The organism is Mesorhizobium sp. ES1-4 (genome assembly GCF_020164745.1).
Taxonomy (GTDB): Bacteria; Pseudomonadota; Alphaproteobacteria; order Rhizobiales; family Rhizobiaceae; genus Mesorhizobium.
The window spans coordinates 343,707-398,077 of sequence record NZ_JAIUGV010000002.1 but is presented as its reverse complement, the minus strand read 5'-3'; the positions used below and the strand labels follow the sequence as shown (position 1 = coordinate 398,077).

Annotated in this window: 59 protein-coding genes and 2 pseudogenes (2 of these 61 cut by a window edge); 22 read left to right on the top strand and 39 right to left on the bottom strand. The window is 63.2% G+C overall.

Translation table 11 applies throughout. The features are described from left to right. The 5 genes and pseudogenes from LB556_RS05575 to LB556_RS05555 all read left to right on the top strand — a co-directional run. Nucleotides 1-593, top strand: partial view of a nitrite/sulfite reductase gene (locus tag LB556_RS05575; protein WP_224564902.1) — the 3' portion only. 1,078 nt of this gene lie to the left of the window's left edge; the window shows 593 of its 1,671 coding nt (coding positions 1,079-1,671); its start codon lies beyond the left edge, outside the window; its stop codon occupies nt 591-593. Then, the gene (locus tag LB556_RS05570) at nt 568-1,332 is read left to right on the top strand and encodes a phosphoadenylyl-sulfate reductase (protein WP_224564901.1); all 765 of its coding nucleotides are present in this window, start codon (nt 568-570) and stop codon (nt 1,330-1,332) included. Before LB556_RS05575 ends, LB556_RS05570 begins: the two co-directional genes overlap by 26 nt. Before the next feature lie 68 nt (nt 1,333-1,400). Continuing rightward, nucleotides 1,401-1,934: a DUF934 domain-containing protein gene (locus LB556_RS05565; protein ID WP_224564900.1), complete on the top strand. Its 534-nt coding sequence runs from the start codon at nt 1,401-1,403 to the stop codon at nt 1,932-1,934. A 149-nt stretch (nt 1,935-2,083) separates the two neighbouring features. Continuing rightward, nucleotides 2,084-3,690, top strand: a pseudogene (locus LB556_RS05560) (GMC family oxidoreductase). A 192-nt stretch (nt 3,691-3,882) separates the two neighbouring features. Next, nucleotides 3,883-4,503 carry a DJ-1/PfpI family protein gene (locus tag LB556_RS05555; protein ID WP_224564899.1) on the top strand — a complete coding sequence of 207 codons (621 nt, stop codon included), beginning with the start codon at nt 3,883-3,885 and terminating at the stop codon, nt 4,501-4,503. A 156-nt stretch (nt 4,504-4,659) separates the two neighbouring features. Here the strand turns inward: LB556_RS05555 and LB556_RS05550 are convergent, their stop codons facing one another. Both LB556_RS05550 and LB556_RS05545 read right to left on the bottom strand, forming a co-directional pair. Next, complete coding sequence (locus LB556_RS05550; protein WP_224564898.1) at nt 4,660-5,682, bottom strand: fatty acid desaturase; 1,023 nt, start codon at nt 5,680-5,682, stop codon at nt 4,660-4,662. Between the two features lie 90 nt (nt 5,683-5,772). Then, nucleotides 5,773-5,973 (bottom strand): hypothetical protein, encoded by a 201-nt coding sequence (locus LB556_RS05545; RefSeq protein WP_224564897.1) that lies wholly within the window; start codon nt 5,971-5,973, stop codon nt 5,773-5,775. 236 nt (nt 5,974-6,209) lie between these two features. Here LB556_RS05545 and grpE point away from each other — a divergent pair, with 236 nt between their 5' ends. After that, nucleotides 6,210-6,842: a nucleotide exchange factor GrpE gene (grpE, locus tag LB556_RS05540; protein WP_224564896.1), complete on the top strand. Its 633-nt coding sequence runs from the start codon at nt 6,210-6,212 to the stop codon at nt 6,840-6,842. A 109-nt stretch (nt 6,843-6,951) separates the two neighbouring features. After that, nucleotides 6,952-7,584, top strand: coding sequence for a trimeric intracellular cation channel family protein (locus tag LB556_RS05535; protein ID WP_224565078.1), 633 nt, complete (start codon nt 6,952-6,954; stop codon nt 7,582-7,584). Nucleotides 7,585-7,654: 70 nt separating this feature from the next. Here the strand turns inward: LB556_RS05535 and LB556_RS05530 are convergent, their stop codons facing one another. From LB556_RS05530 to sppA, 10 genes are all read right to left on the bottom strand, one after another. Next, entirely contained in the window at nt 7,655-8,530 is an 876-nt protein-coding gene (locus LB556_RS05530; protein WP_224565076.1) for a GNAT family N-acetyltransferase, read from the bottom strand. A 240-nt stretch (nt 8,531-8,770) separates the two neighbouring features. Further along, nucleotides 8,771-11,062: a PAS domain-containing hybrid sensor histidine kinase/response regulator gene (locus LB556_RS05525; protein ID WP_224564894.1), complete on the bottom strand. Its 2,292-nt coding sequence runs from the start codon at nt 11,060-11,062 to the stop codon at nt 8,771-8,773. Between the two features lie 143 nt (nt 11,063-11,205). Further along, nucleotides 11,206-12,195, bottom strand: coding sequence for an MDR family oxidoreductase (locus tag LB556_RS05520; RefSeq protein ID WP_224564892.1), 990 nt, complete (start codon nt 12,193-12,195; stop codon nt 11,206-11,208). A 55-nt stretch (nt 12,196-12,250) separates the two neighbouring features. Continuing rightward, nucleotides 12,251-12,748: a signal peptidase II gene (lspA, locus tag LB556_RS05515; RefSeq protein WP_224564890.1), complete on the bottom strand. Its 498-nt coding sequence runs from the start codon at nt 12,746-12,748 to the stop codon at nt 12,251-12,253. A 13-nt stretch (nt 12,749-12,761) separates the two neighbouring features. Then, nucleotides 12,762-13,619, bottom strand: coding sequence for a TrmH family RNA methyltransferase (locus LB556_RS05510; RefSeq protein ID WP_224564888.1), 858 nt, complete (start codon nt 13,617-13,619; stop codon nt 12,762-12,764). Between the two features lies 1 nt (nt 13,620). Then, entirely contained in the window at nt 13,621-14,712 is a 1,092-nt protein-coding gene (locus tag LB556_RS05505) for a class I SAM-dependent rRNA methyltransferase (RefSeq protein WP_224564885.1), read from the bottom strand. Nucleotides 14,713-14,868: 156 nt separating this feature from the next. Beyond that, nucleotides 14,869-15,834 carry an ornithine cyclodeaminase family protein gene (locus tag LB556_RS05500; RefSeq protein WP_224564883.1) on the bottom strand — a complete coding sequence of 322 codons (966 nt, stop codon included), beginning with the start codon at nt 15,832-15,834 and terminating at the stop codon, nt 14,869-14,871. 37 nt (nt 15,835-15,871) lie between these two features. After that, nucleotides 15,872-16,204: a DUF1049 domain-containing protein gene (locus tag LB556_RS05495; protein WP_224564881.1), complete on the bottom strand. Its 333-nt coding sequence runs from the start codon at nt 16,202-16,204 to the stop codon at nt 15,872-15,874. A 42-nt stretch (nt 16,205-16,246) separates the two neighbouring features. Continuing rightward, complete coding sequence (locus tag LB556_RS05490) at nt 16,247-16,531, bottom strand: integration host factor subunit beta (RefSeq protein WP_127208667.1); 285 nt, start codon at nt 16,529-16,531, stop codon at nt 16,247-16,249. A gap of 67 nt (nt 16,532-16,598) precedes the next feature. After that, nucleotides 16,599-17,555 carry a signal peptide peptidase SppA gene (sppA, locus tag LB556_RS05485; protein WP_224564879.1) on the bottom strand — a complete coding sequence of 319 codons (957 nt, stop codon included), beginning with the start codon at nt 17,553-17,555 and terminating at the stop codon, nt 16,599-16,601. A 345-nt stretch (nt 17,556-17,900) separates the two neighbouring features. Between sppA and lptC the strand changes: the two genes are divergently transcribed. The 6 genes from lptC (at nt 17,901) to ptsN (ending at nt 23,110) form a co-directional block, all read left to right on the top strand. After that, the gene (gene lptC / locus LB556_RS05480) at nt 17,901-18,614 is read left to right on the top strand and encodes an LPS export ABC transporter periplasmic protein LptC (protein ID WP_224564878.1); all 714 of its coding nucleotides are present in this window, start codon (nt 17,901-17,903) and stop codon (nt 18,612-18,614) included. Next, on the top strand, nt 18,601-19,194 hold the full coding sequence (locus LB556_RS05475) for an LptA/OstA family protein (RefSeq protein WP_224564876.1): 594 nt from the start codon (nt 18,601-18,603) through the stop codon (nt 19,192-19,194). Before lptC ends, LB556_RS05475 begins: the two co-directional genes overlap by 14 nt. Continuing rightward, entirely contained in the window at nt 19,194-20,012 is an 819-nt protein-coding gene (gene lptB, locus LB556_RS05470) for an LPS export ABC transporter ATP-binding protein (protein WP_224564874.1), read from the top strand. Before LB556_RS05475 ends, lptB begins: the two co-directional genes overlap by 1 nt. Before the next feature lie 200 nt (nt 20,013-20,212). After that, a complete protein-coding gene (gene rpoN / locus LB556_RS05465) occupies nt 20,213-21,739 on the top strand; it encodes an RNA polymerase factor sigma-54 (protein ID WP_224564872.1) in 1,527 nt (508 codons plus the stop codon). Between the two features lie 264 nt (nt 21,740-22,003). Further along, on the top strand, nt 22,004-22,588 hold the full coding sequence (gene hpf / locus LB556_RS05460; protein WP_224564870.1) for a ribosome hibernation-promoting factor, HPF/YfiA family: 585 nt from the start codon (nt 22,004-22,006) through the stop codon (nt 22,586-22,588). Between the two features lie 57 nt (nt 22,589-22,645). Continuing rightward, nucleotides 22,646-23,110 carry a PTS IIA-like nitrogen regulatory protein PtsN gene (gene ptsN, locus LB556_RS05455; protein ID WP_224564868.1) on the top strand — a complete coding sequence of 155 codons (465 nt, stop codon included), beginning with the start codon at nt 22,646-22,648 and terminating at the stop codon, nt 23,108-23,110. A 75-nt stretch (nt 23,111-23,185) separates the two neighbouring features. Here ptsN and LB556_RS05450 read toward each other — a convergent pair whose 3' ends face one another. Together LB556_RS05450 and LB556_RS05445 are read right to left on the bottom strand one after the other, a co-directional pair. After that, nucleotides 23,186-23,443: a DUF1150 family protein gene (locus LB556_RS05450; RefSeq protein WP_149907743.1), complete on the bottom strand. Its 258-nt coding sequence runs from the start codon at nt 23,441-23,443 to the stop codon at nt 23,186-23,188. 75 nt (nt 23,444-23,518) lie between these two features. Beyond that, complete coding sequence (locus LB556_RS05445; protein WP_224564866.1) at nt 23,519-23,944, bottom strand: Hsp20 family protein; 426 nt, start codon at nt 23,942-23,944, stop codon at nt 23,519-23,521. Nucleotides 23,945-24,285: 341 nt separating this feature from the next. On the opposite strand from LB556_RS05445, the gene LB556_RS05440 reads away from it, so the two are divergent. After that, nucleotides 24,286-25,227 carry a nucleoside hydrolase gene (locus LB556_RS05440; protein ID WP_224564864.1) on the top strand — a complete coding sequence of 314 codons (942 nt, stop codon included), beginning with the start codon at nt 24,286-24,288 and terminating at the stop codon, nt 25,225-25,227. Nucleotides 25,228-25,234: 7 nt separating this feature from the next. On the opposite strand, the gene LB556_RS05435 is transcribed toward LB556_RS05440, so the two are convergent. The 10 genes and pseudogenes from LB556_RS05435 to LB556_RS05390 form a co-directional block, all read right to left on the bottom strand. Next, nucleotides 25,235-25,576, bottom strand: coding sequence for a hypothetical protein (locus LB556_RS05435; protein WP_224564862.1), 342 nt, complete (start codon nt 25,574-25,576; stop codon nt 25,235-25,237). A 216-nt stretch (nt 25,577-25,792) separates the two neighbouring features. Continuing rightward, complete coding sequence (locus tag LB556_RS05430) at nt 25,793-26,113, bottom strand: hypothetical protein (protein ID WP_224564860.1); 321 nt, start codon at nt 26,111-26,113, stop codon at nt 25,793-25,795. A gap of 102 nt (nt 26,114-26,215) precedes the next feature. Further along, on the bottom strand, nt 26,216-26,830 hold the full coding sequence (locus LB556_RS05425; protein ID WP_224564858.1) for a LysE family translocator: 615 nt from the start codon (nt 26,828-26,830) through the stop codon (nt 26,216-26,218). A 93-nt stretch (nt 26,831-26,923) separates the two neighbouring features. Further along, nucleotides 26,924-28,369 (bottom strand): amidase, encoded by a 1,446-nt coding sequence (locus tag LB556_RS05420; RefSeq protein ID WP_224564856.1) that lies wholly within the window; start codon nt 28,367-28,369, stop codon nt 26,924-26,926. A 2-nt stretch (nt 28,370-28,371) separates the two neighbouring features. Then, nucleotides 28,372-29,277: a ribokinase gene (locus tag LB556_RS05415; protein ID WP_224564854.1), complete on the bottom strand. Its 906-nt coding sequence runs from the start codon at nt 29,275-29,277 to the stop codon at nt 28,372-28,374. 89 nt (nt 29,278-29,366) lie between these two features. Beyond that, nucleotides 29,367-29,804 carry a hypothetical protein gene (locus LB556_RS05410; RefSeq protein ID WP_224564852.1) on the bottom strand — a complete coding sequence of 146 codons (438 nt, stop codon included), beginning with the start codon at nt 29,802-29,804 and terminating at the stop codon, nt 29,367-29,369. A gap of 16 nt (nt 29,805-29,820) precedes the next feature. Then, nucleotides 29,821-30,344, bottom strand: a pseudogene (locus LB556_RS05405) (hypothetical protein). Next, nucleotides 30,311-30,703, bottom strand: a complete 393-nt coding sequence (locus LB556_RS05400) for a hypothetical protein (protein WP_224564848.1) — start codon at nt 30,701-30,703, stop codon at nt 30,311-30,313. The pseudogene LB556_RS05405 and the gene LB556_RS05400 overlap by 34 nt, the downstream one beginning before the upstream one ends. A 21-nt stretch (nt 30,704-30,724) precedes the next feature. Further along, entirely contained in the window at nt 30,725-31,195 is a 471-nt protein-coding gene (locus LB556_RS05395; RefSeq protein WP_224564846.1) for a hypothetical protein, read from the bottom strand. A gap of 222 nt (nt 31,196-31,417) precedes the next feature. After that, nucleotides 31,418-32,296 (bottom strand): methylated-DNA--[protein]-cysteine S-methyltransferase, encoded by an 879-nt coding sequence (locus LB556_RS05390; protein WP_224564844.1) that lies wholly within the window; start codon nt 32,294-32,296, stop codon nt 31,418-31,420. Nucleotides 32,297-32,409: 113 nt separating this feature from the next. Here LB556_RS05390 and LB556_RS05385 point away from each other — a divergent pair, with 113 nt between their 5' ends. Next, nucleotides 32,410-33,225, top strand: coding sequence for a class I SAM-dependent methyltransferase (locus LB556_RS05385; protein ID WP_224564842.1), 816 nt, complete (start codon nt 32,410-32,412; stop codon nt 33,223-33,225). A 174-nt stretch (nt 33,226-33,399) separates the two neighbouring features. Here the strand turns inward: LB556_RS05385 and LB556_RS05380 are convergent, their stop codons facing one another. Then, nucleotides 33,400-33,894: a DUF2244 domain-containing protein gene (locus tag LB556_RS05380; RefSeq protein WP_224564841.1), complete on the bottom strand. Its 495-nt coding sequence runs from the start codon at nt 33,892-33,894 to the stop codon at nt 33,400-33,402. Between the two features lie 22 nt (nt 33,895-33,916). On the opposite strand from LB556_RS05380, the gene nth reads away from it, so the two are divergent. Next, nucleotides 33,917-34,729, top strand: coding sequence for an endonuclease III (gene nth, locus LB556_RS05375; RefSeq protein WP_224564840.1), 813 nt, complete (start codon nt 33,917-33,919; stop codon nt 34,727-34,729). Here the strand turns inward: nth and LB556_RS05370 are convergent. Further along, on the bottom strand, nt 34,717-35,172 hold the full coding sequence (locus LB556_RS05370) for a DUF2214 family protein (protein WP_224564839.1): 456 nt from the start codon (nt 35,170-35,172) through the stop codon (nt 34,717-34,719). The genes nth and LB556_RS05370 overlap by 13 nt on opposite strands. Before the next feature lie 230 nt (nt 35,173-35,402). On the opposite strand from LB556_RS05370, the gene LB556_RS05365 reads away from it, so the two are divergent. After that, nucleotides 35,403-35,942 carry a GNAT family N-acetyltransferase gene (locus LB556_RS05365; protein WP_224564837.1) on the top strand — a complete coding sequence of 180 codons (540 nt, stop codon included), beginning with the start codon at nt 35,403-35,405 and terminating at the stop codon, nt 35,940-35,942. Nucleotides 35,943-35,946: 4 nt separating this feature from the next. Here the strand turns inward: LB556_RS05365 and LB556_RS05360 are convergent, their stop codons facing one another. The 4 genes from LB556_RS05360 to LB556_RS05345 all read right to left on the bottom strand — a co-directional run bounded on the left by LB556_RS05360 (nt 35,947) and on the right by LB556_RS05345 (nt 39,851). Further along, nucleotides 35,947-38,436: an EAL domain-containing protein gene (locus tag LB556_RS05360; RefSeq protein WP_411908569.1), complete on the bottom strand. Its 2,490-nt coding sequence runs from the start codon at nt 38,434-38,436 to the stop codon at nt 35,947-35,949. A gap of 196 nt (nt 38,437-38,632) precedes the next feature. Then, complete coding sequence (locus LB556_RS05355; RefSeq protein ID WP_224564833.1) at nt 38,633-38,800, bottom strand: hypothetical protein; 168 nt, start codon at nt 38,798-38,800, stop codon at nt 38,633-38,635. Between the two features lie 143 nt (nt 38,801-38,943). Then, a complete protein-coding gene (locus LB556_RS05350) occupies nt 38,944-39,420 on the bottom strand; it encodes an NUDIX hydrolase (RefSeq protein WP_224564831.1) in 477 nt (158 codons plus the stop codon). 128 nt (nt 39,421-39,548) lie between these two features. Beyond that, nucleotides 39,549-39,851 carry a hypothetical protein gene (locus tag LB556_RS05345; protein ID WP_224564829.1) on the bottom strand — a complete coding sequence of 101 codons (303 nt, stop codon included), beginning with the start codon at nt 39,849-39,851 and terminating at the stop codon, nt 39,549-39,551. Nucleotides 39,852-40,443: 592 nt separating this feature from the next. Between LB556_RS05345 and LB556_RS05340 the strand changes: the two genes are divergently transcribed. Next, complete coding sequence (locus tag LB556_RS05340; RefSeq protein ID WP_224564827.1) at nt 40,444-41,025, top strand: invasion associated locus B family protein; 582 nt, start codon at nt 40,444-40,446, stop codon at nt 41,023-41,025. Between the two features lie 50 nt (nt 41,026-41,075). Here LB556_RS05340 and coaBC read toward each other — a convergent pair whose 3' ends face one another. The 3 genes from coaBC to ubiE form a co-directional block, all read right to left on the bottom strand. Next, on the bottom strand, nt 41,076-42,548 hold the full coding sequence (gene coaBC / locus LB556_RS05335; RefSeq protein WP_224564825.1) for a bifunctional phosphopantothenoylcysteine decarboxylase/phosphopantothenate--cysteine ligase CoaBC: 1,473 nt from the start codon (nt 42,546-42,548) through the stop codon (nt 41,076-41,078). Between the two features lie 88 nt (nt 42,549-42,636). Further along, nucleotides 42,637-44,211, bottom strand: coding sequence for a 2-polyprenylphenol 6-hydroxylase (gene ubiB / locus LB556_RS05330; RefSeq protein ID WP_224564823.1), 1,575 nt, complete (start codon nt 44,209-44,211; stop codon nt 42,637-42,639). Nucleotides 44,212-44,281: 70 nt separating this feature from the next. Then, entirely contained in the window at nt 44,282-45,058 is a 777-nt protein-coding gene (ubiE, locus tag LB556_RS05325; protein WP_224564821.1) for a bifunctional demethylmenaquinone methyltransferase/2-methoxy-6-polyprenyl-1,4-benzoquinol methylase UbiE, read from the bottom strand. A 134-nt stretch (nt 45,059-45,192) separates the two neighbouring features. Here ubiE and LB556_RS05320 point away from each other — a divergent pair, with 134 nt between their 5' ends. The 3 genes from LB556_RS05320 to LB556_RS05310 all read left to right on the top strand — a co-directional run bounded on the left by LB556_RS05320 (nt 45,193) and on the right by LB556_RS05310 (nt 47,630). Then, nucleotides 45,193-46,167 carry an adenosine deaminase gene (locus tag LB556_RS05320; RefSeq protein ID WP_224564819.1) on the top strand — a complete coding sequence of 325 codons (975 nt, stop codon included), beginning with the start codon at nt 45,193-45,195 and terminating at the stop codon, nt 46,165-46,167. A gap of 148 nt (nt 46,168-46,315) precedes the next feature. Continuing rightward, complete coding sequence (upp, locus tag LB556_RS05315) at nt 46,316-46,945, top strand: uracil phosphoribosyltransferase (protein ID WP_095199484.1); 630 nt, start codon at nt 46,316-46,318, stop codon at nt 46,943-46,945. Between the two features lie 121 nt (nt 46,946-47,066). Next, complete coding sequence (locus LB556_RS05310; protein WP_224564817.1) at nt 47,067-47,630, top strand: TIGR02281 family clan AA aspartic protease; 564 nt, start codon at nt 47,067-47,069, stop codon at nt 47,628-47,630. Nucleotides 47,631-47,637: 7 nt separating this feature from the next. Here LB556_RS05310 and deoA read toward each other — a convergent pair whose 3' ends face one another. From deoA to LB556_RS05280, 6 genes are all read right to left on the bottom strand, one after another. Then, nucleotides 47,638-48,957, bottom strand: a complete 1,320-nt coding sequence (gene deoA, locus LB556_RS05305; protein WP_224564814.1) for a thymidine phosphorylase — start codon at nt 48,955-48,957, stop codon at nt 47,638-47,640. Then, nucleotides 48,957-49,766 carry a purine-nucleoside phosphorylase gene (locus LB556_RS05300; protein ID WP_224564812.1) on the bottom strand — a complete coding sequence of 270 codons (810 nt, stop codon included), beginning with the start codon at nt 49,764-49,766 and terminating at the stop codon, nt 48,957-48,959. Before LB556_RS05300 ends, deoA begins: the two co-directional genes overlap by 1 nt. 118 nt (nt 49,767-49,884) lie before the next feature. Further along, a complete protein-coding gene (cdd, locus tag LB556_RS05295; protein ID WP_224564810.1) occupies nt 49,885-50,277 on the bottom strand; it encodes a cytidine deaminase in 393 nt (130 codons plus the stop codon). Between the two features lie 65 nt (nt 50,278-50,342). Next, nucleotides 50,343-51,314: an ABC transporter permease gene (locus LB556_RS05290; RefSeq protein ID WP_224564808.1), complete on the bottom strand. Its 972-nt coding sequence runs from the start codon at nt 51,312-51,314 to the stop codon at nt 50,343-50,345. Beyond that, entirely contained in the window at nt 51,314-52,453 is a 1,140-nt protein-coding gene (locus tag LB556_RS05285) for an ABC transporter permease (protein WP_224564806.1), read from the bottom strand. The genes LB556_RS05290 and LB556_RS05285 overlap by 1 nt, the downstream gene beginning before the upstream one ends. Then, a complete protein-coding gene (locus tag LB556_RS05280; RefSeq protein WP_224564804.1) occupies nt 52,450-53,982 on the bottom strand; it encodes an ABC transporter ATP-binding protein in 1,533 nt (510 codons plus the stop codon). Before LB556_RS05280 ends, LB556_RS05285 begins: the two co-directional genes overlap by 4 nt. Nucleotides 53,983-54,197: 215 nt before the next feature. Here LB556_RS05280 and LB556_RS05275 point away from each other — a divergent pair, with 215 nt between their 5' ends. Continuing rightward, nucleotides 54,198-54,371, top strand: the 5' portion of a protein-coding gene (locus tag LB556_RS05275) for a SlyX family protein (protein WP_224564801.1). The gene runs 36 nt beyond the window's last position; the window shows 174 of its 210 coding nt (coding positions 1-174); the start codon lies at nt 54,198-54,200; the stop codon falls past the right edge of the window.

The window sequence follows — 54,371 nt, the reverse complement described above, 5'->3', positions numbered from 1 at the left end:
CCGACATTGCGGAGAAATATGCATTCGACGAGCTTCGCGTCAGCCACGAGCAGAACCTGATCCTGCCACATGTGGCGCGCGCCGACCTCAAGGCGGTCCATGACGCGCTGGTCGACATCGGGCTGGCGACGGCCAATTCCAATCTGATCTCGGATATCATCTCGTGCCCGGGTCTCGATTACTGCGCGCTGGCGACCGCGCGCTCGATCCCGATCGCCCAGGAAATCTCGCGCCGCTTCGCTTCGCTGGAGCGGCAGCGCGAGATCGGCGAGCTGAAGCTGAAAATCTCGGGCTGTATCAATGCCTGCGGCCACCACCATGTCGGCCATATCGGCATCCTCGGTGTCGAGAAGAAGGGCTCCGAGCTTTACCAGGTGACGCTGGGCGGTTCGGCCGACGAGAACACGTCGGTCGGCGAGATCATCGGCCGCGGCTTCTCTTCGGAAGAGATCACCGACGCCATCGAGCAGATCGTCGACACCTATCTCGGCCTTCGGCTCAACCCGCAGGAAAAATTCATCGACGCCTACCGCCGTGTCGGTCCCGCGCCGTTCAAGGAGGCGCTCTATGCTGGCGAAGCCAAGGCCGCTTGACCATATAGCCGACGTCGATGACGGCATCGCCGCCAAAGCGGCGGGGCTCGATGCGCTCTATGGCCACCTGAAGCCACTCGAAATCATTGAACGCGCGGCCGGCGACCTGTTTCACGACGAGATTGCGGCCGTGTCGTCGTTCGGCGCGGATTCGGCGGTGCTGCTGCATATGATCGCCAAGATCGATCGTACGCTGCCGGTCATCTTCCTCGATACCGGCAAGCATTTCGAGGAGACGCTCGGCTATCGCGACGCGCTGGTCGCCGATTTCGGGCTGACAAACGTCCGGGTGATCAAGCCCGACGACGCGGCGCTCGAACGGATCGACCCGACCGGCAATCTGCACCAGAACAACACCGATGCCTGTTGCGACGTGCGCAAGGTCGAGCCGCTGGCACGTGGCGTCGCGCCCTTCCGCGCGTGGTTCACCGGCCGAAAGCGGTTCCAGGCCTCGACACGGGCCTCCCTTCCGGTGTTCGAGGCGGTCGGCCCGCGCATCCGCATCAATCCGCTGGCGCACTGGACGACGTCCGACCAGGCCGACTACATGCGCGCGCATGCGTTGCGCGAAAATCCATTGGTCGCCTATGGCTATCTATCGATAGGCTGCTTTCCCTGCACGCAGCCGGTGCAGCCGGGCGAGGACGCGCGCAGCGGCCGCTGGGCCGGCCACGCCAAGACCGAGTGCGGCATTCACCTGTCGGGACTGGAAGTGTCGCTGACCGATGCATCACTATAGGGTGTAGCGACGCGGCCTGACCTGAATTCAACACGCGCCCTTGAGCCTTCGAATTTTTGGGAATTCTGATGACTGAACCGACAACACCGGAGACCCGGCTCTGGACCCCGGAGGGTTTTCGCGACGACGAATGGACGCACGCCGAAAGCGCCGATGCGCTTTCCGGCAATGGCCGCTTCATCCTGCCGCTGCAGGCGTTCCTCGATCTCGACCCGGAGGTGCGCCGCTCGGCGAAGGAGCGGCTCGGCGTCGTGCTGCAGCCCGGCGATCAGCTCGAGAAGATAGCCGGGCTGCTCGACCAGTTGTCGCTGGTGGCGCTTGCTTTCCCGGCGTTCGGCGATGGCCGCTCCTTCTCGAAGGGCGAACTGCTGCGCAGCCGCTATCATTTCACGGGGGCGTTGCGTGCCACCGGTCAGGTGTTGGTCGACCCATTGCCGCATATGCTGCGGCTCGGCTTCGACGAGTTCGAGATCTCCAACCCGGTGCTCTTGAGGCGCCTGGAGGAGGGCCGTACCGGCGGGTTGGGGCTTTACTACCAGCCGGCCGCCATTGCGGAACCCGAGGGTCCGAAATATTCCTGGCGCCGGGTTCGCAGCAGCTGACGCTGCGGCAATTGCGCACCGCTTTACAACAGATCTGATCAGGCCTTCTCTTGGGCTGTCCGGACGGAAACATCCGCCGGCGCATCAAGAGTCTTGGAGCGTCCTTTGCGCGCCCTTTGGACGCGCGGCGCTCCAACCGGGAGGAGATCATGGATTTCGACTATGTCATCGCCGGCGGTGGGTCCGCCGGCTGCACGCTGGCCGCACGGCTGTCCGAAGATCCGTCGAAAACGGTCTGCCTGATCGAAGCCGGCGGGGAGGGCAAGGACCTCCTCATCCGCGCTCCGGCAGGCATCATTGCCTTGCTGCCGGGCCGGCCGAAGATCAACAACTGGGCTTCGAAACGGTGCCGCAGCAGGGGCTCGGCGGCCGCAAGGGTTATCAGCCGCGTGGCAAGGCGCTCGGTGGCTCCAGTGCCATCAATGCCATGCTCTATACGCGTGGTCACCACAGCGACTACGACGAATGGGCCGATCTCGGTTGCAGCGGTTGGTCATGGGACGAGGTGCTGCCCTATTTTCGGCGCGCCGAAGGCAACCAGCGCGGCGCTGATATCCTGCATGGCGGCGACGGGCCGCTGCGGGTGTGCGAACAGCAGGAGCCGCGGGCGCTCTCAAGAGCCTTCGTCGAGGCCTGCGACGAAAACCAGATACCTCGCAACGACGATTTCAATGGACCGGAGCAGGAAGGGGCGGGACTCTATCAGGTCACGCAGTTCTGGGGCGAAGGCCGCAATGGCGAGCGCTGCTCGGCCGCTGCCGCCTATCTTCATCCGGTCATGAACAGGCCGAACCTTGCCGTCATTACCGGAGCCCATGCCACCGGCATCGTCCTTGACGGCAAACGGGCCACCGGCGTGCGCTATCGCAAGGGCAACACCGATGTGACGGCGAAAGCCGGGCGCGAAGTCATCATCTGCGGCGGCGCCTTCGGCTCGCCGCAACTCCTGTTGCTGTCCGGCATCGGCCCGGCGGTCGAGCTTGCCGCACATGGCATTGCCGTTGCGCACGAACTGCCCGGCGTCGGAAAAAACCTGCAGGATCATCTTGATTTCATCATGGGATGGACATCGAAGGATGCCGATATGATGGGCATCGGTCTGCGCGGCCTGCCTGCTCTGCTGCGGCATATGTGGCGCTGGCGCAAGGATGGCGCCGGCATGATCGCCACACCCTACGCCGAGGGCGGCGCCTTCCTCAAATCCGACCCGGCGATATATCGGCCGGATCTGCAACTGCACTTCTGCATTGCCATCGTCGACGATCATGGCCGCAAGCTGCATGTGGGCTATGGGTTTTCCTGCCACGTCTGCGTGCTGCGACCGTATTCGCGGGGCGAGGTGAGACTGTCGAGCCCCGATCCGCTGGCGCCGCCACGCATCGATCCGCGCTTTCTCTCCGACGAACGCGACGGCGATCTTCTGCTCAAGGGCGCGAGGATGATGCGCGGCATATTGGAGGCGCCGGCGTTGGCCAAATACCGCAACAGGGAAATCTACACCGCCGGCGTTTCGAGCGATGCGGATCTGATGGCGCATATCCGCGCCCGTGCCGATACGATTTATCACCCGGCTGGTACATGCAGGATGGGCATGGACGACATGGCGGTGGTCGACCCTGAACTTCGTGTTCGCGGCGTGCGGAGCTTGCGGGTCGTCGACGCTTCGGTGATGCCGACGCTGATCGGCGGCAATACCAATGCGCCAACCATCATGATTGCCGAGAAGGCGGCGGACATGATCAAGGCAGCCGCCTGACCGGATTGTGGTCCAACCAGTGGCTTCGTCTTGGCTTGCCATGTGGGCGCTTTGCGACAATGCGAACGGAAACTCGCACGAACTGGTCTTACCAATCGTGCGTTTTGCACTTCCCCTTTCGCTGCCCTGCCCTTAGGATACGTCGATTATTTCGCGATCCGAAATAAATTGAGCCCAAGGGAGGAACCGGGAATGGCTGGCAAGAAGATATTGATGCTCGTTGGCGAGTTCAGCGAGGAATATGAGATTTTCGTCTTTGAACAGGCCATGCATGCAGTCGGCCACACCGTGCATGTCGTCTGCCCGGACAAGAAGGCGGGCGATGTGCTGAAGACATCGCTGCACGATTTCGAGGGGCACCAGACCTATACGGAAAAGCTCGGCCACGATTACATCCTCAACAAGACGTTTTCCGAGGTGGATCCGGCCCAGTACGACGCCGTCTACGCAGCGGGAGGGCGTGGCCCTGAATACATCCGCATCGACAAGCGCGTGCAGGCGCTGGTGCGGCACTTCCATGAGACCGGCAAGCCGATCTTCACCATCTGCCACGGCGTGCAGATCCTGATCGCGGTCGACGGCGTGGTGCGAGGCAGGGAGGTGGCGGCGCTTCACTATTGCGAGCCGGAAGTCACGCTGGCCGGCGGCACCTATATCGACGTCGCGCCGAACGGAGCTCATGTCGACGGCAATCTCGTTTCCGCCAAGGGCTGGCCGGGCCTATCCAATTTCATCCGCGAATGCCTGAAGGTGCTGGGCACGGAGATCCGCCACGGCGAGATCCTGATGCGCGAAGAGCGGCAAGCGGCCTGAGGCTTCGAGAACCAGCTGGCCGTCCAGGCCTCCAATTCAGGTTAGGAAGCCTGGCGCTGCCCTCATCCGGCCCCTCCGGCTCGATGTTCGAAAAGCCGAGCAATTGGCTTTTCGTCCGTTGCGGGGGCATGCCTCGCCTCCCCGTGAAGGCAAGTGCTACAGCGCCGCGTGTGCCTCGCGGAACGATATCAGCTTGCTGCGGCTTTCGTCCCACAAGGCCAGTTTGACACAGCGCAGGCTGTCGAGCAGCGTGACGCGGCCGATGCCACGCAGCTCGGGATAGTCCCGCAGCACTTCCTGCAGCCGGTAGCCGGGCACCTTGGCTGAGAGGTGGTGGACGTGGTGAACGCCGATATTGCCGGTGAACCAGTTCAGCACCGGCGGCAGGTCGTAGTAGGACGAGCCGTGCAGAGCCGCGTGCTGGAACTCCCAGTTCTCGTCCTTCGCCCATTCGGTCTCCTCGAACTGGTGCTGGACATAGAACAGCCAGATGCCAGCCGAACCGGCGAGAATGACGATCGGCAGATGGACGATGAGGAACGCGCCGGGACCGATGACCCAGATGAGGATGGCCGCGGCAAGCGCGATGCCAAGATTGGTGGTCATTGACGACACCCAGGGCGTCAGGCCGCCGCGCATCATGCCGATGGGCAGCCTTTGCGAGAAGATGAAGAGCCAGATCGGCCCCAGGCCAAACATCACCAGGGGATGGCGGTAGAGACGATAGGCCAGGCGACCCCGCCAGGACATCCGCCGGTACTCGGCGACGGTCAACGTCCTGATGTCGCCCATGCCCCGTTCGTCGAGATTGCCGGCGCTGGCATGATGCGTGGCATGGGCACGCCGCCAGCAGTCGTAAGGCGTCAGCGTGAGGATGCCCAACGCGCGGCCGATCCAGTCATCGGCTAGGCGATTGGCAAAGAAGGAGCCATGGCCGCAATCGTGCTGAATCATGAAAATCCGCACCAGGAATCCGGCTGCGGGCAGGATGAGGATCAGTCCCCACCAATGACCGTAGGCATAGGCCGCGGAAGACAGAGCCCACAGCGTGGCGAAAGGAATGAGGGTGAGGGCAAGTTCGAGTGCGCTGCGCCGCCTGTCGGGCTTCTTGTAGCGCGACAGGATCTTGAGCCATGCGCGTTTGCTGTTGGCCGCGGCTTCGGGGGAAATCATGTTCATCAGGAAACATAGGCGGCACATGCCGCCGCCGCAAGACGACGATCACGTAAAGTTACTGTGCGTAATTGTCGCGTAACGGCTGAACGAGCCTCACTGCCGCCGCCAGCCGGCCTCGCCAAACTCGACCCGGTCGAGGTGCTTGAGCAATTGCTCCAATCGGTCCGGGATGTCGAGTTCGGTGCGGAAGGCCGGCAAGGTGCGCAAGAAGCGCGTGGTCGCCTCGGCGCCGAACTGGCGCCGAACCTCCGCAGCGAGCCGTTCCGTTTTTTCAAGCTTGTTGCGGGTCATCATTTTCAAATCCTGCGTTGGCTTCGAAACTCCTCCAGCAACGGAATGGTTCCCGCATCACGACCTTGTGGCAAGCAAAGCCGGGAAGTACGGTAAAATTTGAATTAAAACCGAAGTAGCGCCTGGTGCCTTCCAGCTCCGGTCAAAGGTCCTTACGGTCGGTTTCCCCTTGATTTTTGGCCTGCGAACCTCGATATCGGGCACAAAATCCACACCATTCGAGATGACGGGAAACGGCGATGAGCGACCAGGCAAAACACGAACGCGCGCCCAGTGAAGCCGAGGCGGTTGAGGCCAATGCCGAACGCACGGAAGGCAGCATCGACGGCGACTATGAAGCGGTTGTGCGGCTGCTGAAGGAAAATGAAGAGCTGAAGGACCGCGCGTTGCGCGTCGCGGCCGAGATGGAAAACCTTCGTCGCCGCACTGCGCGCGACGTGCATGACGCGCGCACCTATGCGGTGGCGAATTTCGCCCGCGACATGCTGTCGGTGTCGGACAATCTGCGCCGCGCGCTGGACGCCATCCCCGCCGAGGCCAAGGCATCGGGAGACGCCGGCTTCAAGGCGCTGATCGAAGGCGTCGACCTGACCGAGCGCGCCATGCTGTCGGCGCTGGAACGGCACGGGGTCAAGAAACTCGCTCCGGAAGGCGAGAAGTTCGATCCCAATTTCCACCAGGCGATGTTCGAAGTGCCCAATCCCGATGTCCCGGCCAACACCGTGGTTCAGGTCGTGCAGCCAGGCTATTCGATCGGCGAGCGGGTGCTGCGCCCGGCCATGGTCGGCGTCGCCAAGGGCGGTCCGAAAATTGCCGCCGACGCGCCGGTCGAGCCAGGGCCCGTCAATGAGCAGGCGGAGAAGGATGCGTAGTAAAGGGAATCGGCAGTAGGCAGCAGGCAACTAAGGGGGGCGTATCAATCGCACGGCTTCGTGCTATTCATACCCACCCCCTAACCCCATCGCCTGCTGCTTCATGTCTTTGAATCCCATCGCGCTTCTCGATTATGCCGGCGTCGCCGTCTTTGCGGCGACCGGGGCGTTGGCCGCATCGCGCAAACAGCTCGACATTATCGGTTTCCTGTTCCTGGCCAGCGTCACTGGCATAGGCGGCGGCACGCTTCGTGACGTCATCCTCAATCTGCCGGTTTTCTGGGTCACCAACTCCAGCTACGTGCTGATCTGCACGGCGGTGGCGGTGCTGGTGTTCTTTGGTGCGCACCGTGTCGAATCCCGCTGGAAATGGCTGCTCTGGCTCGACGCCATCGGGCTGGCCGCTTTTTCGGTGATGGGTGCGGCCAAGGGCCTGGCCATCACCGGTTCGCCGGTCGTCTCCGTCATCACCGGCGTGCTCACGGCCACATTCGGGGGCATTCTGCGCGATCTGCTGGCCGGCGAGCCCTCGGTGCTGCTGAGGCCGGAAATCTATGTCACGGCCGCTCTCGCCGGCGCTACCATCTTCACGGCTGGCGATGTCACCGGAATGCCGCCGATCGTTTCGGAGCTGGCCGGCTTCGCCGCGGCGTTCGCGGTGCGCGGCGGTGCGCTCCGCTTCGGCTGGACCTTTCCAGCCTACAAGAGCCGGCCCGGCCGGCGGCCTGAAGATATTCCGTGAGGAGTGGTGAGTAGGGAATAGTCGGCAGTCACAGGAGCGCAATCGTGGCGTTTGCCGGACTGTCTTTGCCTCACGCGGCGAAGCGCTGGGCTTCCCCGCCATAATAGTTGACGTAGCGGGCGCCGATCTCCTTGACCGGCATCACCACGAAAACGTCGACCGTGGAGAATTCGCGGTCGATGACGCAACCATCGCCGATGCGAGCGCCTACCCGCAAATAGCCCTTGACCAGGGGCGGCATCGCAGCGATTGCGGCCTTGGTGTTGACCGCCTCGATCGGCATCAGGTCCATGGAGCAATAACGCCCGGACACAGCGCGCACATCCCAGGCCGAATTGGTCCGGCAGTGATGGGCGAGATAGGTGAGCGCCTCGGCATGCGCGGCCGGCACGGTGCCGTGGAAGGAAGCACAGCCGGTCATCACGCCGATTTCGTAATGATTGATATAGGCCCAGATACCTTGCCACAGCGCTTCGATGGTGCGCTTCGAACGGTATTCCGGCAAAACGCAGGACCGGCCGAGCTCGAGGAAACGCTGTCCTGGGTGACGGGCTATGAGCTTGGTGAGCTCGAACTCGCCTTCGGAATAGAAGCCTCCGGCAGTTGCCGCGATTTCTTGCCGCAGCAAGCGATAGGTGCCGACGATGCGGCGATGCTCAGGGCCAGAAAGCGTGGTATCGAGGACGAGCAGATGGTCACACAGCGGATCGAAGCGGTCGGAATCGCGGCGGTCCTGCGCCTGGAACAGGTCTTTCCTGGCGCCAAGCTCGTCATAAAATACACGGTAACGCACTTCCTGCGCGGCCGCGATCTCGGCCCCGTTGCGGGCGAGCCGAACTTCCAGATTGCCGATACGGCCGAGCGCTGCGCCTTTCATGACGCAATCGACATTACGTCCGGCGAGCAAGGCGCTGCTGGCGTTCGGCCGAGTGTCACATTCCGGCATAACTGTATGCACGAGTGATTCTCCTTCGAGCCATCCCTCTTGGCACGGGGATACGGTGTAGGTGCAACAGGATTGTGACAGTACCGTGATACGGCGTCGCGGGCAATACTTCGTCGGCTGGCGAAAACGATCAACCGGCTACCTTGCGTCACAAGAGCCCAGGCGCGCCGCGTGCGCGGACGCCGAAACCGGGCCGTTTTTCTGACGGCCTTCGTCAGTCACGCACCGGGAAAAGTCGACTCAAGCGGCGACCTGGCCTTCGACGGCACTGACCAGCGCGTCGGGGTCGAGCGGCTTGGTGACGAAGCCGCTGGCGCCGTGGGCGAGCACCGCATGGCGGGTCTTTTCCTGGCTGTCGGCCGACAGCACCATGATCGGCACCGGCGGCACGGAGGCTTCTTCCTCATGGCGGCGGATCGCGGCGATGGCGTCCAGCCCGTCCATGACCGGCATATGCAGATCCATCAGCACCACGTCGAAGCGCCGGTTGTGACCGGCGCCTATGACCGCCTCGACGGCGGCCTTGCCGTTGCCGACCACCTTGACGCGATGTCCGGCCTTCAACAGCGTTGCGCGGGCCAGCATGGCATTGATGTCGTTGTCCTCGGCGATCAGCACGGACAGGCCATGCTGGCGTCGGCCCGAGGCACGAGGCGCGGGTGCGCGGCGTCTCTCCGGTTGCGGCGGGGCGAGGACCGATGCGTGGCTGCTCAAAAGGACACGCAAAAGCGTTCCTCCGCGCACCGGCCGGGCAAGGAATGTCGCATAGCCGCTGGCACGAAACTCGCTAAGCATGCCGCGGTCGGTGGGGGCGATCAGCGTGACGGCTTCGCAATCGGAGAACCCATGCTGGCGAAGCCGCTTGAGCAGCTTCCCGTCACTCTCTTCCATGGCCGCGTCGACCAGAAGTACGTCGCAGCCGTCGGCGAGGGATGCGGCCTGGGCCACGGTGGTTGCGATGCCGGCCGCGCCCCCATTGGCGCGGATGGTGCGGGCGATGGCGTCGGCCTCGACGCTATTCTTGGACAGGATCACGGCGCGTCGACCGGCAAGTGCGTTCAATCGGCCCTGCGGTGGCTCGGTGGCCGCTATGGCTGGAATCTCGAAGACGAATTCCGATCCCTGGCCAAGTCGGCTGGAAACCGAAATCGTGCCGCCCATGGCGGCAACCAGGCGCTTGGAGATGGCAAGTCCCAGTCCAGCACCGCCATGCGTGCGCGTCGAGGTGCCGTCGGCCTGCTCGAACTCCTCGAAAATGCGCTCCATGTCCTCGTCGCGCAGGCCAGGACCGGTATCGGCGATGGTGAAGCAGATGCGGTCGGTGGTCTCGGTGCGGACGCGTGCGACGCTGACCAGCACGCCGCCGCTGTCGGTGAACTTGATGGCGTTGCCGATAAGGTTGAGCAGCACCTGCCTGACCCGGCCCGGATCGGCGGTGATCATGTGCGGCACATCCGGTTCGACATGGCAGCCGAGGCCGATATTCTTGGCGAAGGCGCGCGCGGCCATCAATTCGATGATGTTGTCGGCGATCTCGCGCACGGACATGGGTTGCGGTTCGGGATCGAAGCGCCCGGCCTCGATCTTGGAATAGTCGAGCAGGTCCTCGATCAGGGCAAGCAAGGCGCTGGCCGAGGTCGAGATGGCGCCGACATAGGTTTGCTGCTCCGGCGAAAGACTGGTGTCGGCGAGCAGTCTGGCCATGCCCATGATGCCATTCATCGGGGTGCGGATCTCATGGCTGACGGTGGCGAGAAAGCGCGACTTGGCCTGGCTTGCGAACTCGGCCCGCTCACGCGCGGTGATCATGGACGATTCGGCGCGCTTGCGTGCGGTGATGTCGCGGGCGATGGCTCGATGCGAGACGGCATCGCTGTCCTTGTCGCGCACCGACAACTCGATCCATGAGAACCAGCGCGGGCCGGTGGGCGTGCGGATGGCAACGTCGGTGGAACTCAGGCATTCATGGTCGGAGAAAGCCGCATCGGGAACGATGCCGACCTCGATGCCGAGTTCGGCCAGCGTCTTGCCGGCAAGGTCGCGCGGATCGGTTCCGACGAGATCGGCGAATACCTTGTTGGCATAGACGATGTGACCGTCGCGGTCGCGATGGATGACGAGATCGCCGAGCGCGTCGATGAGACCGCGAAAGCGCTCCTCGCTTTCCTGCATCTCCCACATGCGGTCGGCCAGCGTCTCGATCTCGGCCCGGTTGCGGGCGGTGGTCTCGTCGAGCAGGACAGTTGTGCGGCGTGCGCTGCGCCTGGCGCGCAGATGCACGGCCAGGCCGGCAAGCCCTGTTGCCAGCAACGCCAGGCTGATGAAGGCCGGCGCGCCGGTCAGGTATGACAGGCCGGCCAGCACCATGACAACGAAGGTCAAGATCGGCAGGCCTTCGCGCTTGGCGGGTTGCTGATCGGGCACCAGCGGCGGCGCGGCGATGAACTGCCGCGCCGATGCCGTCGTTTGCACCGGTGCCGCATCAATGTCGTCGCCGGCGTCGGCCTGTGGGCTGTCGGATTCCGCCATCATGCGGAATCCTTTGCCAGACAGAGATTATGGAAAATTGCGGGGGATCGTTCGAATTTTAGCGGATAGGGCGTTTTCACCCCGGCGGCGACGGATTTGCCAACTGATGGGGCAATTCCGTCCGGCGCCTGCGGTGCCCGACCCGGTCACATGTCGACGACGACCCGGCCGCGGATCTTGCCGTCGACGATGTCGTGTGCCGCACTGACGATGCCGTCGAAGCCGATGGTCGTGGATAGGCTGGCCAGCTTGTTCACATCGAGATCGGAGCCAATGCGCCGCCAGGCTTCGAGGCGTACGGCCTTCGGCGCCATCACCGAATCAATGCCGAGCAGGGAGACGCCGCGCAGGATGAAGGGCGCCACGCTCGACGGCAGGTCCATGCCGCCGGCCAGGCCGCAGGCGGCGACCGCCCCGCCATAGGAGGTCATCGACAGGACGTTGGCCAGCGTGTGGCTGCCGACCGAATCGACGCCGCCGGCCCAACGTTCCTTGGCCAGCGGTTTGGCCGGCTGGTTGAGTTCGTCGCGCGATATCACTTCGGCGGCGCCAAGGTTGATCAGATAAGGGCTTTCGGCATTGCGGCCGGTCGAAGCGATGACATGGTAGCCGAGGCTGGACAGGATCGAGACCGCGACCGAACCGACGCCGCCCGCAGCGCCCGTCACCACGACAGGGCCGCGATCGGGCAGGATGCCATGCCGCTCCAATGCCATGACGCAAAGCATGGCCGTGTAGCCGGCGGTGCCGACCGCCATGGCATCATGCGCGCTCATGCCTTCCGGCAACGGCACCAGCCAGTCGCCCTTCACGCGGGCGCGCCCGGCATAGGCGCCGAAATGGGTTTCGCCAACGCCCCAGCCGTTCAGGATGACCTTGTCACCCTTGCTCCAGTCGGGATTGGAGGAGGAGATGACCGTGCCGGCGAGGTCGATGCCCGGCACCAGGGGCCATCGGCGGATCACCGGCGCCTTGCCCGTAATGGCCAGTCCATCCTTGTAGTTCACCGTCGTTGCCTCGACCGCGATGGTGACGTCGCCCTCCATCAGATCGGCGTCGGTGAGATCGGTCACGGCGACCGACTGTTTTTTCTCGGCGTCGCGCGAAACGAGGATGGCTTTGAATGTTTCGGTCATCTTTTTCTCCGCGAACTTGCTGGGCGTTTGACTGTGCGGCGATGGCCGCGTGGGGTCAATCTTTGGAAGGCTTGGCGTTCGAAGGTTTCGGTTCACGGCGCCAGCCGACGAGTTCGTCGAAGACGACCAGCGCCGCGCCCACGGAAATGAAGGCATCCGCAAGATTGAAGACGGCGAAGGACCAGACCGGCGTGTGGAACAGGATGTAATCGATGACATGGCCGTAGACGGCACGATCGATCAAATTGCCCAGCGCGCCGCCGATGATCAGGGCAAAGCCGATGCGGGCGATGACGTGGCCCGAGGGCGTGCGCGTGGCGAGGTAAAGCACGAAAGCAACGACCAGCACAGCGATGACCACGAGGCCGGTGTCGCCGAAGGAGGAGAACATCGAGAAGGCGATGCCGGTGTTGTAGGTGCGAAACAGCGCCAGGAAGGGCAAGAGGTCGAGCTTTTCCTGAAAGGGCAGTCCGGCTTCGACCACCGTCTTTATCCATTGGTCGAGCGCGATGGCCACGATGACGAGCAGCGCGTAGGGAGACCATGATTTCACGATTGGACAACCTTCATTGCTGGCCCGGGATTGGTTCGAGTTTCAGCGCGCCGCGCCTGATCTCGAACAGCATGATGCCGGTGGCGACCGCCAGATTGAGCGAGTCGGCGCGGCCCGCCTGCGGAATTCTGAGCAGCCTGTCGCAGCTTGCCGCCAGGCTTTCGGGCAGGCCCTGCTGTTCGTTGCCCATCATCAAAAGCACCGGCCCACGTGAAAAATCGACCGAGCGGTAGTCGACCGCGCCCTTCAGATGGGTGCCAACAACGAGACCTGAAAATCCGCCGCGCCAGGCGAGGAAGGCATCGGTCGCCGCCCTGGCGACCGGAACGGCGAAGATCGATCCCATGGTGGCGCGTACCGTCTCGACGGAAAACGGGTCGGTGGTGTCGCCGACCAGAATGACGCCCTTGGCGCCGACAGCATCGACGGTGCGGATGACGGTGCCGAGATTGCCGGGGTCGCGCACCCGGTCGAGCGCCACCCAGACATCGCCATTGTCGGCACGGATGTCCTTCAAGGCCAGGAATTTCTGCGAGAAGACGCCGACCACCATCTGCGGATTGTCGCGGCGGGTGATGGCGACAAGCACTTTTTCCGACACTTCGAGCACGGTGCCGCCGGCCGCAACCGTGCGCGCCGCGACCTTTTCCACGGCAGCATTGCCGCGTCCGGCCTTGGCGAAAACTAGCGTCCTGATCTGCCAACCCAAGTCGAGCGCATCGATGACCAGCTTCAGTCCTTCGGCCATGAAGGCGTTCTGCTGGTCGCGGAATTTTTTCAAGGCGAGTGCCTTGATGTCCTTGACCAGCGGGTTGGCGAGGCTGGTGACTTCCTTCACCTGGCCGGGGGCGCCAGCGTGCCGTTCGTTCATGTCAGGCCACCCAGCGCGAAAACAGTGAAGTCGAAAGCGCCCGGCCGGCGGACTTTTCACGGATGATCAGCTCTCCCGATTCGACCTTGCCACCCATGCCGGCAAAAGTGTCGCGCATCAGAGCGTGGATGGCGAAGAAGGAGGCGCGGATGGAATAGGCGGTCAGCACCACGGCAAGCGGTTTTGGGGTCAGGATGGAGCGACAGAGGTCCGTCAGGTCAGGCAGGTCCTCGAACAATTGCCAGACCTCGCCCTTGGGACCGCGGCCATAGGCCGGCGGATCGAACAGGATAATGTCGTAGCGGCTGCCGCGTCGCGCCTCGCGCTCCGCGAACTTCACCGCGTCGTCGACGATCCAGCGGATAGGCTTGGCGCCAAGGCCGGCAATCTCCTGGTTCTCTCGCGCCCAGCCGATCGCCTTCTTCGAGGCGTCGACATGGGTGACCTCGGCGCCGGCGCGGGCTGCCACGAGAGACGCGAGCCCCGTATAGCCGAACAGGTTCAGCACCTTGACCGGGCGTTTTGCCGCCGCGATCAGCCCGGCCATATGGTCCCAATGCGAGGCCTGCTCGGGAAAGACGCCGACATGGCGAAACGAAGTGAAACGGCCGAGATAATCGATGCCGTCATGCTTCATCGGCCAAGTTTCGCCGAGCGGCATTTTCGGGAAACGCCAGCGGCCGATGCCTTCCTCGTCGGTGTCGCCGGTGAAGATGGCGTCAGCACGCTCCCAGTCCTTTGCCGGCAGGGCCTTTTGCCAGATCGCCTGGCCCTCGGGGCGCACGATGCGGTAGGGACCGTATTGTTCGAGCTTTTGTCCCGCGCCGCTGTCGAGCAAAGCATAATCGGCATTCGGCGCCACTTCGAGGATCAGCGGCAGTTGTTCGGCCGGCAGGGCGCCGTCGCGACGGGCAAGGTCGCGAGGTGCTGATTTCGGCTGGGGTTGGCTATCCGGCTTCGGGCCGGGCCGCACCTGCGGCCTGGCTTCCGGCTTGGCTGTTCCGCGGCCTTCCGGCGGACTCGGTTGCGCGGCTTCGCCTTTACCCGGCTGGCGCGGGCGGCCGTCGCGGCGTTTGTCGCGAAAAGACTTCAAGAGGCAGCTTCTCCGGCGGTTCGGCCCGCTTCTGCCACAGCTATGCCCATCGGCGCAACAAACCCGCGCTACATTGCGATCGCGTATGGCTCAGCCCCGTGACCGCGGACGATTTCGCCCGGATCGCGGGAGCGGTGGATGTCTAACCTGTTTCGGCTAGCCCCTGAGCGCCTTGTAGACGGCAATGCCGGCGGCCAAGTCCTCCAGCGCGGCGCCAACCGACTTGAACAGCGTGATCTCGCCGGGGCCGCCGCGGCCTTCTTTCTGGCCGCGTGCAAGTTCGTGCAGGTCGGCGACGATGGCTTCCGGTTTCAGCACGCCGGAGGCCAGAGGCTGGACGATGTCGCCGGCCTCCTTGGTGGCGCCGGCGCGGGTGTCGACATAGACGCGGGCGCGCATGATCGCGTCGTCATCGCTTTCGCGCATCGTCGGGGTGAAGCCGCCGACCAGATCGACATGGGTTCCTGGCCGCAGCAACGCACCCTTGATCAGCGGCATGGTGGTGATTGTCGCCGAGGAGACGATGTCGGCCAGGCCAAGCTCGGCATCGAGATCGGTCGCGGCGCTGGCCGCGAAGCCCTCGGCGCGCAGATCGGCCGCGACCTTCTCTGCGTTGGCGGGGGTGCGGTTCCAGATGCGGATGGTCTTGATTGGCCGCACGGCGCTATGCGCCTTGGCGAGGAAGGGGGAGAGCGCGCCGGCGCCGACCACAAGCAGCCGCGAGGCGTCGTCGCGGGCGAGATAGGACGCTGCGAGCGCCGAAGCACAGGCCGTGCGCCACTGCGTCAGCCGCTGGCCGTCGATCAGGGCTTCCGGTTCGCCGGTGCTGCCATCAAGCAGGAGGTAGAGTCCCATCACGGCGGGCTTGCCGATCGCATTGTTGTCGGGCGAGACGGTGACGATCTTGACGCCGACATGACCTCCGGCCGAGGTGCCGGCGGCGTTGAAATCGGTCCAGGCCGGCATCAGCAGCAGGGTCGACGCCGCACCATCAGGCCGTTCGACCGCGTGATGATGCCTGACCGGCTGCACCGCGCCCTCGCGAAAAGCGGTGCGCAGCGTCTCGACCAGTCCAGGAAAGGTCAGCGCACGATCGACCTCGGCGGCCGAAATGGTCAGCATGAAAAGCTCCGTGGAACGAAAGCCGCCAGCCGGCGGCTCAATTGGTCGGCTTCGGCAGCACCGGCCCCTGTGGCGCAACCGGCGCACGGCTGACCGCCTGGCGCAGGTTTTCCGCCTCGACGCCGCGCTGGCGTGCGAGCTTGCGGTAGCGGCCCTGCTTGACCCAGGTCGCCAGGCTGCCGACGACCATGCCGATGGCGAGCGCCAGAAACAGGAAGATGAACAGCGGCAAGGTCAACGTCAGCTTGGGATTGCCGGGGTTGAACGGGTCCAGCGTGAAGGCGACGAGTTCTCGGTTGGCGACGGCCAGCGCGATCAGGATGACCGCCAGGGGCACGAAGACCACGATGAGCATGAAGCGATTGAGCATGATGTTTTCCGTCGCAAGCGAGCCGGGACAAGTCCGTCCCGATTACTTGCTGCCGTTCAGCCTTTCACGCAGTTCCTTGCCGGTCTTGAAGAACGGCACCCATTTCTCCTCCACCTCGACGGATTCACCGGTGCGCGGGTTGCGGCCGGTGCGGGCGGGTCTGTTCTTCACCGAAAAAGCGCCGAAACCGCGCAATTCGACCCGGTTCCCCTCGGCAAGGGCGTCGGTGATCTCATCGAAGATCGCGCCGACGATGTTTTCGACGTCGCGCAGGAAAAGATGCGGATTGCGCGTGGCAATAATCTGCACAAGTTCGGACTTGATCATCAGACGGGTCCCCGTGAAAGCAGTTCGGTCAAATTATTAGGATGATTTTATTGCTTTTTCAGCTGTCTCAAGGGTGCCAGACGGAAACGAGACCGTCAAGAAACAAGCGGTCGGCGCCAAGTTCATGGATGACGTCGCCGCCGGAGTCCGGCAGCCCGAGCGCGCCGGCGATCGTGCGTGCCATCGCCTTCGAGAACAGGAAGCCGCCGCGCCGTTCCGTGTCCTTCCACTCGACCACCTTGAGCTTGCCATCCACTCCCTTGGTTGCCAGCCAGTCGATCGCGACCGACTCGCCGCCGACGGCGTCGATCAGTCCATTGGCAACACCCTGGCGGCCGGTGAAGATCGAACCGTCGGCGAGCGCCAGCGCCTGTTCGTGGGTCATCTTGCGCCGTTCCGCGACGATGCCGACGAACCAGTCGTAGCTGTCGAGGATGAGCTTGCGGACCATGGCGCGCTCGTCGTCATTGGTCGGCTTGAAGGGCGAGGGCGAGGCTTTCAGCGGCGAGGATTTCACCTCCTCCAGCTTGACGCCGAGCTTGTCCATCAGGCCGCTGACGTCAGGATACTGGATCAGCACGCCGATCGAGCCGACGATCGAGGTCTTGCGGGCGACGATATGGTCGGCGGCGCTTGCGATCATGTAGCCCGCCGACGCGGCGAGCGTGCCGACCTCGGCCACGACAGGCTTGTCGGCGGCCACCTTGCGCACCTCCTCATAGATCGATTCACCGCCGACGGTGGTACCGCCGGGTGAATCGATCGCCAGGATCACGCCTTTCACCTTCGACGACTTGCGGATGTCCTCCAGCCGCTTGATGAGTTCCTCGTCCTCGGTGATCGTGCCTTCGATCTTGACCTTGGCGATGTGGTCGACAGCCGAGCCGCCGAGATCGTCGCGATAAAACCAGGCCGACAACGCAATCACTCCGAGCGCCACGATGCCGATGGCCGCAACACGCCAGAATGTCAGCTTGCGCCGCAAACGGCGGCGGTCGATCAGGTCGTCGGCTCTCAGTGCCATGGTCAGCCTCACGGTGGGCGGGAACGGACGCTTTTAGACCATGATGTCCTTATCGGGAAGCAGTTCCGTCTTCCACATGGCGCGGCAATCCGCCCAACACTGTCCATGTTGCGACTGGCCAGCGCAAACGACGCAAGGTAAGGGGAGAAGCGGCGCGATGAAAAAACGGCGCAAGCACGTCCATTTCTGCTATGAAGTACCGGCTGTTGTGCGGACCTTGTTTTCGTTTGTACAAAGTCAGTTGTCACATTTTTGTGGTTTTCGTGGGCTTGTGCTTGCTTGCAGGCACCGGCCCCCCACCTATAGGCGGTGCTCCGGGGGGCAGGGTTTTAGAAGAAAGCAGTCATGTTAGCGCGACCGAATGAACCAACCAGCCCGGAGACGGAGTTGGCTCCCCCGGCGGACGGCTGGACGCGGGGCGAGGCCTTCGACCGCGCCCAGCGCCATTCGCGCCGCGTGCGCGTGCTCAAATTCGCCGTGCCCTTGGCCGCGGCGTTGATCGCCGTCGCCTTCCCGGTCTATTCCTACCTCGCCGCGCCCGTCTCCGTCGCGGTGCAGGCGGAAGGCACCGCCTTCTCCAACGGCAAGCTGGTGATGGCCAATCCCAAACTCAGTGGTTTCACCAAGCAGAAGCAGCCCTATTCGATGACGGCGCTGCGGGCGATACAGGATGTGAGCGCGCAAGGGATCATCGAACTCGAAGGCATCGACGCCAAGGTGCCGATCGCTCCCGATAATGTCGCGGTGGTTAAGGCCTCGCACGGTACCTACGATCGCGAAGGCAATACGATGAAACTGAACAGCGACGTCACCATCACCACGACCGACGGCATGCAGGCCAAATTCAAATCGGTCTTCCTCGACATGGGCAAAGGCACTATGAAGACGGACGATCCCGTCGATGTCAGCCGTGGCGGGTCGCAGATCAGGGCGGATTCGATGTCGGTCCAGGACAATGGCAAGATTCTGGTGTTCGAGAACAAGGTTCGTGTCAACATCGATCCCGCCGTTCTGAAGGCGGCTGAGGCAAAGGGCGAAGAAGCGAATGTGGCTCAATAGTTCGACACGGCTTGCAGCCGCAACTTCGGCGCTGTTCCTGCTGGGGCTGGCGCCGTCGCTGGCACAGTCCGGTGCGGCCAGCCAGGTGTCGGGTCTCAAGCTGGCCGGCGACAAGCCGATACAGATCGAAAGCGACAAGCTGGAAGTCCGCCAGGCCGACAGTGTCGCCATCTTCACGGGCAACGTCACCGTCGTCCAGGGGCCGACGCTGATGAAGGCTGGCAAGATGATGGTCTACTACGTCAAGGATCCCAACGCGGGCGCGAAGGGTGCCGAGGCAGCCGGGGCGGCGGCCATGACAGGCTCGGCCAATATCGATCACCTGGAGATCTCCGACAGGGTCTACATCAAGTCGGATCAGCAGGTCGCGACCGGCGATCAGGGTAGCTTCGACATGAAGAGCCAGGTGCTGGTGCTTTCGGGCAAAAAGGTCGTCCTTTCGCAAAATGACAATGTCCTGGTCGGCTGCAAGCTCACCGTACAGATGAAAACCGGGCTCGCCCAGGTCGATCCATGCGCCGGGCAGCGTGTCCAGATGTCGATCACACCCCCGCCGAAATCGGGAGCGACGAACCCCTGATGGCCAGCCTGTCATCGCTGACGGCGCGTCTTCCGGGACGGGCCGCAGGCAAGGTTTCGGCTCCGGCCACGATCACTGCCGACAAGGCGAAGTTCAAGGGAACCTTGATCGCCAAGGGCCTGACCAAGAGCTACAAGGGCCGCAAGGTCGTCAGCGGCGTCACGCTGGGCGTACGCGCCGGCGAAGCCGTCGGGCTACTCGGCCCTAACGGCGCCGGCAAGACGACCTGCTTCTACATGGTCACGGGCCTGGTGCCGGTGGACGAAGGCACGATCGAGATCGACGGCTTCGACGTCACCTCGATGCCGATGTATCGCCGCGCGCGCCTCGGCATCGGCTATCTGCCCCAGGAAGCCTCGATCTTCCGCGGCCTCAATGTCGAGCAGAACATCCGCGCCGTGCTCGAAGTGGTCGAAAAGGACCGCAAGGTCCGCGAGCGCAATCTCGACGAACTGCTCGAGGAATTTCACATCAGCCATCTGCGCAAGGCGCCGTCCATGTCGCTTTCGGGCGGCGAAAGGCGGCGCCTGGAAATCGCGCGCGCGCTGGCGACGCGCCCGGCCTACATGCTGCTCGACGAGCCCTTCGCCGGCATCGACCCGATCGCCGTCGCCGACATCCAGCAATTGGTGCGTCACCTGACGGCGCGCGGCATCGGTGTCCTCATCACCGACCACAATGTGCGTGAGACACTCGGCCTGATCGACCGGGCCTACATCATCCATGCCGGCCAGGTGCTGACCCATGGCCGCGCAGACGAAGTCGTGGCAAATGCCGATGTGCGGCGGCTATACCTCGGCGAGGGTTTCACGCTCTGAGCGTGAAATTTGTTTCCTGACACGATTTTTCGTGCGGAACGGTCCTGTTTTCCGTGATTTTGCCGCAGGATAACGCTCCGGTAAGCGGGTTCTGCTAGGCTTTGCCTTGACAAGCAAAAGCCGGGCCAGTTTCTATGGCCGGCTGCGAAATTCATTTCCGGAAGTCCGGGAGCGTAGAGGGAGGCGTTTGAAACCGAGCCATGGCGTTGGCGGCGAAACTACAGCTCCGACAGTCGCAGTCGCTGGTGATGACGCCGCAGCTGATGCAGTCGATTCGGCTGCTGCAGTTCACCCATGCCGAGCTGGAGCACTTCATCGACGAGGAGATCGAGCGCAACCCGCTTTTGGAGCGCGCCGAGCCGCAGGACGATGCAGCGAGTGACCAGGCGCAGAAGCTCGAGACAGAGCCGCAACCAGCCTCCGATGGAGACTGGTTCGAGAACGAGACGGCATGGAGCGCCGAGGCGATCTCGGAGAAGCTCGATACGTCGCTGGAAAATCTGTTTCCCGATGATCCCGGCACCAGCGAGCGGCTGGGGCCCGACCTGACGGCGCAATGGAAATCGGCTTCGGGCAATGGCGGCGGCTCGTTCTCCGAGGGGCTCGATGCCGGCGACATGGCGGCGAGCGCGATCACGCTGCGCGACCATGTCGGCGAGCAGATCGCACTTGCCTTCACTGATCCCGTAGCGCGGCTGATCGCCGGAGATCTTGCCGATGGACTCGACGAGACCGGCTATGTCAGGGCCGACGTCGCGGAGATCGCCGCGCGGCTCGGCACCGGTGAGGTGGCGGTAGGCGAGGTGCTGGCCGTATGCCAGAGCTTCGAGCCGGCCGGCCTGTTTGCCCGCGATCTCGCGGAATGCCTTTCGCTGCAGCTTGCCGTGCGTGACCGTCTCGATCCGGCGATGAAGACCCTGGTCGCCAATCTGGAACTGCTGGCGCGGCGCGATTTCCAGACGCTGAAGCGGCTCTGCGGCGTCGACGAGGAAGACCTTCTCGACATGCTGGCCGAGATCCGGGCGCTTGACCCGCGGCCGGGCATGGCGTTTTCAGGGGGCGCCAGCGATGGCATCGTCGCCGATGTCGAGGTGCGCGCGGCCAATGACGGCAGCTGGACCGTCGAACTCAATGCCGAAACGCTGCCGCGCGTGCTGGTCGACCATATCTATTTCGCCCAGGTATCGCCGCACGCGAAGAACCAGGCGGAGAAGGATTTCCTGGCCGAGTGCCTGCAGAACGCCAACTGGCTGACACGCAGCCTCGACCAGCGGGCAAAGACGATCCTGAAAGTGGCCTCGGAAATCGTGCGCCAGCAGGATGCCTTCCTCGTCCATGGCGTGCGCCATCTGAAGCCACTCAACCTGCGCACGGTGGCGGACGCCATCGGCATGCACGAATCGACCGTCAGCCGGGTCACCGCGAACAAATACATGCTCACCCCGCGCGGCGTGTTCGAGCTGCGCTATTTCTTCACCGCCTCGATCGCGGCATCGGGCGGTGGCGATGCGCATTCCTCGGAAGCGGTGCGTGACCGCATCAAGCAGATGATCGATGAGGAGAAGCCCGTCGATGTGCTGTCGGACGATGCTATCGTCGACATGCTGAGGGAAAGCGGCGTCGATATCGCCCGGCGTACGGTCGCCAAGTATCGGGAAGGCATGAATATTCCCTCGTCGGTGCAGCGCCGGCGCGAGAAGCGGGCGCTCGCCAGCGCCGGCCGCTAGACACGCCGCGATTTTCCACAGCTTCGAGCTTCATTGACAAGCCGCGGTGAAGTGGCTAGAAGCCCGCCCGCATGAGAAGGGCTTCATGCCCGCTAGTGGATGGTCCGTCACGACAATGACCCGGGACGGTCAAAAGGCGGCTTGTGATCAACCGGAAAGTTCGGATTTAAATCGGCGCGAGTGACGCCGCAAAGCTTGTGCGCACGGATCACGAGTATAAACTCGGGCCAGTTTGAAGCCTGAGCAAGGAAGGTCAGTTTTCAGATGAATCTGCGCATATCGGGAAAACACATGGATATCGGCGATGCGTTCCGCACACGCATCAACGATCGTGTCGGTGAAGCGATCGGCAAATATTTTGATCGCGGCTTCGCGGGACACGTCACCGTCATCAAATCGGGCTCGCGCTATTCGGCGGACTGCATGATCCGGCTGGATTCCGGCGCTTCGCTGCAGGCCACCGGCGATGCCCAGGATCCGACGCTCGCCTTCGAGGCCGCCGCCGATCGGCTGGAGACCCGGCTTCGGCGCTACAAGCGCCGTCTGAAATCGCACAATTTGGGCAATGGCAATGGCGAGCTGACCGACATCGCGTATACCGTGATGGCGCCGCTTGCCGATGACGATGAGGAGATCGCGGAGGATTTCGCACCGGCCGTCGTCGCCGAATCGACCATGACGCTGAAGACCATGTCGGTGGCCTCCGCCGTGATCGAACTCGATACCAAGGACAGTCCGGTGTTTGTTTTCCGCAATGCCGGAACCGACCATCTCAACATCGTCTATCGCCGGCCCGACGGAAACATCGGCTGGATCGATCCGTCCACGACCAAAGTCGCACAGGGATAAAAGCCGGCCGCACGAGGGGTGGGGACTGGCGCGGCAGGCGAACAAGGATTTTCAAGCATGGGTCTGAGCGATCTTATCAGCGTTCCGGCGATTTTGCCGGCGTTGAAGGCGAACTCCAAGAAGCAGCTCCTGCAATTGCTGTCCGAGCGGGCGGCGGCGATTTCAGGCATTCCGGAACGGGAAGTGTTCGACACCATCCTGCAGCGCGAGCGCTTGGGCTCGACCGGCGTCGGCAACGGCATCGCCATCCCGCACGGCAAGCTCGCCGGCGTGAAGCGCATCGCCGGCGTTTTCGCCCGGCTGGAAACGCCGGTCGATTTCGAATCGCTGGACGACCAACCGGTCGATCTGGTGTTTCTGCTGCTGGCGCCCGAAGGGGCGGGTGCCGACCACCTCAAGGCGCTGTCGCGCATCGCGCGCGTGCTGCGCGACGCCGACACGGTGGCCAAGATCAGGGGGACGCGAGACGCCACGGCGATCCACGCGCTTTTGTCGGATACCCAGGCCTCGCACGCGGCCTGAAGCCATCTTTGTTAAGATTATCCCCAAGGGCCGCCGTGAGCGGCCCTTTCGTTTCCGTCAACCGCTCGCCTTGAATTAATGAATGGCGACGGTGGTCAGGTCGTTTTCCATGGCGCCGGCCAGCGCGCGGTCACGCGCATCGGAAAGCAGGATCGGCTGGCCATTGGCGGCAAACAGGGCCCATAGTTCCAGGCCAGGCGCGATTTCGCCGATGTTCGGGAAGCGGCCGAGCAGTTCGTCGCTCGAGACCTTGCGCAGATAGGCGACCGAGCCTTCGCCGAGATGGGCGAATTCGCCGTTGGTCATTGTGATGGTTTCGTCAGTTCTGGTCATTTCAAGCCTCCTTGGCGCGAGGACGCCGCCCTTTTCCGGGGCATAGGCCATCCCGCATGAGAGCCATCGGTAAGGTTAGTCTTTCACCGATATGTTTATTTTTCGTACCAGCCGTTCGGATTCCGGCCGATCGAGATCGATCGACAACAGGCCGTTCTTCAGCTCCGCCGCGATCACGCGCATGCCGTCGGCCAGCACGAAGCAGCGCTGGAACTGGCGTGCGGCAATGCCGCGATGAAGGAATTCGCGCTCGGTGTCGTCGGTTTGACGGCCGCGCACGACCAACTGGTTTTCCTCGGTAGTCACATCGAGATCGCTTTCAGCGAAACCGGCCACGGCCAACGTGATGCGTAGCCTTTCGGCCCTGCCGTCGGCACCGCTCAGGCGCTCGATGTTGTAGGGAGGGTAGCTGTCGCCGGACTTCGCCAGGCGCTCCAGCGTCTTTTCCATGGCATCGAAGCCGAGGAGAAGCGGGCTGGAGAAAGGCGTCATTCGGCTCATGGTTACACTGTCCTCTCAAGAGCGACATAAACTGGAAAAACCCGGATGGCATTTTTCCCGATGGCCTTGATATGGTCCGCCCCGCGACCAAGTTCAAGCCACCAAAAGAACGGTCCAAAGAGACCAGGCCGCGGACTCACGGAAATAGCCCAAAAGGGAACGGGTCGTGGACTCACAGGAACAATCGACATGGCGCTTGAAACGACGCGCGGATGCAAGGAGAAGCGCGCGGGCCGGGACCGTTTCCCCGTCAAGCGGTTCGGCAGCTTGCAGCCGGTTTGGCGTCCTTTCGGGCGCACGACCGGCCCGGTGAGCTGATGGCCACCAAACAAGGAATTGAAATGCCCCAACCACGCAAGATCATCATCGACACCGATCCCGGCCAGGACGATGCCGTCGCCATTCTGCTGGCGCTCGGCAGCAGCGAACTGGACATCGTCGGCATATCAGCCGTTGCCGGCAACGTGCCGCTGAAACTCACCGAAAACAACGCTCGCAAGATCTGCGAACTGGCCGGCCGGCCTGATATCAAGGTCTATGCCGGCGCCATCCGTCCGTTGGCACGCGAACTGGTCACCGCCGAGGAAGTGCATGGCAAGACCGGCCTCAACGGGCCGCAACTGCCCGACCCGACGATGAAGCTGCAGGAGCAGTATGCCGTCGATTTCATCGTCGAGACGCTGATGGAGGAAGAGAGCGGCACCATCACGCTTTGTTCACTCGGGCCGCTCACCAACGTCGCGCTGGCATTGATCCGCGAACCGCGCATCGCACCGCGCATCAAGGAAATCGTGCTGATGGGCGGCGGTTTCTTCGAAGGCGGCAATGTCACGCCGACCGCCGAATTCAACATCTATGTCGATCCACAGGCCGCCGATCTGGTGTTCAAGTCCGGCATTCCGATCGTGATGATGCCGCTCGACGTCACCCACAAGGCGCTGACCACATCCAAGCGCATCGAGGCGTTCCGCAAGCTCGGCAGCAAGGTCGGCACCGCTACGGCGGACATGCTCGAATTCTTCGAGCGTTACGACGAGGAGAAGTACGGCACCGATGGCGGGCCGCTGCACGACCCCTGCGTCATCGCCTATCTGTTGAAGCCGGACCTGTTCAAGGGCCGCCGTTGCAACGTCAGCATCGAAACGGCCTCGGAACTGACCATGGGCATGACCGTGATCGACTGGTGGGGCGTGACCAAGCGGGCCAAGAACGCCATGGTGATGCGCGACATCGACCATGATGGTTTCTTCGCGCTGCTGGTGGAGAGGTTGGGGCGGCTATGATCCCATCTTATCCATTGACCAGCCGATAGGTATCGGCGCCGCTCTTGTGGTGCTGCCGCTCGACCTGGACCGTCGAACCGATCATGTGCGGGGCCTCGATCTCGCCATCGACAAATATCAGTTCGGCGGTGTCTTCGAGGCGGACTTCATATCTATAGTGAAACCCTTGGCCGACGGCGGTCTTTGGATTGACGGGCATCGTCGTGACATAATAGACGCTGCCCTTCACCGATTGCGTGCCGACTACGGGGTCCGGTTGCCTCATTACAACAGTGACCAGCGGCCCAAGCACAAGAGCGCAAAACATAGCCACGCCAACAACGATGTCGCGATACTCCTCCTTGATCATAAGCAAGCGGTTCCTGAAAGAAAGTCCTGTCGCCCCATGCCTTATAAATAAGCAGGGTACGAAACTCCCTTCAATAGGATCTTTCCGGAATATTCAGAGTACTTTCCATATCGGCATCGGCCATGCTAGCCGAAGCCCGCTATTCACAAACCAAACGGAATGTATCCGTGCCATTCTCATGATGCTGCCGCTCAATCCGCATCGGATGGCGATGCTTCAATCGGCAAACCGGTAGAAAACGAAGCCGTTGTCACGCGTAACGCGCTCGATGTCGACATGTGACCCGATAAGGTGAGGGCGGTCGTCCTCGATGAGAACTGATGAATCGCTGTCAAGAGATAGGGTATAGATGGTAGGGTTTATGTCCCAATGGACACTTTTGATCGTTGCGCCGACCGCATCAACCGAACGGATCGGGGTCGCGTCATTCGCCCACTTATTCTGGGCCAATATGACCATTATCGCGAATAAACCGCCGAAGAGGACTGCGCCAGGCGCGTTCCTCTTCAAACCCTCATAAGTCGCCGATACGGCCATCAATCCCCGCTTCGAATACAAGTGGTGGCGGGAGAACAGACTTTCAACATCGTGTTCCGGGCGACGCAGTCTTGCGCGTCGCCCGGAACATGGTCGCGACCTTTACTTCGACCGCGAGAACGCCAGCCACAGACCGCCGCCAACCATGAAGCCGCCGCTGATCCTGGACAGAAGCTTGACGCGGCTGGCCGAGAGCATGCGACCGGCGCGGCCAGCAGCCAATGCGTAGGTCGAGTCGGACATGGCGGCGAAGATCATGGCAGTGAGACCCATGATAACGATCTGCAGCGAATAATTGCCCTGCGGCGCGATGAACTGCGGAAAGAAGGCGCCGAAGAAGATCAGGGTCTTGGGATTGCTCAGCGCCACCAGCAGGCCCTGCAGGAAGAAGCCGCCACGCGGCTTTCTCGCCGTTCCGTCCGCGTTCAGCTTGCCCTTGGAGCGGAACATCTGCACGCCCATCCAGATCAGATAGGCGGCGCCGATCAGCCGCACCCATTCGAACCAGTGGCCCATGCCCGAGATCAGCGTGTTGAGGCCAACGCCGACGATGGCGATCATGACGGCAAGGCCGGCCTGCGTCCCGGCGACGTTGGCAAGGCCGGCGCGTGAGCCGTGACGAATGCTGTTGGCGATGATCAGCGTGACGGTGGGGCCAGGGACCAGGATGATGACGATGCAAGCAAGAACATAGGCGGCGTAGAGTTCCAGCGACATGATTATCCCTCGCAACGCCGCTATCGCGGCCGTCAAGCGCCAATCAATGCATGGCGGCGAGGACGACGCAAGCCGGTGCGCGGCGCGCCTGGCTCAGGCGCCGGCCGGCCAGGGCATTATCGCCTCATAAGCGGCCGCGGCCTTCAGCACCGCGAGGTCGCCGCGCGGCCGGCCAATCAACTGCATGCCCATTGGCCGGCCGCCGTCGTCGAAGCCGACCGGCACGTTGACCGCCGGGCAGCCGCCCAGTGTGGCGAAGGCGGAAACCTGCATCCAGCGATGATAGCTGTCCATGGCCTGCCCCGCGACCTCGCGGGGCCAATGGGTGCCGACATCGAAGGGAAAGACCTGCGCGGTCGGCAGCGCGACGAGATCGAAGCGGTCGAAGATCGACAGCAGCGTCCTATGCCAGGAGGTGCGCACGACCGAGGCCGCGCGAACCTGCGGCGCCGTCAGCCGCATGGCGTTTTCCACTTCCCAGATGGCCTCTGGCTTCAGCAGGGCGCGTTTGGAAGGGTCGTCATAGTGGATTTTCAGAGCGCAGCCGCTGCTGGCCTGGCGCAATGTCACGAAGGCCTGCCACAGCGCCTCGAAATCGAAATCCAGCAGCAGCGGTTCCGCCGGAAGGGAGGCATCCGCGAACCGGTTGAGCGCGGCCTCACACAGGTCGAGGATGCCGGCTTCGATCGGCAGGTGGCCGCCGAGATCGCCCAGCCAGGCGATGCGGCCACCGCCCGACGGGGTTGCGAGCCCTTCGAGGAAGGAGCCTTGCTTTTCGTAGGACAGAGGCGCGTGCGGGTGATAGCCCGCCTGCTCGTCGAGCAGCAGCGCCATATCGGCGACGTTGCGGCCCATCGGCCCCTCGACGCCCATCTGCGCGTGAAAGACCTCCAAGTCGGGGCCACCGGGCACCAGCCCCTGCGATGGCCGAAAGCCGTAGACGTTGTTCCAGGCCGCCGGGTTGCGCAGCGAGCCGCCGAAATCGCTGCCGTCGGCGACGGGCACCATGTCCAGGGCCAACGCCACGGCCGCGCCGCCGCTTGACCCGCCGGCGGTGAGCGAGGGATCAAAAGCGTTCAGCGTCGGCCCGAAAACGTTGTTGTAGGTGTTGGAGCCGAGACCGAATTCGGGAACGTTCGTCTTGCCGATGATGATGGCGCCGGCGTTGCGGATGCGCTCGACGAAGAAATCGTCTTCTTGCGGCACGAAATCGGCGAAGATCGGCGAGCCGAACGTTGTCCTGAGGCCGGTTGTGGAGGCGAGATCCTTGATGGCGATTGGAAGGCCAAAGAGGGAGCCGGTTCCATCCGTCCGCCCGACATCGGCGGCGTCGGCCTCGCGCAGGATGTCGGCACGGTCGCGCAGCGAGACGATGGCGTTGACCAGCGGGTTGACCGCATCGATGCGGTCGAGGAATGCCGTCACCACCTCGCGCACGGAGAGCTTCCTGCGGCGGATCGCGCCGGCAAGTTCGACAGCCGACAGGCGGCAGATGTCGCGGGCCGCGGGTACGGCATGTCTGGTGCGGGGGCGCATCATTCTCAACGGGTTTCCTGCAAGGCCTTGTCGACATCGCGGGCCAGCGGGATCGCCGGCTGGGCACCAGGTTTGAGACACGCCAGGGAGCCGGCGGCGCCGGCACGCGCAAGTGCCTGTTCGAGCGTCAGTCCAGACGACAGGCCAGCGGCGAAATAGCCGCAGAAGGTGTCACCGGCGCCGACCGTGTCGACCGGCGTGACCTTCAAGGCGGGAACGGTCAGGAGATCGCTTGGCGTCGCCGCCATCATGCCGTCGCCGCCAAGCGTGACGACGATGGTGCGTCCGGTTTTCCCCGCGAAATCGCGCATGCGTGCAGGCCGGTCGCGGCCGCTTAGCGCAAGCGCCTCGCCATAGAGGTCGAACTCGGTTTCATTGGCGACGACGTAATCAGCCTTGCCGAGAAAGCCGGCCGCTTCGGCGTGGAACGGGGCCGCATTGAGCACGGTGATGGCACCAGCCGCCCTGGCCTGGTCGAGGGCCGCCTCGACCGTGGCGAGTGGAATTTCATGCTGTAGCAGAACGACATCGCCCTTTTTCAGAAAAGCCTTGGAGAGGTCGCCAGGCACCACGGAAGCATTTGCGCCGGCAACCACGGCGATGATGTTCTCGCCGTCGTCGGCAACCATGATCAGTGCCGTGCCGGTCGAGGCAAAGGTTTCTCCCACACCCGAGAGGTCGACCTTGGCATCGCGCAGCAAGGCCAGTGCTTCGGATGCGAAATTATCCTTGCCGACGGCGCCGACCATGCGCACCGGGGCACCGGCGCGCGCGGCGGCGAGCGCCTGGTTGGCGCCCTTGCCGCCGGGCGCCGTCGTGAAACCGGAGCCGCTCACCGTTTCACCGGGGCTCGGCAAGCGGTCGACGTTGGCGATAAGGTCGAGGTTGATCGAGCCGACAACGACTATCAAGAAAGCGCCTCCTGCTGAATGCATGGGAAGCTACCCTGCCAAGCCGTTCGATGCCAGACCACGCGAATGGTCCAGTGCGATTTGCCGCGTCACTCACACAGCACTGTGACCATGCCCTGATAGCTGCCGGCGGGGAAGATGCCGCTCGACTTGGTGGCGGTGAGGTCGACCTGGACGGTATGGGTGCCGTTGACGAGCTTCTGCGTCGTGCTTCCCGGGGTGCTGACGCCGGAGTCGAGACGATACGTCGTGGCGAAGGTGACATTGGTGCCGCCGCTGCTCGGCGAAGACGTGAATGCGGCGGGTGCTGGCGCGGATACCGAATAGCAGTCCAGCAAGTTGAGCAGGGAGCACAGCAGCGAACTCGCGGTAATGGTGGCTTCGGCGCTTTGACCGCCCGCCTGCGTGGATCCCAATATGCCTATCGTGGGGCTGGTGGTCATCGTTCCCGATGCCCCAACCATGATTGTACAGGTGCCGACGATCGCCGCCCGCGCCGGAAGGCAGAAACCGGCGAATGCGGACATCGCAAGCAGTGCCCGGCTATTTCTTCTTCTTTTTCTTGCCATCGCTGCTTCCGGTCCTGATGCTCCAGCCTTGATTGGCCCATCCCGGTGATACGGCCGCGGGAGCGGGAGCGCTGGCGGTCACGCTCGCGGTCTGGCCGTCGCCGCCGACGCCCATCTTGAGCAGTTTCAGTTCCAGTTGCAGGCGCTCGACCTCAAGCTCGTAGAGGCGGCTGCAATCGACGCGCTTCGGCGTACGTCCGATCGGGATCACCACGCGGCCATAGGTGGCAACGCCATTGTTCGTCTGGTTATTGCCCCTGATAACGCCAAGGTCGACATAGGCGCCGCTGCCTGAAACCGCCGAGCGGCAGGTCGTGCCGTCGGCAGCATGCACCTCGTCCTGGCTCTGGGGCAAGGTCACGCCGGGCAGATTGAAGCCGTTCTCATTTTTTGGTTGAGATTGTAAATCTGTTCCTGAGCCGCGGTAGGGGCCGTGCTCGCCGCGGCAATCGCAAGCGCGACTGTCAGGACTTGCGATGCCCAAAGAACTTTCCGCATATCTGTGCCTTTATCTGCGTCTGTTGATTGGGGAACGGGATGCTTTCGGTGCAGATACGCACTTTGCGCCCGTCAGCACCGCCGAAGGGCACGACCACAAGGACAGGACGGGAAGCCTGCGAGCCCAATTGGAAGACGCTGGGAGAGATTTTGGCGTCCACCGGCTGAAAATCCTGATCGTAGACGTGGATTTCGACCCTGATCTTCTGGTCGTAGGGATTGGCTGGGAACACGCGGACCGCGAAGGCATCGGTGAAACTGTTGACCTCGCCCCGCATCGGCGACATCGACTGGGCGCCGGCGGCAATGGGCATCAGTCCGATGGCCGCCGCCATCGCCAGGTTGAGAGCATGTTTCAAGGATCCCTCCTTCGTGGCGGCCTATTCGCAGCGCAATGTTACCGTTGCCTGATAGTTTCCGGTGGCGAAGCGGTTGCTGCCGCCCTTGGTGCCGGCGAGATGGACCGAGACAAGGTCGGCGCCGGGGACAGTCAAGGCAGTGGAGGCCCCCGTTTCCGCGATCGTGTGGGTGCCGCTGGCCGAATAGGTCGGTGTCCAGGTGGTGGCCGTGCTGTCGGCGGCGGGCACGGTGGTGAGGGTCACCGGATCGACGCTGAGCGAGACACCTCCGGTGGTGGTGAGCGTGGCCGTTCCAGCCGAGCCGCCGCTGTTGTGCGAGCTCAGCGACTGGAGGTCTGGGCTTGCCGTCATCGTGCCGTTGGTGGCGACAACAAGCGTGCAGGTCGCGGTGACCGTGCCGTTGAAAATGACATTCTGCGTTGTGGCCATCGCGGCGTCGTCCAGGCACGCGACCAGCAAGGCTGCACCAAAAGCGGTGCGGAACAACGGCATCGAGACCCTCCTATTAAGTCGGAATACCCGAATTAATAAGGATCATCATCGCTTTATCATAGTTAATTTAGCGTAAACTTAAATAAAGCGTCGAAACAAAAGCCATGAATAAACCGATGGTTGTCGTTGGTTGTATCCGGAAATTCCGAATAATTTCCGAATAATACTTTGCACCATGAATATTCATATATTCTTTGGAGGCGAGACTAAAAAATCGACGTTTCAGGACGAAATCTGCCCCGCCTCCCAGCCCAGGATGGCGCGCTTGCGGGTCAGGCCCCAATGATAGCCGGTGAGGTCGCCTGATTTGCCGATGGCGCGGTGGCAAGGCACCACGAAAGAAAGCGGGTTGGCGCCGTTGGCGGCGCCAACCGCCCGGCTGGCGTTTGGGGCGCCGATACTGGCGGCGATCGAGGAATAGGTGCGGGCCTTGCCCATAGGGATCTTCAGCAAGGCTTCCCAGACGCGGACCTGGAAGTCGGTGCCGATCATCACAACGTGCAGCGGCTGGTCGGCGCGCCACAGCGTCGGCTCGAAGATGCGCGCCGCATAGGGGCCTGTTGCTTCCCTGTCCTCGGCAAAGAGGGCGTTGGGCCAACGGCCGGACATGTCGGCGAAGGCGGTGCGCTCTTCGCCGGCGTCGCAGAAAGCGAGGCCGGCAAGTCCGCGGTCGGTGGCCATGATCAAGGCGGTGCCGAACGGGGAGGGGTGGTAGCCGTAGCGGATTGTGAGACCGGCGCCCCGCGTCTTGTAGTCGCCCGGCGACATCGCCTCATGGGTGACGAACAGGTCGTGCAGCCGGCCGGGACCGGACATGCCCAGCTCGAATGAGGTCTCGAGCAGCGGCATACCGGAATCGAGCAGCTTGCGCGCATGGTCCAGTGTCACCGCCTGCAGGAAGGCCTTGGGCGACAGGCCGGCCCAGCGGGTGAAGAGTTTTTGCAAGCCGGTGGGCGTCTCGCCGACCTCTTCGGCGAGTTCCTCCAGCGATGGCTGGTCGCGATAGTCGAGGCTGATCTTCTCGATGGCGCGGCGCACGATTTCGTAGTCGCTGCCCTCGGGCGTGATGTCCTTCTTGAGGACTGCCGTGTGTGTGCTCATCGACCTGTCTCCTTGGCTGGAATATCGCCCCTTGGGGTGCCGATCGCCACCCGAAACTTGCCTTCCTGCCGCGCATGCCCAAATTGACGGGGATGCGAGCCTGGGAGCCGACGATGGCTGGCGAAAAAGTACATCTGACAGGGGCAAAAGAAACCTTGCTCATGACCCTCTACGGCAAGGCGCTGGAGAGCCGGTTGCCCCATTCGCTGCTCGAGGATCATTTCGCCGACGCGGCACTGGGCAATATCGACTATGATTTCTCCAGGCTCAAGGTCGACGAAAATCTCGGCATCGGCCTGGCGATCCGGGCCAAGACATTGGACGTCCGTGTCGAGGATTTCCTGGCCAGAAATCCCGATGCCATCGTGCTGCACCTGGGTTGCGGGCTCGATACACGCATCTTCCGGGTCGATCCGCCGCCAGGGGTGGACTGGTTCGACATCGACTATCCCGAAGTCATCGAACTCAGGCGCAAGCTCTACCCGTCCCGCGACCACTACCACCTCATCGCTTCGTCGGTGACCGAGCCCGGGTGGTTGGCTGACGTGCCCCGCAACCGCCTGGCCATCGTGGTGGCGGAGGGATTGACGCCTTATCTCCCCGCGGACGATGGGCTACGCCTGCTCTCATGGCTAGTCTCGCATCTTGCCGGCGGTGAACTGATCTTCGACGCCTATAGCCGTTTCGGCCTGACGCTGCTTCGCCTCAATCCAACCATCAGGGCGACGGGCGCCGAGGTCCACTGGGCGATCGACGATCCGCACGAGTTGGAACTGGCGGTTCCGAAGCTGCGGTTCATCGAGGACATCCCGGCCTACAAGCCTGAGCACGCTGCCCGCATGGGCTGGTCCGCCAAGCTGTTCGTCCGGCTTTGGAAGCACGTCCCGGCGCTGCGCAAGATCGGCAGGCTGCTGCGCTATCGCTTCTAAAGCCCGTCGTTTGCGGCAATTCCGGGCGAAAGCCGCTTCGCATTTTTCCTGGAGTTGCTTCTAGAGCATGATGCCGAAAAGTGTGAAGCGGTTTTCGGATGACATCATGCTCTATCTCTTTGATTTAGAGACGGATTCAGATTTCAGGTCGACTCGACCTGAAATCATCCGGCTCTAGCGCGCCTTGGCCGTCGCCAGCGCGCGCGCGAAGGCGGTGGCAAAGCTCTCGCGGGAATCGGGGTCGAGGAAGCCGCCGATCGGCACGTTCTGGCCCTGTGCTTCCACGGTCATTCCGGTGATGCCGATCTCGGCGTGCCGGGCGACCGAAAACCGTGCCCAGAACGGATTGAAGCGATGCGCTTCCGACTTTCCCGAGGGCGCCGTCTTGCGAATGTCGAGGCTGGTGCGCGAGACCGACACTTCCTCTCGGGCGCGAGCGGCCCGGTAATTGACGCGGAAGGCGATATAGACGGCAACCACGTCGAGGCCGAAGAAGCCGAACACCGGCCAGGCGCCGTGCGACAGGAAAAACGCACCTGTCACCAGCCAGCCGAACAGCAGCGCGCCCATCAGGACGAAGAAGCCTGTCCTGCCGAGCGACCGGTGCGGTGTCAGCAGCGCATGAAAGAATGGCTCGTCGGCCTGGAACGAGGCGTTTGTGTCGTTCATGACAGGATATTATAGGAGAGAAATGGCGAGCCCCAAGTCCAAAGATTCTTCCATGCCCGAAAAAGAGCCGACGACGCGACGGCGCGACGGCGCCAATGCCAGGCCGCGTCCACGGCCCACACGGCGGACCTCGCGCTACAGCCCGGCCGAAGTGCACGAAATATTCCGGCGCTTTTCGGTCCAGCGGCCGGAGCCGAAGGGCGAGCTCGAACATGTCAACGCCTTCACGCTGCTGGTGGCGGTGGTGCTGTCGGCGCAAGCGACCGATGCCGGTGTCAACAAGGCGACGCGGGCTTTGTTCAAGGCCGCCGATACGCCGCAAAAGATGCTGGCGCTGGGTGAGGCCAAGGTTGGCGACCATGTCAGGACCATCGGTCTCTGGCGCAACAAGGCCAAGAACGTCATCGCGCTATCGGAGGCGTTGATCCGCGACCATGGCGGCGAGGTGCCCGACGACCGCGATGAGCTGGTCAAGCTGCCCGGTGTCGGACGCAAGACCGCCAATGTCGTGCTCAACATGGCCTTCGGTCAGCATACGATGGCGGTCGACACGCATATTTTCCGCATCGGCAACCGGCTTGGCCTGGCACCGGGCAAGACACCGGAGCAGGTCGAGCAGGGATTGCTGAAGATCATTCCGGACGAGTATATGCGCCACGCGCACCACTGGCTGATCCTGCACGGCCGCTATGTCTGCAAGGCACGCAAGCCGGACTGCCCGGCCTGCGTCATCGCCGATATCTGCAAGGCGGAGGTGAAGACGACCAGCATTCCGGCACCCCTGGTGCCGATCGCTCCGCTGCAAACGGCTGCTGCCGAAGATCAGGCGCCGTAGCCGCGCGCCATCGCCGCGGCGAAGACCGGGATCAGCAGGAAGATGGCTGCTTCGGCGCGGATGTAGGCCTTCACCGAGGCCAGTTCGGCCGCCGGAATGGCGAAGGCGGGATTAGTGCCGGCCTGCCTGTTCCAGGAGATGAAACGGACGGTCGGTATGATCGACAGCAGGCCGACAATGCCGAACGCCGCCATCTTGGCCCAGAACACCCAATTGAAGACGTAGAACTCCCAGCCCTTGAGCCCCCAGAAGACACGGCCGATGCCGACGATTATGATGAGCGCGGCGATGATGCCGTAGTGGCGGTCGATGCCGGCGAGCCGCTTGAGCGTCGTGGCCGGCAGGTCGCCACGGATCAGCACGAACTCGGCGCCGATGATCCCGGCCAGCGAGAACACCAGCAGATGGTGGATGATGGCGAGCACGAGGTCGGTGGTGTCCATGCGGGTTTCCTTGGATCGGCTGCAGCGGCCGGCGCCAGGCAGATTGGGACGTACTGAATCAGCCTGCGTCGAAAATAACACCGCCGCGCGAAAATCCCATAGCGCGGCCGGGATACAGTGAAGGCTGCCGGATGTCGCGCCTTCGTCCTGGATGACGGTCCCGGGCTTCCCTGGCTCTTGCACCATGCCCACGATTTGCTAACCGCAGGCCGTAACGCGAGGCAAATCCAATGAACACGACGCAAGCGACCATCGCTCCGGCCATAGAGACGCCGCGAACCATCCTGCGGGCACACCGGCTCGGCGACTTCGACGCCTATGCGGCGATGTGGGCCGATCCGGCCGTCATCCGCTTCATCGGCGGCAAACCGCGCACGCGTGAGGAAAGCTGGATGCGCTTCCTGCGTCACGCCGGCCTGTGGTCGCTGCTGGGCTACGGGTTCTGGGCGATCGAAGAGAAGGCCACCGGCCAGTTTATCGGTGAAGCCGGCTTCCACGATCTGAAGCGTGAGATGCAGCCGTCGATCGAAGGCGTTCCGGAGGCCGGATGGGCGCTGGTGCCGGCGGTGCACGGGGCAGGTCTTGCCTCCGAGGTCGTCGGTCGTGTCCTGGCATGGGGCGAAGAGGCGTTCGGGCGCGGCAGAACCGTCTGCATCATCGATCCCGAGAACACCGCCTCCTTGAAGGTCGCGACGAAATGCGGCTACCAGGAAGTGGTGCGGACCGTCTATCACGACGCTCCGACAATCCTGCTGGAGCGGCTGTCCTGAAAATCTAGCTGGCTTGGCGGCGCAGCTTCCCGGCGACATCGGCCCATGGATCCGCGATGGTCCGCGCAGCAGGCGCAATGGTTTGGCAGAGCAGCGTCGAGGCATCGAAGGGTTGCGGCCTGGCAATCCCATAGCCCTGGGCATAGTCGACCCCGATCGTCTTCAGCGCGGCGATGATGCCGTCGCTTTCGACGAACTCGGCGATGGTGCGCTTGCCCATGACCTTGCCGATGTGATGGATCATCTCGACCATGGCGCGGTCGATGCGGTCATCCAGCATGTCCTTGACGAAACCGCCGTCGATCTTGAGATAGTCGACTGGCAGGTGCTTCAGATAGGCGAAGGACGACATGCCGGAGCCGAAATCGTCTAGCGCGAAGCGGCAGCCCAACCCGCGCAGGTCGGCCATGAAGCGCATGGCATTGCTAAGATTGGCGATGGCGCTGGTTTCGGTGATCTCCAGGCAGATCATGGCCGGCGAAATGCCATGGACAAGGAACTGCTCGCGCAGGAAGCCCAGGAACGTCTCGTCGCCGAACGTCGCTCCGGAAAGGTTGATGGCGCATGTGGCAATCGGCAGCATGCGCTGATCGGCTTGCCGCGCGGCAAGGACGCGGAACGTATTGCGCACCACCCAACGGTCGATCGACGGCATCAGGCCGTAGCGCTCGGCGGCGGGGATGAAACTCTGCGGGGTGACGAAGCCGCCTTCTTCATCGCTCAGCCGCAACAGGATCTCGATATGCGCCCCAGCCTCGGCAACATCGTCGTTGAGCGGCCAGATTTCCTGGGCATGAAGCCTGAATCGGTCTTCCTCGAGTGCAGCGTGCAGGCGCTGCACCCAGGCCATCTCGCCGAAGCGTTCGCGCAAGGCCATGTCGCCGTCGCTGTGGATTTGGACCCGATTGCGGCCTTTCTCCTTGGCCATGTAGCAGGCGACATCGGCGGCACGCAGTGCCTCCTCGATCGTCACATGCGCATCGGCGATCTGCACCATGCCGACACTGACGCTGGTGTTGAAAGGCCTGCCATCCCAGGCGAAATGCAGCTCCTGCACGGCGGCGCGCAGCCTTTCGCCGATGTCGGCGGCATTGTCCGCCTCGCAATCGATCAGCAGCACGCCGAATTCGTCGCCGCCCAACCTGGCCAGCACGTCGCCGGGCCGCAATTCGTTGGCCAGCAGCGCGGAAATCTGGCGTAGCAACTGGTCGCCCGCGGCATGGCCGCACGTATCGTTGACCAGCTTGAACTGGTCGAGATCGAGATACATCAGCGCATGCTGCCGGGGCTTGTCCTGCAATTCGAGGATCGTCCGTTCCAGCCGGCTCTCGAAATCGCGCCGGTTGGCGAGCCCTGTGAGCGCATCGTGCGAAGCCTGCCATGAAAGCCGCTCGATATAGTCTTCTTCCCGGGTCATGTCGTGGAAGGCGAGCACGGCGCCGACGACTTTACCCGACACGAGCAGCGGCGCGCCGGTCAGCCCGACCGGGACAACGGAGCCATCCGGCCGCTGCAGCAATTGTGGACGGGCGCTGGAACGACGCGGCTCGCCGGCCAGGAGGCGTTCAATCAATTGAAGCTCTTCAACGCTGGTGTCCTTGTCCACCAGGCGAAACAGCGACGCCAGCGGCTTGCCTTTGGCGGTGCCGGACGGGCATGCCAGCAGTTTCTCCGCAACCGCATTCATGTAGTCCAGCCGCCCATCACGGCCGGTGCTGATGACTGCCTGGCCGATCGAAGCCAGGGTGACCTGGGCGCGCTCGCGCTCGGCATTGAGCGCCAACTGGAAGGCCTGGCGCTGCACCAGAAGCTTGCGCGTGCGCCATACCGCAAGCAATATCAACAAGGCGGCGGTGACGAGATTGGCTGATGTGAGCAGCATCTTGATGAAGCGCGACCCTTCGCCGAGGCTGTCCGAAAAGGCCTTGGAAAGCGGGCTGATCTGCTGGTCGAGCTGATGGATTTGCTTCTTCCAGACGCTGATCTCGGCCAACGATGCCGGGCGCTTGTTCAGCTCCTCATGCGTCGTGTCGCCGAGCTGCCGGATGGCGAGGATCATGGTGTCGGCGGCGGTCCAATGCCGGATGGCTGTGTCGAGATAGCTGATGCCGCGAAAATTACGGAACAGCCAGATCATCCCCGCCACGTCGTCCGGGTGGTTTCTGGCTTGCAGGAAACCGGTGCGTGCTGCTTCGATGTCGGGCTCGGATTGCTCCAGTGCCAGGCGCGCCGAGCGATCGGCCAGTGGAATGGCGATCGCCGTACGATACTCGCTGAAGAACTCCTCATTGCCGGTCTCGGCATAAAGGCTGAGGAAATAGATGGCGTGCTTTTGCCCCTTGGACCACTGGCTTTCGCCGCCGACATAGGCGCGAACGGCCGAAAGTGTATAGAGGCTAAAGCTGGCGACCAGCGCCTGAATCAGGACGACGGCAATGAATGGCCACACGAGCCGGAGAAGGCGGGGGCTCGCGTCTATCGATGACAACTTCATCGAATTCATGGACGTACCATGATCCTGTCAGCGCGTCTGTCCGGCCGTTTCATCCGCCGGTGAGACAATATTCTTCCCTCATGTCGCTCGGTTGGCGACAACGATCCGGTTATCACGAGGGGGCTTAACAGCAAATAAACAGTTCCGGTCTCTAGAAAGTCTTTCCTTGCCGGATACAGCCGAATATTACGCAGCATCAAGTCACTGCTTCAAGTTGAATCAGTTTGTATTCGAAATTTCGCGGCCTTTGTACGGAGCCGCGAGAGCCAAGGCGGGCCTCCACCGCGAGGCTTGCCTGCTTCAGCAACGGCGCCGGCATAGATGCATCGTTCTTGTCGCGGAACGCCGGCAAACGATCCGTCATGATCGATCTCAAGAAGGAGGGCAGATCTCGACCGCTTCCTCGACCTGGTCGCCAGCACGGATGCGCTGGTCGAGAATTTTCGTCCCTATAGCGGCCTGCCGACCTGGCCGTTTCCTGAAGATGAGAGCCCGGACAATTGAGGCTTACGCCTGTTCGAGTGGCGCGGGTTCGGGCAGCGCCAAGGTCCTCACCAGCGTCGAGAGGTCGGGCTCGTCGATGAGGATCGCTGCTTCGGCCGGCGTCAGCCAGGCCCGCCGCCGCCGTTTGGCTTCCTGCCACTCCGCCAGCTCTTGCGTCACTTCCAGCAGGTACACGACGACGTCGACGCGGACGAAACGGTTGACCAACCGCTTCCAATAGGAATAGGTGCCCGCCGGCTGCTTCAGCGTCTTGCCGAGCACGCCGGCTTCCTCTTGCGCTTCGATGGTGGCCGCCTTGCGCCCGCTCTTGCCTTTCATAGGCCACCCCTTGGGCACGATGAAGCGTCTCGTCGTTCTCGATGTGACCAGCATCACCTCGATATCGCCGTGTGCGTTCAGCCGAAAGGGAATCGCCGCCACCTGGCGGATCCGCTCGCCTCTCTTGGCCTGGCGTACGGCCTTTTTCTTGGTGGCTGCCATCTTGATAATCCAGTCGCTGCAATGCCCCTTAGCGTGACGCGACGCCTTTGCAAAATCCAAACTACCGCAGGGGCACATCAAGCGCCCCTATCATGTAAGTCGGCTAATTAAAAGAACCAGCCCGCCCGTCAGCGGCAGGTGCTCACGGCGGTGTTGCCGATTATCTGCGTCTGGCAGCTCGGCCTGACCTGCGGGATCACAGGCGGCGGTTGCTGGACGATGACGCGATCCTGGGCACGATACTGCTGTTGCTGCTGCTGAAATTGCTGCCGCTGAACACGGTTCTGCAAGGCCTGCAGATCGTTCTGCTGGGTGTTGTTTCCGACCGCAGGATTGAGCACCTGCGCGGAAACGGGCGACGCAAAGCTGGCGAGGGCAGCCCCGGCCAGCCCCGCCAACACCAAAATCAACGGTGAACGACGCGTATACATCCACCTAATCCTGTAAAAAAGTCACCACCCCAGATATATAGGGTGTTTGTCCGGTAATGCCATGACAGCAGCGTTGACGGCTTATACCAACCGGCCTGCTTACTGACTGCCAGCGGTCCAGGTCTCCCAACAGATGGGCGCGCTGTCCCTGCAGCAACCCTGCAGTTCGACGCGCTAGCTGCGTGTTTCCGGAAAGGAAGAGGGCTCGGTGCCGCTTTCAACTGCGACAGATCGGCAAACACCTTCCATGCGGCCACGCGGCGCTCGAAACCGGAACCGACAGCGCACTTGGCGATATTGCCAGCCTTCGCCCCTATGGAAAGGCTGGGGTGGAGTTTTCCACCAAGCAGTGGGAGATCGAAGGCCGTTCGGCGGCCGCGGAGAATCTGCCCGGCAATCCGGCATTGCCCTTGACGGAAGCGATGGATTCGCCGCTCTATCGGGTCGATGCTGGCCTCTATTCGAGTGGCGTCGGCTGTCCGTCAGGTCCAGTGGCGCCTTCGGGGAAACAGTCAAACAGAATGCAGTCAGCGCGTCTCTCAAGGTCAGTTTCTCGGCTGGCTCGAGGCGGAGCCGGGCGGGAGAGAGCTTGATGAGGAAATACGCGTATTTCGTTGCGATGCTGGGTGCTGCCTGTATCGCCGGCCTGCCGGCCGCGGCGGCGCAAACCAAGAGCGACAAGGTGGTTGCAACGCCGCCTGCCGCGGCTGTCGGGCCGCAGCTTCCCGGTGGTGCATCGGCCTTGTCCGAAACCCATGGCGACTGGACGGTCAATTGCCAGATATCGGGCACGAACAAGGTCTGTAGCCTTTCGCATCAGCAGTTCAACAAGCAGAGCAACCAGCGGCTGCTGGCGATCGAGCTGTCGAGCAAGACCGGCGAGGATGCGACGGGAACCATCGCCCTGCCGTTCGGCCTGGCGCTGGCCAAGGGTGTGGCGCTGACCATCGACGACCAGAAGCTCGACGGCAGCCTGCCGTTCAACACCTGCCAGATGGTCGGCTGCCTGGTTCCGGTGGTGTTCGATGCCAATGTCACGCCGCTGCTGAAGAACGGCACCACGCTCAAGATCGACGCGTTCGCGGCCGATACGGGGCAAGCCGTAAGCTTTTCCATTCCGCTCAATGGTTTTAGCGGTGCGCTTGCCCGTACGGCTGAGCTTCTGGCCGACTGACAGCTTGGCTCACCAAGCGACCGGAAGTTGGCGGCTTGCGCCAGAACTTGTCAGACAACGATCGTTTTCAACCGCTCGGCGATTAGGGCGGCAAGCCGCGCCGCCACCTCGTCCTTCGTCATTTCAGGCCATTCCTCGACGCCGGCCTTCGATACGATCCGCACCCGATTGCGATCGCCGCCCATCACGCCTGACGGACCGATGCCGCTTTCGTGCGACACATCGTTGGCGACGATGAGATCGGCGCCTTTCTTCCTGAGCTTGGCCTCGGCGTTGCGCATGAGATCCTGCGTCTCGGCGGCAAAGCCGACGACCAGGCCTGGCCGCTGCCTGTGGTGGCCAACACCTGCCAGGATGTCGGGGTTCTCGACCATGCGCAGCACAGGCGGGCCTTCGCCCGCAACCTTCTTGATCTTCTCACCGGCTGAATTCTCGGTGCGCCAGTCGGCAACGGCGGCGACGAACACTGCGGCGTCGGCGGGCAGAAGCTGTTCGACCGCGTCGCGCATCTCCTGCGCGCGTTCGACGTGAGTGGTCTTCACCCCGGCAGGATCGGCAATGGCGACGGGGCCGGTGACGAGGCGCACATCGGCGCCGAGCCTTGCCAATGCCGCGGCAATGGCGTGGCCCTGCTTTCCGGACGACCGGTTGGCGATATAGCGCACGGGATCGATCGGCTCGTGCGTCGGGCCTGACGTGACGACGATCTTGCGCCCCGCCAGCGGCTTGGGGCCGGCATCGAGTAGCGCCTCGACCGTAGCGACAATTGCCAGCGGTTCGGCCATGCGGCCTTCGCCGGCCTCATTGCTCTCGGCCATCTCACCCCTGGCGGGGCCGACGAAGGTGATGCCGTCCTTGCCCAAGGTCGCGCGGTTGCGGCGGGTGGCGGGGTGCGACCACATCCTGGGGTTCATCGCCGGAGCCATCAGCACGGGCTTGTCGGTGGCGATGAGCACCGTGGAGGCGAGGTCGTTAGCGTGGCCGTTGGCGAGCTTGGCCATCAGGTCAGCGGTCGCGGGCGCCACGACCAGAAGGTCCGCCTCGCGTGACAGCCTGATATGGCCGACATCATGTTCATCGTTGCGGTCGAACAGGTCGGTGAAGACATGGTCGGCGGAAAGCGCGCCGACCGATAGTGTTGTGACGAACTCTTGCGCCGCCGGCGTCATGACCACCCGCACAGACGCACCGCGCTCGCGCAGCCGGCGGATCAGGTCGAGCGCCTTGTAGGCGGCGATGCCACCGCCGATGATGAGCAGGATGCGCTTGCCGGAGAGAGTACCTCGGGCAGAAATCCTGGCTGCCGTTGCGATAGCCGGGGTCGTAGAGCCGTGTAGACTGGTCAGGTCGTGGAGGGCTCTCTCAATCTGGTCCAGGCGGCCGGTCGGCGGAGCCTGTCCGTCAACCGCAGCCCGGATCATGATCCGTGCCTGCTCTTCCATGGAACGGTCGTTTTCCGCCGCCAGTCGGCGCAGCAGATCCTTGACCTCATCGTCAAGGTTGCGAATGGTGATGCTTGCCATGTGATTGCACTCTGCTCATCCTGCCGATAGCAATGATAGCAATGCAATCATGTGGCGGCAAGCTGCGGAAAGTGCTGATCCGGCAGGACTAGATCAGCTTCCAGGCGATATAGACGAGTGTCAGCGCGATGACCCACAGCGCGACACGGCCGGATCGGCTGTAGCGCGCCTCGGCTTTGCCGATGGCGCGGGCGGTCTTCTCGTCGAAGCGCAGCCCATGCTCGGCCATCAGGTCGATCTCGCGCGACAGCCGCTCGGTGCGCGCGGCCAGCTCGGGCGCCTGGCGGGCGAGCGTCAGCAACGCCTTGGCGCCATCGCGCGCATCGATCATCATGCCACGCGGCCCCAGGTTTCCGGCGATCCAGCCGCCGACCACCGGTTCGGCCGTCTTCCACATGTTGAAGGCAGGATCGAGCGTGCGCGCCACGCCCTCGACCACCACCATGGTCTTCTGCAGCAGGATCAATTCAGGCCGCGTCGCCATGTCGAAGAGTTCGGTCACCTCGAACAGCAGCGTCAACAGCTTGGCCATCGAAATGGTTTCGGCGGGCTGGCCGTGGATCGGCTCACCGATGGCACGGATCGCCTGCGCGAAGGCAGAGACATTGTGCTGGCGCGGCACATAGCCGGCCTCGAAATGGACCTCGGCGACGCGCAGGTAGTCGCGCGTGATGAAGCCGTAGAGGATCTCGGCGAGGAAGCGGCGCTCCTTCTTGCCGAGGCGTCCGGCAATGCCAAGATCGACGGCGACGATGGTGCCGTTTGCCTCGACGAACAGGTTGCCGGGATGCATGTCGGCATGGAAGAAGCCGTCGCGCAGCGTATGGCGCAGGAAGGACTGGATGAGGTTGGCGGCGATCGCCTTCAGGTCATGGCCGGCGGCTTCGAGACCGGCGATGTTGTTCATCTTGATGCCGTCGACCCATTCCATGGTCAGCACGTCGCGGCCGGTACGCTCCCAGTCGACGGTTGGGACACGGAAGCCGGGATCATCCCTGGTGTTCTCGCCGAGCTCGGACAGTGCGGCCGCCTCCAGGCGCAGGTCCATCTCGACCTTGGTGGTCTGGGCCAGGGTCTCGGTCACCTCGACCGGTCGCAGCCGACGCGAGGAGGGGATGTATTTTTCCTGCAGGCGGGCGGCAAGAAAATAGCTTTCGAGGTCGTGGAAGAAACGGCGACGAACACCCGGCCGTATCACCTTCACCGCCACCTGGGTGGCGACGCCGTCATGCATGGTGTCGGCGGTATGCACCTGGGCGATGGAGGCCGCGGCGACCGGGTCACCGAAGCGCGCATAGAGATCGCCCACCTTGCGCCCGAGAGAGGCCTCGATGGCAGCTATCGCTTCGGCCTTGGGAAAGGTGTGCATCTTGTCTTGCAGCATGGCGAGATCGAGCGCCATGTCATTGCCGACAACATCTGGCCGCGTCGCCAGGAATTGGCCAAGCTTGACGTAAGACGGGCCGAGCCGGACCACAGCCTTGGCCAGCCGGTCGCTGCGCTCATAGGCGAGCGCGCGGCGGCGGGTGAACAGCCGCGCCAGCCGCCAGCCGAATTTGGGCAGTCCGGACAGTTCCTCGCCGGGCAAGGCAGCGACGACGCCCTCGCGCACCAGCACCCAACCGGCCCGTACGAGCCGGAATCCCGCGCTGACGGTGCTCATGGCCGCGTCCACCCCACCGGTTCATCGAACTGGCGCAAGGCACGTCGTGTGCAGGAGATAAGCGACGGCTTCAAAGCTTCCAGCCCGAATGCAGGGCCGCTATGCCGCCTGAATAGTTGCGGAAGGAGACGCGGTCGAAGCCGGCGCGGGAAATCATCGCCGCGAAGTTTTGCTGATTGGGGAATTTCGCGATCGATTCGACCAGATAGGAATAGGGCTCGCCGTCGCCGGTGACCATCTTGCCGATCTTGGGAATGGCATTGAAAGACCAGGCTTCGTAGACTTTGTCGAGCAGCGGCATCTCGACCTCGGAAAACTCCAGGCACAGGAGGCGGCCGCCGGGCTTCAGCACACGGAACGCCTCACTCAGGGCCACGTCGATATGTGGGACGTTGCGAATGCCGAAGGCGATGGTGTAGGCGTCGAAACTGGCGTCGGGGAAGGGGAGTTCCTCGGCGTTGGCCTCGACGAAATCGGTGTTACCCAACAATCCCTTTTTTTCGGCCCTGTCGCGGCCGACTGCGAGCATCGAGCCATTGATGTCGAGCACTGTGGCATGGGCATGGCCATGGCTGGCATCGACGATGCGGAAGGCGATGTCGCCGGTGCCGCCGGCCACATCCAGGACCTTCCAGCCCGCCCGCTTGGGCGGATTGAGCCAGGCGACCATGGCATCCTTCCACAAGCGGTGCAGGCCGCCTGACATCAGGTCGTTCATCAGGTCGTAGCGGTTGGCGACCTTGTGGAAAACATCGTTGACGAGGGACTGCTTCTCGCCTTCCCCTACACGCCTGAAACCGTAGGAGGTTTCCATGCCGCCGGCGGCCGTGGTTCTCTCAACTGACATTTTTTTGATCCGTCATAAAACCGGCGGGACCATAGCCGATCGATGGTGCGGGCGCTATTGTTTAAGGCGCGGTGTTCAGCCGCGCTTCCAGGTGGTGGGTTTTCAAGACCTGGACTGACCGACGGGATGTTTGAATGCCTTTGAAAGCGGAACTGCACTGCCACATCGAAGGGGCAGCGGCGCCCGAACTCGTCATCCGCCAGGCGCAGAAATATGGCAAGGACACCTCGCCCTACATCCAGAACGGTTCCTTCGTCTGGCACGACTTCACCTCCTTTCTCGCGGCTTACGACTTCTCCGCCGACCTGTTCCGGACGGAGGACGATTATGCGCGGCTGGCCGACCATTATCTGACCAGCCTGGCCCGCGACGGGGCAATCTACTCCGAGGTGTTCACCTCGCCGGACCACGCGACGAAAGCCGGACTGTCGCCCAAGGCCTACACCGACGCGCTCGGCGAAGGCATGATGCGCGCCAAGGCCAAGACCGGCATCGAAGGGCGCATGATCGTCACTGGCGTGCGCCATGTCGGGGTGGAATCGATCGAGCGGGCGGCACGCTTCGCGGCGCGCTGCGGCCATCCGCTGGTCTCCGGCTTCGGGGTCGCCGGCGACGAGCGCATGGGCGACATGGAAGACTATGTCAGGGCTTTCGAAATCGCGCGCGAGGCCGGGCTCGGCATCACCGTCCATGCAGGCGAACTGACGGGCTGGGAGACTGTCCAGGCGGCACTCGACCATATCCGCCCCTCGCGCATCGGCCATGGCGTGCGCGCCATCGAAAACCCCGACCTTGTCCGGCGCATCGCAGACGAGGGCGTCGTGCTGGAGTGCTGCCCCGGCTCCAATATCGCGCTCAAGGTGTTCGACAGTTTCGCCGACCATCCGCTCCCCGCCCTGCAGGCGGCAGGCTGCAAGGTGACGCTTAACTCCGACGATCCGCCCTATTTCTGGACTTCGCTGAAACGCGAATACGACATTGCGGCGGAGCATTTCGCGATGAATGAGAAAGCGCTCGCCAAGGTCACAAGGACCGCCATCGAGGCGGCTTTCGTCGACCGTAAGACCAAGGCGGCGCTTCTTGCCCGGCTGAACAGCGATGCCCGCTGATTTCTTCCGACAAAGCTGTGGTCGATGCGGGTCAAGCGGTTCCTTGGCCGGTCCAATGTCGCTAGGGTTCGCCCAAGCAGCTTGAAGCGCGACACGTCCGAAAAGGTCCATGCGCGCGGTTTCGGGCGACACGCATCAGGAGAACACCATGAAGGGCGTCACCGTCGTCGACCATCCGCTTGTCCAGCACAAGCTGACCATCATGCGCAAGAAGGAGACCTCGACGGCCGGTTTCCGGCGGCTGCTGCGCGAGATTTCGCTTTTGCTCGGCTATGAGGTCACCCGCAACCTCGAATTGACCACCACCACCATCGAGACGCCGATCGAGGAGATGGAAGCGCCGACGCTGGAAGGCAAGAAGCTGGTATTCGCCTCGGTGCTGCGCGCCGGCAACGGCTTGCTGGAGGGCCTGCTCGACCTGGTGCCGGCGGCGCGTGTCGCGCATATCGGCCTCTACCGGGATCACGAGACGCTGGAGGCGGTGGAATATTTCTTCAAGGCCCCGAGCGATCTCGCCGACCGGCTGGTCATCGTCGTCGACCCAATGCTAGCAACCGCGAATTCGGCGATCGCGGCGATCGACAAGCTGAAAGGGCGCGGTGCCACCAACATCCGCTTCCTGTGCCTGCTGGCGGCGCCGGAGGGCATCGAGCGCTTTACCAAGGCGCATCCGGACGTTCCGGTCTTCACCGCGTCCATCGATCGCCAGCTCAACGAGAAGGGCTACATCATGCCCGGCCTTGGCGACGCCGGCGACCGCATGTACGGGACGAAGTAATACCGGGCAAAGCGCCTGGTATGATTTACCAGATGTTTACGCAAAGACGCGGTTTTCGGCGCGCGTTAAAGCGGCAAATACCATACGGGGCTAAAGGATCGGCAGTCACAAAGGCCGATCCATGCTGCGCAAGCTTCTCATCCTCTGCGTCTTTGCCAGTGCATCGGCATCGATCCCGGCTGCCTATCAGTCGAACCCGCGAATATTCGAAGATCTGCTGAAATTGGCGGTGACGGCCAAGCCCGGGGTCGAGATGAAACCCGAGGTCAGCCTGGCGTCCGTTCCCGACAAGCCGGTGGCGCCGCTGCCGACCGGCCGCAAGGTCATGGTCACGGCGGACGCGCGCGGGCATTTCTCGTCCACCTTCAAGCTCAACGGCCGTCAGGTCGATGGCATGATCGACACCGGCGCGACGCTGGTCGCGGTCAATTCGTCGACGGCACGCCGGATCGGACTGTCGCTCAATCCCTCCGATTTCAGCCACGAGGTCAACACTGCCAACGGCACCATCAAGGCAGCCCTGGTGACGATCGACCGCCTGCAGATCGGCAGCATCGGCGTCGACGGTGTGCAGGCCATCGTGCTCGACGACAAGGCGCTGCGCACCAACCTGATCGGCATGAGCTTTCTCAGCCGGCTCGGCAAATACCAGGCCGAGAACGGCACATTGCTGCTGGTTCAGTAAGGTCCACTCAGCCGCGGGGAAGAATCCGCCGGATGACCGACTTGTCGGCGGCCGGCTTCGAAGCACCGATGGCATAGGCTGAAAGCACGGCCGCCGCTGCCGCCTCGGCGGCGGACGGCGAGCGGGCATGGACCAGCGCCAGCGCATCTCCGGCTTTTACTTCCGCGCCTATGGGCAGCAGTCTGGTGATCCCGACCGCGGGATCGATCTTGTCGTCGGGCCGGGTGCGCCCGCCGCCCAGACCGACCACCGCGAGGCCGATGTCGCGGGTTGCGATACTTGTGACGAAGCCCTCTGTCGTCGCTTCCACAGCGAATTCCGTCGTCGCCTCGGGCAGGTATTTTCCCGGCTTGTCGAGGAAATCCGCCGGGCCGCCAAGCACTGTCACCATGCGCGCGAAGGTGGCGGCGGCGCGGCCGCTGGCGAGCGCCTCGGTGGCGCGCCTGATGCCGTCCAGGTTGGACGATACAAGTCCCGCCGACTGCAGCATTTCGGCGGCCAGCGCCAGCGTGACATCCTCCAGTCGCCGGTCGCGCAAGCGGCCGGTCAGGAAGTCGACGGCATTGCGCACCTCGACCGCATTGCCGGCGGCCGAGGCCAGCGGTTCGTTCATGCCGGTGATCAGCGCCGAGACCTTCAGTCCGGCGCCGCTGGCGACCTCGACCAGGCTGTTGGCGAGCGCGGTCGCATCGCGGGATTTCTCCATGAAGGCGCCATTGCCGACCTTGACGTCGAGGACCAGCGATTGCAGGCCCGCCGCGAGCTTCTTCGACAGGATCGATGCAGTGATCAGCGGCACGGATTCCACTGTTCCGGTCACGTCGCGGATGGCGTAGAGCCGGCGGTCGGCAGGCGCCAGATCGGCGGTCTGGCCGATGATGGCGCAGCCCGTTTCCAGCACCGACTTGCGGAACAGCGCGATGTCAGGCTGGCTGGTGTAGCCGGGAATGGAATCCATCTTGTCCAGCGTGCCGCCGGTATGGCCGAGGCCGCGGCCCGAAATCATCGGCACATAGGCACCGCACGCGGCGACGATCGGCGCCAGCATCAGCGAGACATTGTCGCCGACACCGCCCGTCGAATGCTTGTCGGTGACTGGGCCTGGCAAATCCGACCAGTCGAGCACGTCGCCGGAATCGCGCATGGCAAGCGTCATCGCCACGGCCTCGTCGCGGTTCATGCCGTTGAAGAACACCGCCATGGCGAAGGCCGCGACCTGGGCATCGCTTACGGTGCCCGACGTGACGCCGTCGATGAAGGCGGCGATCTCGTGAGACGACAGCCTGTGGCCGTCGCGCTTGTGGCGGATGATTTCCTGTGGAAGCATCAGCTCTCCAGCAGCCCGTCACGGAACACGCGCTGCAGCACCGTTGCCAGCCGCGATCCGCCAATCGGCGCCATGTCCTTGGTTTCCTGGTGCGAAAGCTCGGTTCCTGTCATGCCGGCGGCCAGGTTGGTGATGACCGAGCAGGCCGCCACGCGCAGGCCGAGGAAACGGGCGAGAATGACTTCCGGCACGGTCGACATGCCGACGGCGTTGGCGCCCATGATGCGCGCCATGCGGATTTCGGCCGGCGTCTCGAAGCAGGGGCCCGAGAACCACATATAGACGCCCTTGTGCAGCGCTGTGCCGGTCGCCCGCGCCGCACGCTCGATCGCGTGGCGGATGCCGGCATCATAGGCTTCGGTCAGGCCGACGAAGCGGCGGTCGCTCGGCTCGCCGATCAGCGGATTGGTGCCGGAGAAGTTGATGTGGTCGGTGAGCAGCATCACCGAGCCCGGCGGCATGTCCGGGTCGACCGAGCCGGCAGCGTTGGTGAGGATCAGTTTCGTGATGCCGATGCCGGCAAGAACCTCCAGCGCCGGCCGCATCGCCGCGGCGTTGCCATGCTCATAGTAGTGGGCGCGGCCGGACAGCATCAGCACGGGAACCCCGGCGAACAGCCCGGCGACCACCTCGCCTGCATGGCCGCTCACCCCGCTTTTGGGAAAGCCGGGCAGGTCGGCATAGGAGACGCGGATCGAATCCTCGATCCGGTCGACAAGGCCGCCCAGGCCCGAACCCAGCACCAGCGCGGTCGATGGCGCCAGGCCGTCCAGCCTTTCGATAAGATGGTCCAGCGCCTTTTCCGTCATTTCAGCCAGCCCGTCGTTTCAACCAACGCTTCATTTCAGCCAACGCTTAATTCAGCCAAGGACTTCATTTCAGCCAAGGGCTTCATTTCAGCCAAGGGCTTCATTTCAGCCAAGGGCTTCATTTCAGAATGTCGGCCCGGAAGCCGTAAGGCAGCATGTCGCCCATGGTGACCGTTTCTGTGACGCCTGTACTGTCGCAGAGATAGAGTTTCGTTTCCGGGCCGCAGAATTCGGCCAGCCGCTGGCGGCAGCCGCCGCAAGGCGAGCATTTGGCCACGCGTTCGGCAAGGACGGCGATTTCGACGATCTTGCCACCGCCGGCCATGACGTAGTGGCCGAGCGCGGTGGTCTCGGCGCACCAGCCTTCGGGATAGGAGGCGACCTCGACGTTGGCGCCGGTGAAGATGCGTCCGTCCTCGGTGCGCAAGGCAGCACCCACCGGGAACCTGGAGTAGGGCGCATAGGCCCTGGCCATGGCGGTCCTGGCAGCTTCGAACAGATCATGCGACATTCAGTTGTTCTCTCCGATGATCGTGTCCAAGCCCCGGCGCTTCGTCCGCGCCGAATTGTCGACCGTTAGCGTTCCTTCACGTAGGGCACGCCGCCGGCGCGCGGCGGGATGGCCTTGCCGATGAAGCCGGCGAGCAGGATGACGGTCAGCACATAAGGCAGCGCCTGCATGAACTGTACCGACACCTTGCCGACAATCGGCAGCGGTGTCCCCTGCAGGCGGATCGACGCTGCGTCGAGGAAGCCGAACAACAGGCAGGCGAACATGGCGTTGACCGGTTTCCATTTGGCGAAGATCAGCGCGGCCAGCGCTATGTAGCCCTTGCCCGCCGTCATGTCCTTCACGAAACCGCCATTCTGCACCATCGAAAGATAGGCCCCGGCGAAACCGGTCAGGATGCCGGTGCAGATCAGCGCGCGATAGCGCAGCCAGGCGACCGAGATGCCGGCGGTGTCGACCGCGGCCGGGTTTTCGCCGACCGCGCGCAGCCTGAGGCCGAAGCGGGTGCGATACAGCACCCACCAGGTGAACGGCACCATCGCAAAGGCGAAATAGACGAGGATCGAATGGCCGGACAGCAGTTCGGCATAGATCGGACCGATGATCGGCACGTCCCTGATTGCGTCGGCGCCGGGCCAGGTGATCGCCTCGAACCGCTCGCCCGGTTGCAGCGCCGGCGTGCGCCCCCCCTGCTGGAACCAGGCCTGGCCAAGGATGATGGTCGATCCGGCGGCGATGAAGTTGATCGCCACACCCGAAACGATCTGGTTGCCGCGATGGGTGATCGAGGCAAAGCCATGCACCAACGCGAAGGCGACGGAGATCAGGACCGCCATGCCAAGACCGATAAGCGCCGAGTGGAAAACCGAGGCAGCCGCGGCGCCAGCGAAGGCGCCGACCAGCATCTTGCCTTCGAGGCCGATGTCGAAAATACCGGCCCGCTCCGAATAGAGGCCGGCCAGGCAGGCAAGCAGCAACGGCACCGACAGGCGGACGGTCGAGTCCAGCACCTGGATGATTGCGTTGAAGATGTCCATCAGGCGCCCTTCCCGTTGACCGCCTGCATGCCGACCGATTTCGGGCTGAACGAGGCGAACAGAGCCTGGATGTAGGGCCTGAACATGTGCTCCAGCGCACCGGCGAAGAGGATGACCAATCCTTGAATGATGACGATCATGTCGCGGCTGATGGCCGGCATCTCGAAGGCGAGTTCGGCGCCGCCCTGGTAGAGCATGCCGAACAGCATCGCCGCCAGCACGATGCCGACCGGATGCAGGCGGCCCATCAGCGCCACGGCGATACCGACGAAACCGGCGCCTGAAACGAAGTCGATCGCGACATTGTGCTGGTCGCCCATCACCGGGTTGAGCGCCATCATGCCGGCCAGCGCGCCCGAGATCATCATGGCGGTGATGATGATGCGGGTTTCCGAAATGCCGGCATAGCGCGCTGCCTTCGGGCTGTGGCCATAGGTGCGCATCTCGTAGCCGAGCTTGGTGCGCCAGATCAGCAGCCAGACCAGGAAGGCCATGGCCAGCGCCAGCAGGAAGGAAATGTTGAGCGGTGCCGAACGGATCTTGGCACCGAACAGCTCGATGATCCAGTTGAGCTTGGGCAACTCCGCGCCGGCGAGGAAGTTGCGCGTCTGCGGTGCCTGCGACCCCGCCGGCTTCAATGGCCCCACCAGCAGGTAGACCATGATCGAAGCGGCGATGAAGTTGAACATGATCGTCGTGATGACGATGTGCGAGCCGCGCTTGGCCTGCAGGTAGGCGGGGATCAAGGCCCACAATGCGCCCACCAGCGCGGAGGCCACGATGGCCAGCGGAAATGTCAGCCACCAGGGCAGCGTGCTGTCGAAGGAAAGACAAACGATGGCGATGCCGAGGCCGGCGATGTAGGCCTGTCCCTCAGTGCCGATGTTGAACAGGCCGCAATGCGCCGCCACCGCCACCGAAAGCCCGGTGAATATGAAGGTCGTGGCATAGAACAGGGTGAAGGCGATGCCGGTTCCCTTGCCGAAGGCACCTTCGACCAGGATGACAGCGGCGCGCAACGGGTTTTCGCCGACCAGCATGACGACGAAGCCGGCGACGATGAAGGCGACCGACAGGTTGATCAGCGGGATCAGCCCGTAGTCGGCCCAGGCCGGCAATTTGGCGTAAGGCGTGCTCAAAGTGCTGCCTCCTGATGTTCGACACCGGCCATCAGCAGGCCAAGCTCGCCTTCGGTCGCATCGGGGCCGCGCTCGCCGACGATGCGGCCGGCAAACATCACCAGGATGCGGTCGGAAAGCGAACGGATCTCGTCGAGTTCGACCGAGACCACCAGCACGGCTTTGCCTTGGTCGCGCATGGCGATCAGACGCTTGTGGATGAATTCGATGGCGCCGACATCGACGCCGCGCGTCGGCTGGCCGACGATCAGCACGCCGGGATCCTGTTCGATTTCGCGCGCGAGCACGATTTTCTGCTGGTTGCCGCCGGAAAAATTGGCCGTCTTCAGGCGCGGATTGCCGGGACGGATGTCGTATTTCTCGATCTTGTCACTGGCATCGGCCATGATGGCGTCGATGTTGAGGAATGGTCCTCTGAGGTAACGGGGATCGTCATGGTAGCCGAGGATGGAGTTCTCGTTCTCCTCGAAGGCCAGCACCAGCCCGACATGATGGCGATCTTCCGGGACATGGGCGAGGCCACGGTCGCGCAGTTCGCCGGGATCGGCGTTGCCGGTGAGATCGATTGGTTTGCCGTCGAGCATCACGGAACCGGAAACGGCGCGCCTGATGCCGGAAACCGCCTCGAGCAGTTCCGACTGTCCATTGCCGGCGACGCCGGCGATGCCGACGATCTCGCCGGCGCGCACATCGAACGAGATGTCGTCGACCATGGTGACGCCACGCGAATCCCTCACCGTCAGGTTCTTGATCGCGAGCTTGACGCCGCCGGCCGCCGCCTCGCCCTTTTCGACCCTCAAGAGCACACGCCGCCCGACCATCAGTTCGGCCAGTTCCTCGACAGTGGTTTTGCCGGTCTCCCGGGTTGCCACCATCGTGCCCTGGCGCATGACCGACACGGTGTCGGTGATGGCCATGATCTCGCGCAGCTTGTGGGTGATCAGCACCACCGTCTTTCCCTGTTCCTTCAATTGCCTGAGGATGCGGAACAGGTGATCGGCCTCGGCCGGCGTCAAAACGCCCGTCGGCTCGTCGAGGATCAGGATCTCGGCGCCGCGATAGAGCGCCTTGAGGATTTCCACTCGCTGCTGCAGGCCGACCGGCAATTCCTCGATGATCGCGTCGGGATCGACTTCCAGCCCGTATTCGCGCTCCAGCCGCTCCAGTTCGGAACGCGCCTTGGCGATGCTGCTCTTCAGCAAGGCATCGTTCTCGGCGCCGAGAATGATGTTCTCCAGCACCGAGAAATTGTCGACCAGCATGAAATGCTGGTGCACCATGCCGATGCCGAGCGCGATCGCGTCGTTGGGCGTCTTGATCGACGCCGGCTTGCCGCCGACGCGGATTTCGCCGCTGTCGGCCTGGTAGAAACCGTAAAGGATCGACATCAGCGTCGACTTGCCGGCGCCGTTCTCGCCGACGATGCCGTGGATGGTGCCGCGCGCGATCTCCAGGTTGATGTCGCGGTTGGCGCGCACCGCGCCAAAACTCTTGTTGATGCCGATCAGTTCGATCGCGGCTTGCGCCATGCAGCCTGTCCCACTCTTATTTTTTTATCGCTTGGTCAAAATGCCTAGCATGACGATCCGCCCATGCCAATTGTCAGGAGCAGCGTTCACTCTCGACAAATCCCCGCGCGCTTGTCAATTTCGAACGTGGCCGAAGCTCTCACATTCGCTAATGTGAAGACGTTGAAATTCGCATCAGGGTGCAAGGCATCATGGTGCAAGATCAGGAATTGCGCATGACCATGCCCGCCGACCGGCTGACGACGCTGGAAATCCGCGCCGCCGAGCAGGAGAAGACCATCGAGGAACTGTCGGGCCAGGTTGCCGAGCAGTGGAAGGTGATCGAACGCATGCAGCGCAAGCTCGATGCGTTGACCGATCGCTTCCTGGCGTTGGAGGAGCAGGCGGCA

Excerpts from the sequence above, each read along its gene's own strand:
- LB556_RS05380 (WP_224564841.1), bottom strand. The coding sequence starts at position 33,894 with ATGAACGACACAAACGCCTCGTTCCAGGCCGACGAGCCATTCTTTCAT.
- LB556_RS05450 (WP_149907743.1), bottom strand. The coding sequence starts at position 23,443 with ATGACCAGAACTGACGAAACCATCACAATGACCAACGGCGAATTCGCC.
- LB556_RS05495 (WP_224564881.1), bottom strand. The coding sequence starts at position 16,204 with ATGCTCAATCGCTTCATGCTCATCGTGGTCTTCGTGCCCCTGGCGGTC.
- LB556_RS05475 (WP_224564876.1), top strand. The coding sequence starts at position 18,601 with ATGTGGCTCAATAGTTCGACACGGCTTGCAGCCGCAACTTCGGCGCTG.
- LB556_RS05390 (WP_224564844.1), bottom strand. The coding sequence starts at position 32,296 with ATGAGCACACACACGGCAGTCCTCAAGAAGGACATCACGCCCGAGGGC.
- sppA (WP_224564879.1), bottom strand. The coding sequence starts at position 17,555 with ATGGCACTGAGAGCCGACGACCTGATCGACCGCCGCCGTTTGCGGCGC.
- LB556_RS05445 (WP_224564866.1), bottom strand. The coding sequence starts at position 23,944 with ATGAGCCGAATGACGCCTTTCTCCAGCCCGCTTCTCCTCGGCTTCGAT.
- LB556_RS05520 (WP_224564892.1), bottom strand. The coding sequence starts at position 12,195 with ATGACCGAAACATTCAAAGCCATCCTCGTTTCGCGCGACGCCGAGAAA.
- LB556_RS05365 (WP_224564837.1), top strand. The coding sequence starts at position 35,403 with ATGAACACGACGCAAGCGACCATCGCTCCGGCCATAGAGACGCCGCGA.
- LB556_RS05340 (WP_224564827.1), top strand. The coding sequence starts at position 40,444 with ATGAGGAAATACGCGTATTTCGTTGCGATGCTGGGTGCTGCCTGTATC.
- hpf (WP_224564870.1), top strand. The coding sequence starts at position 22,004 with ATGAATCTGCGCATATCGGGAAAACACATGGATATCGGCGATGCGTTC.
- rpoN (WP_224564872.1), top strand. The coding sequence starts at position 20,213 with ATGGCGTTGGCGGCGAAACTACAGCTCCGACAGTCGCAGTCGCTGGTG.
- LB556_RS05370 (WP_224564839.1), bottom strand. The coding sequence starts at position 35,172 with ATGGACACCACCGACCTCGTGCTCGCCATCATCCACCATCTGCTGGTG.
- LB556_RS05565 (WP_224564900.1), top strand. The coding sequence starts at position 1,401 with ATGACTGAACCGACAACACCGGAGACCCGGCTCTGGACCCCGGAGGGT.
- LB556_RS05290 (WP_224564808.1), bottom strand. The coding sequence starts at position 51,314 with ATGGACATCTTCAACGCAATCATCCAGGTGCTGGACTCGACCGTCCGC.
- upp (WP_095199484.1), top strand. The coding sequence starts at position 46,316 with ATGAAGGGCGTCACCGTCGTCGACCATCCGCTTGTCCAGCACAAGCTG.
- LB556_RS05385 (WP_224564842.1), top strand. The coding sequence starts at position 32,410 with ATGGCTGGCGAAAAAGTACATCTGACAGGGGCAAAAGAAACCTTGCTC.
- grpE (WP_224564896.1), top strand. The coding sequence starts at position 6,210 with ATGAGCGACCAGGCAAAACACGAACGCGCGCCCAGTGAAGCCGAGGCG.
- LB556_RS05430 (WP_224564860.1), bottom strand. The coding sequence starts at position 26,113 with ATGGCCGTATCGGCGACTTATGAGGGTTTGAAGAGGAACGCGCCTGGC.
- LB556_RS05310 (WP_224564817.1), top strand. The coding sequence starts at position 47,067 with ATGCTGCGCAAGCTTCTCATCCTCTGCGTCTTTGCCAGTGCATCGGCA.
- deoA (WP_224564814.1), bottom strand. The coding sequence starts at position 48,957 with ATGCTTCCACAGGAAATCATCCGCCACAAGCGCGACGGCCACAGGCTG.
- LB556_RS05420 (WP_224564856.1), bottom strand. The coding sequence starts at position 28,369 with ATGATGCGCCCCCGCACCAGACATGCCGTACCCGCGGCCCGCGACATC.
- LB556_RS05570 (WP_224564901.1), top strand. The coding sequence starts at position 568 with ATGCTGGCGAAGCCAAGGCCGCTTGACCATATAGCCGACGTCGATGAC.
- LB556_RS05280 (WP_224564804.1), bottom strand. The coding sequence starts at position 53,982 with ATGGCGCAAGCCGCGATCGAACTGATCGGCATCAACAAGAGTTTTGGC.
- coaBC (WP_224564825.1), bottom strand. The coding sequence starts at position 42,548 with ATGGCAAGCATCACCATTCGCAACCTTGACGATGAGGTCAAGGATCTG.
- LB556_RS05345 (WP_224564829.1), bottom strand. The coding sequence starts at position 39,851 with ATGTATACGCGTCGTTCACCGTTGATTTTGGTGTTGGCGGGGCTGGCC.
- LB556_RS05555 (WP_224564899.1), top strand. The coding sequence starts at position 3,883 with ATGGCTGGCAAGAAGATATTGATGCTCGTTGGCGAGTTCAGCGAGGAA.
- lptB (WP_224564874.1), top strand. The coding sequence starts at position 19,194 with ATGGCCAGCCTGTCATCGCTGACGGCGCGTCTTCCGGGACGGGCCGCA.
- LB556_RS05510 (WP_224564888.1), bottom strand. The coding sequence starts at position 13,619 with ATGAACGAACGGCACGCTGGCGCCCCCGGCCAGGTGAAGGAAGTCACC.
- LB556_RS05355 (WP_224564833.1), bottom strand. The coding sequence starts at position 38,800 with ATGACGGATCGTTTGCCGGCGTTCCGCGACAAGAACGATGCATCTATG.
- LB556_RS05300 (WP_224564812.1), bottom strand. The coding sequence starts at position 49,766 with ATGACGGAAAAGGCGCTGGACCATCTTATCGAAAGGCTGGACGGCCTG.
- LB556_RS05530 (WP_224565076.1), bottom strand. The coding sequence starts at position 8,530 with ATGCCGGAATGTGACACTCGGCCGAACGCCAGCAGCGCCTTGCTCGCC.
- LB556_RS05320 (WP_224564819.1), top strand. The coding sequence starts at position 45,193 with ATGCCTTTGAAAGCGGAACTGCACTGCCACATCGAAGGGGCAGCGGCG.
- lptC (WP_224564878.1), top strand. The coding sequence starts at position 17,901 with ATGTTAGCGCGACCGAATGAACCAACCAGCCCGGAGACGGAGTTGGCT.
- LB556_RS05360 (WP_411908569.1), bottom strand. The coding sequence starts at position 38,436 with ATGAAGTTGTCATCGATAGACGCGAGCCCCCGCCTTCTCCGGCTCGTG.
- LB556_RS05350 (WP_224564831.1), bottom strand. The coding sequence starts at position 39,420 with ATGGCAGCCACCAAGAAAAAGGCCGTACGCCAGGCCAAGAGAGGCGAG.
- ubiB (WP_224564823.1), bottom strand. The coding sequence starts at position 44,211 with ATGAGCACCGTCAGCGCGGGATTCCGGCTCGTACGGGCCGGTTGGGTG.
- ptsN (WP_224564868.1), top strand. The coding sequence starts at position 22,646 with ATGGGTCTGAGCGATCTTATCAGCGTTCCGGCGATTTTGCCGGCGTTG.
- LB556_RS05490 (WP_127208667.1), bottom strand. The coding sequence starts at position 16,531 with ATGATCAAGTCCGAACTTGTGCAGATTATTGCCACGCGCAATCCGCAT.
- LB556_RS05435 (WP_224564862.1), bottom strand. The coding sequence starts at position 25,576 with ATGATCAAGGAGGAGTATCGCGACATCGTTGTTGGCGTGGCTATGTTT.
- LB556_RS05410 (WP_224564852.1), bottom strand. The coding sequence starts at position 29,804 with ATGTCCGCATTCGCCGGTTTCTGCCTTCCGGCGCGGGCGGCGATCGTC.
- LB556_RS05440 (WP_224564864.1), top strand. The coding sequence starts at position 24,286 with ATGCCCCAACCACGCAAGATCATCATCGACACCGATCCCGGCCAGGAC.
- cdd (WP_224564810.1), bottom strand. The coding sequence starts at position 50,277 with ATGTCGCATGATCTGTTCGAAGCTGCCAGGACCGCCATGGCCAGGGCC.
- LB556_RS05425 (WP_224564858.1), bottom strand. The coding sequence starts at position 26,830 with ATGTCGCTGGAACTCTACGCCGCCTATGTTCTTGCTTGCATCGTCATC.
- ubiE (WP_224564821.1), bottom strand. The coding sequence starts at position 45,058 with ATGTCAGTTGAGAGAACCACGGCCGCCGGCGGCATGGAAACCTCCTAC.
- LB556_RS05545 (WP_224564897.1), bottom strand. The coding sequence starts at position 5,973 with ATGATGACCCGCAACAAGCTTGAAAAAACGGAACGGCTCGCTGCGGAG.
- nth (WP_224564840.1), top strand. The coding sequence starts at position 33,917 with ATGGCGAGCCCCAAGTCCAAAGATTCTTCCATGCCCGAAAAAGAGCCG.
- LB556_RS05550 (WP_224564898.1), bottom strand. The coding sequence starts at position 5,682 with ATGAACATGATTTCCCCCGAAGCCGCGGCCAACAGCAAACGCGCATGG.
- LB556_RS05500 (WP_224564883.1), bottom strand. The coding sequence starts at position 15,834 with ATGCTGACCATTTCGGCCGCCGAGGTCGATCGTGCGCTGACCTTTCCT.
- LB556_RS05395 (WP_224564846.1), bottom strand. The coding sequence starts at position 31,195 with ATGCCGTTGTTCCGCACCGCTTTTGGTGCAGCCTTGCTGGTCGCGTGC.
- LB556_RS05525 (WP_224564894.1), bottom strand. The coding sequence starts at position 11,062 with ATGATGGCGGAATCCGACAGCCCACAGGCCGACGCCGGCGACGACATT.